The sequence below is a fragment of the Butyricimonas sp. BSD2780061689_150309_C8 genome (assembly GCF_015560935.1).
GTDB lineage: Bacteria > Bacteroidota > Bacteroidia > Bacteroidales > Marinifilaceae > Butyricimonas > Butyricimonas paravirosa.
Genome location: NZ_JADMSV010000019.1, coordinates 57,672 through 104,344, shown reverse-complemented (window position 1 = coordinate 104,344; position 46,673 = coordinate 57,672). Strand labels below are relative to the sequence as shown.

At 41.9% G+C, this 46,673-nt stretch carries 38 protein-coding genes and 2 pseudogenes (1 of these 40 only partly in view); 28 read left to right on the top strand and 12 right to left on the bottom strand.

Annotated elements, in window-relative coordinates; genetic code table 11:
- Nucleotides 1-143: 143 nt before the first annotated feature.
- Nucleotides 144-314: pseudogene (locus I2I33_RS20340) on the bottom strand (tyrosine-type recombinase/integrase); the annotation flags it as partial.
- A gap of 279 nt (nt 315-593) precedes the next feature.
- Here I2I33_RS20340 and I2I33_RS14230 point away from each other — a divergent pair.
- Together I2I33_RS14230 and I2I33_RS14225 are read left to right on the top strand one after the other, a co-directional pair.
- The gene (locus I2I33_RS14230; protein WP_195666829.1) at nt 594-1,823 is read left to right on the top strand and encodes a site-specific integrase; all 1,230 of its coding nucleotides are present in this window, start codon (nt 594-596) and stop codon (nt 1,821-1,823) included.
- An 18-nt stretch (nt 1,824-1,841) separates the two neighbouring features.
- Nucleotides 1,842-3,053 carry a site-specific integrase gene (locus I2I33_RS14225; RefSeq protein ID WP_195666828.1) on the top strand — a complete coding sequence of 404 codons (1,212 nt, stop codon included), beginning with the start codon at nt 1,842-1,844 and terminating at the stop codon, nt 3,051-3,053.
- A 132-nt stretch (nt 3,054-3,185) separates the two neighbouring features.
- Here I2I33_RS14225 and I2I33_RS14220 read toward each other — a convergent pair whose 3' ends face one another.
- From I2I33_RS14220 to I2I33_RS14210, 3 genes are all read right to left on the bottom strand, one after another.
- Nucleotides 3,186-4,754 carry a DUF3825 domain-containing protein gene (locus tag I2I33_RS14220; RefSeq protein ID WP_057088936.1) on the bottom strand — a complete coding sequence of 523 codons (1,569 nt, stop codon included), beginning with the start codon at nt 4,752-4,754 and terminating at the stop codon, nt 3,186-3,188.
- 506 nt (nt 4,755-5,260) lie between these two features.
- Nucleotides 5,261-5,569: a helix-turn-helix domain-containing protein gene (locus I2I33_RS14215; RefSeq protein WP_195666827.1), complete on the bottom strand. Its 309-nt coding sequence runs from the start codon at nt 5,567-5,569 to the stop codon at nt 5,261-5,263.
- Nucleotides 5,570-5,609: 40 nt separating this feature from the next.
- Nucleotides 5,610-5,930, bottom strand: a complete 321-nt coding sequence (locus tag I2I33_RS14210) for a helix-turn-helix domain-containing protein (RefSeq protein ID WP_081027389.1) — start codon at nt 5,928-5,930, stop codon at nt 5,610-5,612.
- Between the two features lie 453 nt (nt 5,931-6,383).
- Between I2I33_RS14210 and I2I33_RS20485 the strand changes: the two are divergent.
- From I2I33_RS20485 to I2I33_RS14135, 15 genes and pseudogenes are all read left to right on the top strand, one after another.
- Nucleotides 6,384-6,841, top strand: a pseudogene (locus tag I2I33_RS20485) (DUF3408 domain-containing protein).
- On the top strand, nt 6,826-7,035 hold the full coding sequence (locus I2I33_RS14200) for a hypothetical protein (RefSeq protein ID WP_195666833.1): 210 nt from the start codon (nt 6,826-6,828) through the stop codon (nt 7,033-7,035). Before I2I33_RS20485 ends, I2I33_RS14200 begins: the two are co-directional and overlap by 16 nt.
- A 34-nt stretch (nt 7,036-7,069) precedes the next feature.
- Entirely contained in the window at nt 7,070-7,444 is a 375-nt protein-coding gene (locus I2I33_RS14195; protein WP_195666831.1) for a plasmid mobilization protein, read from the top strand.
- On the top strand, nt 7,441-8,370 hold the full coding sequence (locus I2I33_RS14190; RefSeq protein WP_195666826.1) for a relaxase/mobilization nuclease domain-containing protein: 930 nt from the start codon (nt 7,441-7,443) through the stop codon (nt 8,368-8,370). Before I2I33_RS14195 ends, I2I33_RS14190 begins: the two co-directional genes overlap by 4 nt.
- Before the next feature lie 49 nt (nt 8,371-8,419).
- Nucleotides 8,420-9,187, top strand: coding sequence for a hypothetical protein (locus I2I33_RS14185; RefSeq protein ID WP_195666825.1), 768 nt, complete (start codon nt 8,420-8,422; stop codon nt 9,185-9,187).
- Between the two features lie 281 nt (nt 9,188-9,468).
- Nucleotides 9,469-9,693 carry a helix-turn-helix transcriptional regulator gene (locus I2I33_RS14180; RefSeq protein WP_025279474.1) on the top strand — a complete coding sequence of 75 codons (225 nt, stop codon included), beginning with the start codon at nt 9,469-9,471 and terminating at the stop codon, nt 9,691-9,693.
- A gap of 3 nt (nt 9,694-9,696) precedes the next feature.
- Nucleotides 9,697-10,536 carry a DUF4007 family protein gene (locus I2I33_RS14175; RefSeq protein WP_195666824.1) on the top strand — a complete coding sequence of 280 codons (840 nt, stop codon included), beginning with the start codon at nt 9,697-9,699 and terminating at the stop codon, nt 10,534-10,536.
- The gene (locus I2I33_RS14170; protein WP_055167420.1) at nt 10,533-13,757 is read left to right on the top strand and encodes a hypothetical protein; all 3,225 of its coding nucleotides are present in this window, start codon (nt 10,533-10,535) and stop codon (nt 13,755-13,757) included. Before I2I33_RS14175 ends, I2I33_RS14170 begins: the two co-directional genes overlap by 4 nt.
- Entirely contained in the window at nt 13,757-14,860 is a 1,104-nt protein-coding gene (locus I2I33_RS14165; protein ID WP_195666823.1) for a phosphoadenosine phosphosulfate reductase, read from the top strand. Before I2I33_RS14170 ends, I2I33_RS14165 begins: the two co-directional genes overlap by 1 nt.
- Nucleotides 14,861-14,867: 7 nt before the next feature.
- A complete protein-coding gene (locus tag I2I33_RS14160; protein WP_055167422.1) occupies nt 14,868-17,141 on the top strand; it encodes a DEAD/DEAH box helicase family protein in 2,274 nt (757 codons plus the stop codon).
- Between the two features lie 2 nt (nt 17,142-17,143).
- The gene (locus tag I2I33_RS14155; protein ID WP_038534399.1) at nt 17,144-17,377 is read left to right on the top strand and encodes a hypothetical protein; all 234 of its coding nucleotides are present in this window, start codon (nt 17,144-17,146) and stop codon (nt 17,375-17,377) included.
- Complete coding sequence (locus tag I2I33_RS14150) at nt 17,374-19,536, top strand: AAA family ATPase (RefSeq protein WP_025279480.1); 2,163 nt, start codon at nt 17,374-17,376, stop codon at nt 19,534-19,536. Before I2I33_RS14155 ends, I2I33_RS14150 begins: the two co-directional genes overlap by 4 nt.
- 3 nt (nt 19,537-19,539) lie before the next feature.
- Nucleotides 19,540-20,112: a hypothetical protein gene (locus tag I2I33_RS14145; protein ID WP_025279481.1), complete on the top strand. Its 573-nt coding sequence runs from the start codon at nt 19,540-19,542 to the stop codon at nt 20,110-20,112.
- Between the two features lie 26 nt (nt 20,113-20,138).
- Nucleotides 20,139-21,320: a YhcG family protein gene (locus I2I33_RS14140; protein WP_055167424.1), complete on the top strand. Its 1,182-nt coding sequence runs from the start codon at nt 20,139-20,141 to the stop codon at nt 21,318-21,320.
- The gene (locus tag I2I33_RS14135) at nt 21,320-22,336 is read left to right on the top strand and encodes a helix-turn-helix domain-containing protein (RefSeq protein WP_025279483.1); all 1,017 of its coding nucleotides are present in this window, start codon (nt 21,320-21,322) and stop codon (nt 22,334-22,336) included. The genes I2I33_RS14140 and I2I33_RS14135 overlap by 1 nt, the downstream gene beginning before the upstream one ends.
- 166 nt (nt 22,337-22,502) lie before the next feature.
- Here the strand turns inward: I2I33_RS14135 and I2I33_RS14130 are convergent, their stop codons facing one another.
- Both I2I33_RS14130 and mnmE read right to left on the bottom strand, forming a co-directional pair.
- The gene (locus I2I33_RS14130) at nt 22,503-23,534 is read right to left on the bottom strand and encodes a site-specific integrase (RefSeq protein ID WP_195666822.1); all 1,032 of its coding nucleotides are present in this window, start codon (nt 23,532-23,534) and stop codon (nt 22,503-22,505) included.
- Nucleotides 23,535-23,722: 188 nt separating this feature from the next.
- Nucleotides 23,723-25,117, bottom strand: a complete 1,395-nt coding sequence (gene mnmE, locus I2I33_RS14125) for a tRNA uridine-5-carboxymethylaminomethyl(34) synthesis GTPase MnmE (RefSeq protein ID WP_087420340.1) — start codon at nt 25,115-25,117, stop codon at nt 23,723-23,725.
- A 265-nt stretch (nt 25,118-25,382) separates the two neighbouring features.
- Here mnmE and I2I33_RS14120 point away from each other — a divergent pair, with 265 nt between their 5' ends.
- Both I2I33_RS14120 and I2I33_RS14115 read left to right on the top strand, forming a co-directional pair.
- A complete protein-coding gene (locus I2I33_RS14120; protein ID WP_087420339.1) occupies nt 25,383-29,582 on the top strand; it encodes an acyl-CoA dehydratase activase-related protein in 4,200 nt (1,399 codons plus the stop codon).
- A 4-nt stretch (nt 29,583-29,586) separates the two neighbouring features.
- Entirely contained in the window at nt 29,587-30,210 is a 624-nt protein-coding gene (locus I2I33_RS14115) for a TetR/AcrR family transcriptional regulator (protein ID WP_087420338.1), read from the top strand.
- A gap of 60 nt (nt 30,211-30,270) precedes the next feature.
- Here the strand turns inward: I2I33_RS14115 and I2I33_RS14110 are convergent, their stop codons facing one another.
- Both I2I33_RS14110 and I2I33_RS14105 read right to left on the bottom strand, forming a co-directional pair.
- Nucleotides 30,271-31,224, bottom strand: coding sequence for a 3-oxoacyl-ACP synthase III family protein (locus tag I2I33_RS14110; RefSeq protein ID WP_087420337.1), 954 nt, complete (start codon nt 31,222-31,224; stop codon nt 30,271-30,273).
- A gap of 18 nt (nt 31,225-31,242) precedes the next feature.
- Nucleotides 31,243-31,827 carry a TetR/AcrR family transcriptional regulator gene (locus tag I2I33_RS14105; protein ID WP_087420336.1) on the bottom strand — a complete coding sequence of 195 codons (585 nt, stop codon included), beginning with the start codon at nt 31,825-31,827 and terminating at the stop codon, nt 31,243-31,245.
- 188 nt (nt 31,828-32,015) lie between these two features.
- Between I2I33_RS14105 and I2I33_RS14100 the strand changes: the two genes are divergently transcribed.
- The 5 genes from I2I33_RS14100 (at nt 32,016) to I2I33_RS14080 (ending at nt 36,672) form a co-directional block, all read left to right on the top strand.
- On the top strand, nt 32,016-32,948 hold the full coding sequence (locus I2I33_RS14100; RefSeq protein WP_087420335.1) for a YitT family protein: 933 nt from the start codon (nt 32,016-32,018) through the stop codon (nt 32,946-32,948).
- Between the two features lie 162 nt (nt 32,949-33,110).
- Nucleotides 33,111-34,322, top strand: a complete 1,212-nt coding sequence (locus tag I2I33_RS14095) for a hypothetical protein (RefSeq protein ID WP_087420334.1) — start codon at nt 33,111-33,113, stop codon at nt 34,320-34,322.
- Nucleotides 34,315-34,800 (top strand): RNA polymerase sigma factor, encoded by a 486-nt coding sequence (locus tag I2I33_RS14090; RefSeq protein ID WP_087420333.1) that lies wholly within the window; start codon nt 34,315-34,317, stop codon nt 34,798-34,800. The genes I2I33_RS14095 and I2I33_RS14090 overlap by 8 nt, the downstream gene beginning before the upstream one ends.
- A gap of 12 nt (nt 34,801-34,812) precedes the next feature.
- On the top strand, nt 34,813-35,718 hold the full coding sequence (locus I2I33_RS14085; RefSeq protein WP_087420332.1) for an anti-sigma factor family protein: 906 nt from the start codon (nt 34,813-34,815) through the stop codon (nt 35,716-35,718).
- Nucleotides 35,719-35,763: 45 nt separating this feature from the next.
- Complete coding sequence (locus I2I33_RS14080) at nt 35,764-36,672, top strand: hypothetical protein (RefSeq protein WP_087420331.1); 909 nt, start codon at nt 35,764-35,766, stop codon at nt 36,670-36,672.
- A gap of 114 nt (nt 36,673-36,786) precedes the next feature.
- On the opposite strand, the gene hydF is transcribed toward I2I33_RS14080, so the two are convergent.
- Both hydF and I2I33_RS14070 read right to left on the bottom strand, forming a co-directional pair.
- Nucleotides 36,787-37,986, bottom strand: a complete 1,200-nt coding sequence (hydF, locus tag I2I33_RS14075; RefSeq protein WP_087420330.1) for a [FeFe] hydrogenase H-cluster maturation GTPase HydF — start codon at nt 37,984-37,986, stop codon at nt 36,787-36,789.
- A 147-nt stretch (nt 37,987-38,133) separates the two neighbouring features.
- Nucleotides 38,134-39,285, bottom strand: a complete 1,152-nt coding sequence (locus I2I33_RS14070; protein ID WP_087420329.1) for a sigma-54-dependent transcriptional regulator — start codon at nt 39,283-39,285, stop codon at nt 38,134-38,136.
- A gap of 183 nt (nt 39,286-39,468) precedes the next feature.
- Here I2I33_RS14070 and I2I33_RS14065 point away from each other — a divergent pair, with 183 nt between their 5' ends.
- From I2I33_RS14065 to I2I33_RS14050, 4 genes are all read left to right on the top strand, one after another.
- On the top strand, nt 39,469-41,658 hold the full coding sequence (locus I2I33_RS14065) for a patatin-like phospholipase family protein (RefSeq protein ID WP_087420328.1): 2,190 nt from the start codon (nt 39,469-39,471) through the stop codon (nt 41,656-41,658).
- 8 nt (nt 41,659-41,666) lie between these two features.
- The gene (locus tag I2I33_RS14060) at nt 41,667-42,656 is read left to right on the top strand and encodes an FAD:protein FMN transferase (RefSeq protein WP_229128306.1); all 990 of its coding nucleotides are present in this window, start codon (nt 41,667-41,669) and stop codon (nt 42,654-42,656) included.
- A gap of 5 nt (nt 42,657-42,661) precedes the next feature.
- Nucleotides 42,662-44,593 (top strand): hypothetical protein, encoded by a 1,932-nt coding sequence (locus I2I33_RS14055; protein ID WP_229128305.1) that lies wholly within the window; start codon nt 42,662-42,664, stop codon nt 44,591-44,593.
- Between the two features lie 102 nt (nt 44,594-44,695).
- Complete coding sequence (locus tag I2I33_RS14050) at nt 44,696-45,829, top strand: cation:proton antiporter (protein WP_087420648.1); 1,134 nt, start codon at nt 44,696-44,698, stop codon at nt 45,827-45,829.
- Between the two features lie 5 nt (nt 45,830-45,834).
- Here I2I33_RS14050 and I2I33_RS14045 read toward each other — a convergent pair whose 3' ends face one another.
- Nucleotides 45,835-46,101 (bottom strand): hypothetical protein, encoded by a 267-nt coding sequence (locus tag I2I33_RS14045; RefSeq protein ID WP_087420326.1) that lies wholly within the window; start codon nt 46,099-46,101, stop codon nt 45,835-45,837.
- A 6-nt stretch (nt 46,102-46,107) separates the two neighbouring features.
- Nucleotides 46,108-46,673, bottom strand: the end of a protein-coding gene (locus I2I33_RS14040; RefSeq protein WP_087420647.1) for a transglycosylase domain-containing protein. It continues 1,789 nt past the right edge of the window; 566 of the gene's 2,355 nt are visible here — the last part of the coding sequence; its start codon lies off the right edge, out of view; its stop codon occupies nt 46,108-46,110.

Genomic DNA, 46,673 nt, shown 5'->3' with positions numbered 1-46,673 from the left:
ATAAAATCACTATATTTGTGAATAAAATTTAATAATAATAATGGCATACCTGTAGAATTTTATGCACGTGTATAAAGGGATGATCTGGCTATTTCTGGGGAAAATTTAAAGGGGGGCAATTTAAGTTGGATTCTAGGGGTCAATTACATTGGAATTTCCACAACCGCCTCTTGCTTTTTCTTATCAAGGATTTTCGCGTAAATCTGTGTTGTTGAAAGTTCCTTGTGTCCGAGAAGTTTCTGAACCGTGTAGATGTCTGCGCCGAGGTCAAGCATGAGAACGGCAAATGTATGCCGTAAGCAGTGGAACAGAATACAGGAAGCAAGCAGATGAAGGGATGAGAAAGGAAAACGTAATTGGTTGAATATGAGCAAAACTTCTGTTTTTTGCTGAGGTAAGGTAAAGAAAAAATGAACAGGATATTGTAGGTGTTCAGTTACCAGAGTGTTAGCTGTCCAGTTACCTGAACCGAATAGGTAACGGAATGAGCAATAAAGAAACTGTCACTGAGGCTATTATTCACTATATGTCGGTATTTTGCATACCAAAGGACGCTTATGAAATAGGTAATTTTGCCATTAAATAATAAGCGTATGAAAGTAGAAAAATTCAAGGTGCTGCTCTACCTGAAAAAGAGCGGTCTAGACAAATTCGGAAGGGCTCCGATAATGGGGCGGATAACGGTAAACAACACGATGGCCCAATTCAGTTGTAAGCTGTCATGTACTCCGGAGTTATGGAATCCAAGAGAGAGCCGACTGAATGGAAAGAGTAAACAAGCTGTTGATATTAATGCAAAAATTGACCGGCTCTTGCTTTCGGTCAATTCTGCATTTAATTCACTTGTTGAACGTAAGATTGATTTTGACGCAACTGCTGTCAAAGAGCTTTTGCAGGGAAGTGTAGAAACCCAGATTACTCTGTTGAAACGGCTTGATATGCATATCGAGGATATGCGCTCTAGAATTGGTATAGATGTGGCAAAAAGCTCCATGTCAACATACATTTACACCCGTAGGTATCTTGGTGAATATATTCAAAAACGATTCAAGACAAGTGATGTCGCTTTTGGTCAGTTGAATGAACACATCCCTTGGGAGTTTCAGGATTATATTCTGAAGGACAAAGGACTTGCGGTAGATACGGCAAGACATTATCTGGCCATCCTGAAGAAAATCTGCCGGATGGCATTTAAGGAAGGATATGCGGAAAAGCGTTATTTTGTGAATTTCAAACTGCCCCAAGAGCACCGTAAACCACCACGGGCTTTGAGTCGTGAAGATTTTGAGAAGATCCGTGATGTTGTAATACCACCGGAAAGAGTCACTCATAACATAGCCAGAGATTTATTCCTTTTCGCCTGTTATACAGGAGTCCCATATGCGGATGCGGTTTCAATTACCCGAGAGAATATATACAAGGATGATAAGGGCGATTTGTGGTTAAAGTATCTGAGAAAGAAAAATGATTATCAGGCACGTGTCAAATTGCTGCCGGAGGCTATCGCTTTAATAGAAAAATATCGTTCGGATGAAAGGGATGAGCTTTTCCCGATGATACACCATCCCAATATGCGACGGCACATGAAAGGTTTGCGTGATTTGGCCGGCATAAGCTGTGACCTGGTCTATCACATGGGAAGACATACCTTCGGAAGTCTGATAACCCTTGAGGCCGGTGTTCCTATTGAAACAATCAGCAAAATGCTGGGTCATACCAATCTGACAACTACCCAGCTTTATGCGAGGGTAACTCCTAAAAAACTTTTCGAAGATATGGACAAATTCATCGAGGCAACGAGTGATATGAAACTGGTATTATAAATCAAAAATGAAAGAATCATGAGAAGTACATATAAGCAATTGTATTATATAAACCGCAGTAAAGTCAAATCAGACGGTACCACATCAATCATGTGTCGTATTACAATAGACGGAAAGGCTGTTGCATTATCGACCGGGTTATATTGCCAGCCGGAAGAGTGGAACAGCAAGAAAGGGGAAGTCAAAAACAACAGACTGAACGGAATACTTGGTGAATATAAGAAACGCGTAGATGAAACTTATGCTAAACTGTTGAAAGTAAACGGTGTTATCAGTGCGGAACTGCTAAAAACAGCCATGACTGGGGCTGTCGGTATCCCGAAGTATATATTACAGGCAGGAGAAGTGGAACGGGAAAATCTAAAAATCCGTTCCATTCAAATAGATTCAACTTCCAGTTATCGGCAATCAAAAATGTATCATTACTATCTGGGTGAATACATCCGTTCTCTGGGTAAGGAGGACATGCTTTTTACAGATATAACCGAAGAGTTTGGGATCAATTATATTTTATATCTGAAAACAAATTACCCTCATAAGCCATCATACCGGAATCATTGTCTTTGTTGGCTGAAACGTTTGGTCTATTTAGCCGTAGATAACGGAATCTTGAGGTATAATCCTTTGGATGATATAAAATATGAAAAGAAGGCACCTGCAAAGCTCATGTATATAAGCAAGAAACAACTTCAGGAGATAATGAGCAGTCCTAAACTTGATCCATTACAAGAACTGGCAAGAAGAACCTTTATATTTTCATGTTTTTGCGGTTTGGCTTATGTTGATGTACGCAATCTCTATCCTCATCATATAGGTACAACTGCGGAAGGACGGAAATATATCAGAACATTCCGCAAGAAAACAAGCGTTGAGTCATTTATACCATTGCATCCGGTCGCGGAGCAGATAATTTCCTTGTATAATACGACAGATAACAGTAAGCCCATCTTCCCGTTACCAAGACGTGATATGATCTGGTTTGAAATACATGAGATGGGATTTTCCCATCAGTTCAAACATAACCTGTCATATCATCAAAGTCGTCACACTTTTGGCACCCTAATGGTCTCTGCAGGGATTCCTATGGAAAGCATATCCAAAATGATGGGACATACAAATATCAGAACGACACAAGGATACGCAAAAGTTACAGATGACAAGATTTCAGAGGATATGGATAGATTAATGGAGAAAAGAAACTTAATAAATGAAATAAAAACGTATACTTAACTTTTATTGGTGGAGTATACGGGTAAAATAATATTCGGCTATATAAAAGATTAGAAGCTGCCTTAAAAGTATTAACGAATCGTTATGTTAATAAGACTTATTCTTTTAGGACAGCTTCTAGTACTTTCTCAATTACTTTCTTGCACACATGTCAGCCATCAACCAATCACTGTCTGGTCTAGTAATCAATCGTGCATTATTATACGCCATTTCCATTGTGAATATAGTCCTTCCTTCGTAATTGTTTACCTCTTTCTCTTTATCATATTTATGGTTACATACAAGGGCTACGTCTATTGTTCCCTTATGTTCAAGAGCTAATGGAAGTAAAAGTTGCATTTTATGATCTTTGACATAATATACTGGAATAGCTGTTTTGTAGTTCCATGCTACACGACTTAGAGCTATATCTAGAGCATTACTGAAGCGTGTTGTAAGAAATTGTTTCCAATCATCATCTTCAAAAATCGCATCAGCTAGTTTTTTATAATAGGCTTCTCGTTGGGGTTTTGGCAATGCCGCTGGATCTTCAATAAATTGGAACCCATCTGTTGCCCCTTTCTTTATAAATCCAACAGGAAGTCGTTCTATATTTTCTTTTATAAAATGATTCCAGTCCAAAGTTGGTCTTTGGGCGGTGATATCATAGAATAATTCACGGGGATCATCAAAATATTGAGCACGTTTAGGTTTATATGGGAAATCTGTTATAATTTTTTGATAGTAACTATTTGCTGTCCCAAATCCTAAGAATACCCATGGTTGGGTGACTGCAGGATTCTTACCATTATTTTTCTGAAAAAAGGCATAAATCGGGTCATAAATGTTATCTACCAATCCTGTATTCCAAACAGCATTGTTCTCATTAGTAAGAATTTTTAAAATAGGCTTTCTGGCTTCTCTTTTGGATCTTTCTATCTCTTCTTCATCTTCGTATTGAAGTCGTTCAAAAGTGTATGAAAGATAATTCTTTAGAATGGGTTTTGCCAATTTGTCTTTTTCATCATAATACCAACGTTCGTCTAATGCCAAATTGACAGCCAAGTCATTAATAGCAGCATCCCACCCTAAAATATCGGGTTTATCTTTGGGCTTTGGGAAATAGGCGAAATTGCTAATAGATTCTCCTATGTATGATCCTTGTTTTAGGCTGAGAGTCTGAGATGACACCCTTGTGGCTATCGTGGAAGTAGGTGATTTTATCCCTAATTTCTTTAAATCACGTGCTTTTACAGGAGCTTCATGTTTTGATGGGTCTCCAATACGGAATTCGATACGCTTACGAAACAAGCATTCCACGGCCTGTCGTATACCAATGAAGCCCATTTTTAGGTATTCATCTTTTGCTACTTTGGAGCCAATCGCAGCAAAAGGAATCCATCCTTCATCATCAGAAACAACACTTGCGAAAGCCTCTTCTATCTTCTCTTTCAGTGCGTTTGTAATTTTCAAATAGTTAGGAGCGATGCGAAAGGCCTTAAATACCTCACCTGTACCCTGGGGCTGATAACAAGGCTCATACTTTGCTTTTGGATAATAACTTTCCAATAATTTTTCTACATCCAGAGGAACGTTGTTGCGTTTCTCAACAAGTTTGTTAAAACAAGTTCTGAACTCATCGTACCTTAAATAATTTCCCGGTAATGTCGGGGTTAGCGCATAAGCACCCTCAAGCAGAGCTCTAATTTCTGATTCTTCCATAAAAAATTATTTTTTATTTTGTTATGGCTATCATTGGTGATAGCTTTTTTATTATGCAAAAACAAATAGCGTGCCGTTTCATTAATTTGAATATTTTATTGATAATTTTTAATACTATATTTAGGGAACTGAAATCAGTCGCCCATTTCCTCGCCACCCATAGAAGTTAGTACAGACTCTATTGAAAGCGAAAAGGTCCGGCGGCTATGCCGTTTCGGGCAGAATCTTCCTCTTTCAGAGCGTATTCAGCCCGAAAACCTTTTCCCTTTCACGTCTGTACAATGGACGCCGACGGCAGCGGAAACAAGCGACTGACGGAAAAGTCAGAAAATAAAAATTAAAACAGCATATAGATTGGTTCAAATAGGGCCTAATACTATATGTTGTTTTTTATCATTTGGGAAAGGCTGTTTTTTAGAAACACAAATTAAACGGGCAGGCGGTCAACTGCGCTCCCTCCAGAAAAATCAAAATCCCTACGTGTCCTTCGTGGAGCGTTTAGAGTGTCAGCTTCTTTTGTATCTGTACGCCTCCTTGTACCCTTTCATCAGTGTCTTTTCTATGTCGGAAGCCCGGTAGAGAATCTTGCCACCTACCTGTATATAAGGCAGAATGCCGTTGTTGCGGTAATCCTGCAAGGTTCTCCGACTCACTTTCAACAGGTATGCCACTTCCTTGTCCGTCAGCAGTTCATCGCCATAGGCAGACGGTTGCCGTTTCTCCAGTAATCTTTCGAGCAAAGCCAGCAGCCTGTCGAAATTCGAGTGGAACATCTTTACCCACTCATGGTCCTTTTCTCTGATTTCATTACTCATACGCGTTTGATATTGGTTATACATTATTCTTGAAACTCGTTCAAATGGTCTTGCCTTTCCAACGGGCTTCCTTGCGCTTGTCTTCCACGTTGCCGACTACCCGTTCCACATCGTCAGGACGGTAGTAAGTCCGGTTCCCAATTTTCGTAAAGGCAAGCGTTCCGTTATCCCTCAGGGTCTGCAAGGTTCTCGGACTGATACGCAACCTGCGGCAGACCTCATGGTTGTCCATCCATTCACCTGTTTTCTTCCCGCCGTGTTCACTGCACAGACTTTCCACCCGCTGCACGAAGTAATCCAGTTTGGCGGCAATCTCCTCGAAAGTCCTCTTTTCAAAGCTGATGATTTCCATTTTCTTCATTATTTTCAATTAAACAGATATTCAAAATTCTGGAAAAGGACAGGTCTTTTACAGCCGATATTCCATCATGTCTCATTGTTCTATTCTCGGCTGGAAATGTGACCGTTTTCTCTGTTCCCACTGCAAATAAAAGCAGTAGAAATCACACTGCAATGGATTTTCAGACCGGTGACGATGCGTTGCCCGGAATGACATCATGTTACATATCAATTGCACACAATGATCTTTCTTTATAAACAGAATCTGCTTGAACAATCCGGTATGTAGAAATCACTCCGGCAAATCACGGCAGGCAGCACCGATCGCCCAATCTATATTGTGCATAGGGTAACATAATTGCCACGGTATCTCCATTTGCTTGATTCTGTTCACTATACACACTTCCTTTGCTCACGACAACGAGTCAAGGTGCGCACCGAGACCAGTGAGTAAACCGATTAAAATCAAAAATGTATGGTAACAAAAAAGAAATTGACCCAAGAAGAATGGGAGGCCATGACAGGTACGGACATGTCATTCATACTCCCGTCAGATGGCAGCATTGAAACTGCCCTGGAATCATCCTTGAATGATATCGGGAAAGAGAAGTCAGAAGGAACGGTAGAACGGACCGACGCCACATCCGAGACCCGGCAACCGGAAAAGAGGAAGCTATTCTCTCGTCTCAGCGTCGTATAAGCAGCAGGCAAAGGAAGCTTTCTCTGGACGAATACCGGAAAGCCTTTCTTCAGGTCCCGAGAATCGAAGACCGCAAGCCCGTGTTCGTAAGCGGTGAGGTACGTGACAGGCTGGACGAGTTTGTCCGCAGGTTGGGAGGACGCAAAATGAGCGTTTCCGGACTGCTTGAGAACATCGCCCGGCAGCATCTTGAAATCTACTCGGAAGACTTCGAGCAGTGGCGAAAGCTGTGATATTTTCCGGAATGACAGACTTGCTTACTGACTACAGTCATTACAGTATTCAGACAGTCAGTAGCCGACCTGAGGGGGTAACGGACAAAACTTCAGTTTTGGGAGTTAGCGAGGTTATCTTTCGGGCATCCCGAAAACCTCGCTCCACTCCCGAAGAGTGGAGGCAATCCGCTCCCGGTGGTCGCAGATTGTGAGAAAAAGAATAATCAAAAATCAAAGGAAGAAAATATGAATGACAGAAAGAAAAACAGACCGAGGGGACGCCCCAAAGTAAGCGGAGTGTGCAAACTCAGCAAAGCCGTTACAGTAAAATTCTCCAAGATAGACTATGAACGGTTGTGCCGACGCAGCAGGCAGGCTAACCTCACGCTGGCGGAATTTCTTCGCGTATCAGCCTTTGAGACGACGATAACGGCCAGGCACTCTGCTGAGGAAACTGCCGTCATACGCAGTCTTACGGGGATGGCGAACAACCTGAACCAACTGACCCGTCTGTCCCATCAGGCCGGATTCCACCGTACCCAAAAGACGGTGACGGAACTCCTGCAGAAACTCAAGGAGATTATTGTCCGGTACAGGTACGGAGAAAGGAGGCCGTCATGATTGGCAAAATCAAGAAAGGGAAATCCTTCGGCGGCTGTATCCGCTACGTGATGGGCAAGGACAACGCGGCAATCATTGACTCAGATGGCGTATTGCTGGGAAATATCCGGGAAATAACGGACAGTTTCAACTACCAGCGTGAGCTTAATCCGAAGATAAAACAGCCTGTCGGACACATTGCATTGAGCTTCAAGCCTGAGGATAAGGCCTTACTTACGGATGAATTTATGGCTAAAATAGCCCGGGAATACATGGAACTGATGGGCATAAGGAACACCCAGTTCATCCTGGTAAGACACCATAATACGGACAACCCGCACTGTCACCTGGTCTATAACCGCATCGGGTATGACGGCAAGGTAATCTCTTCCCAGAGCGATTACAAGCGCAATGAAATTGCCACAAAACTGCTTAAGGACAAGTACGGACTGACATACGCCGAGAACAAGGGCAAGACTAACGTAGAGAAACTCCATGCCTCGGAACGTGTGAAATACGAAATCTTCAATGCCGTCAAGGCAGCTTTGAAGCGCTCCGGAACATGGAAAGAGTTCAACGATTATCTGCTTCGCCGGGGTATCAGGCTGGAATTTGTAAAGCGTACCCGGGAGATAAAAAGGCCGGAGGACATACAGGGAATCCGGTTCACTAAGGACGGGCAGACCTTCAAGGCTTCACAGATCAGCCGGGAGTTCAGCTTTGCCAGACTGAATGTCCGGCTGGGCTGGAAGACTTCGGAATCCCAACAGGAATCCGAACGTAAGGTGCAGCAAAGGATACCGGACGGAGGCCATCTTCTCGAAAGTACGGGACCGGGACTGTTCAGCCCGACAAGCGGCACCGCTCCCGAAGAGCCGTTATCTCAGGAAGAACTCTTGCGCAGACGCAGGAAGAAGAGACAAAAAAGGAAAGGTTTCGGATTGTAGTCCGTCCTTTCCCATTCAAATTATTCATGAACATTAAAATTGCAGGAATATGAAAATGGAAGAATGTATCGAGAGCATCTTCGGATGCCTGGAAAGAATCGAGAACAAAATCAACGGGTTGTCCGTCCCCTTGCCGGAAGGCAACAGCCCGACAGTTAATAACACACAGGATGAGTCCGTGCTGAATGAAGTCCGGAATGGTCATGAGATATTTCGCAAATTGTTGGCTCGCGTGTACGAAGGTCTTGCCGCCATCAAGAACGATATGGTTTCCATGGACAGGAAAAACTCGTCACAGGAAAAACTTGGACAGGTCTTGTCGGAAATGCGTAATGAACAGCGGCAGAACCAGGAGAAAATGGTAAACCTGTTTTGTGAGACCAATGACACAATCAGGAAGAATGCCGTCAAGACAAGCAACATCAACCATCATTTCAGCCTGAGTATAGAATCCCCGTACACTTTCTGGAGTTTTTTCGTGATGTTCGTGACAATCGTGATTCTGTCCGTGGCTCTCTATTTTTCGGCGAGGACAGATAACGTTCAGGCCGATAATGATTTGAAATATCGTTATGTCAAGATGAAAGGAGAGGCTACCCCTGAGCAACTCGTGGAACTTGAGAAACTCTTTGGACCGAACCGGAACAACGAACGGATCGGACAGATGCGTGAAGACGTGGAAGCCTACGAGGAAGCGGTACGGAGAAAGGCCACCCTGACCGAGCAGGCACGGCTGAAAGAACAGGCCGCGAGAGAACTGGACAGCAAGGCGAAGTCCATCAAGGACAAGTTTATTATTAACGAGGCTAAAAAATAGTGTCTCAATTAGTTGTAACAGTCAAGACTTATTTTGGTGTTCTTGTCCTTTCCCGACATGAAGCAACCAGAGTAAGTCTTGAATAACAGAAAAAGTCAGCAGATGAACAGTCAGCTTCACAACTTTTACTTTATTAAAGATTATTTTTCCGTAAGGTTCTTTGTTTATTTCTATTTTGATTGAAGAATATGCTAAAATTTATCTGTAAACGATATTTTTTATAACTAACACGACATATTCTCATCCAAAATATCTAACTTTGCACAAAAATTATAAGATAAATGGACTATCACTTGAATAAGATAAAGGTCGTTCTTGCCGAGAAGAACAAGTCGAATAAGTGGTTAAGTGACCAACTTGGAGTATCTCCGACAACGGTATCCAAGTGGGTGACAAATACTTGCCAACCACCTATAGAAACATTTATGAGAATAGCTCAATTATTGAACGTTAATTTAGACGACCTAGTTCGTTATGAAGTATTGTTCCCGCAAAAGCAAGAATAGTATATGAGATATAGTTTTTCAGGTCATGAATCCTTTCATTGCAAACCATTATGGCTTAAGAAAGGATTTGATCATCTTAACGAGGGTCACACATTTCTTGACGACAATGCTGTAGTAGAATTGGGCGTAGGGAAAAATATGGTCGCATCGATAAGGTTTTGGATGAAAGCCTTTGCTTTAACTGATAGCGACAAGCTTACTATGTTGTCCCATTTAATTTTCTCCAATAATGGATTTGATCCATTCTGCGAGGATATTGGCACATTATGGCTTTTGCATTATCAACTTGTAACAACGCATGTTGCAAGTATATATGACCTGACTTTTACAGAATTTCAGCGTGAACGTCGAGAGTTTGACAAGGAGCAGTTGTTGGGCTTTATACATCGCAAATGTAATGTACTTGAACAGAAAAATGTCTACAATGAAAATTCTGTAAAGAAGGATATCTCTGTAATGCTACAAACATACGTTCCACCAACGAACCTAAAGCAATTAGAGCATTTTGGAGCAATGTTTATCGGACTTAGCCTTATTATTCCTATTGACGATGGCAGGTATCGTTTTGCTGAAACTGATTCGACATCTCTTCCCAATGAGATAATGCTATTTGCAATTATAGATATAAAAGGCAATGACAAAACTGTGTCATTTGATAAAATACAATATCTTAGTTTACTATTCTGCATGCCTGTTGGAATTATATTAGAAAAGCTTATGGCTATTGCTGCCAAGTATCCGGACTATATAGATTATAATGACAACAGTGGTATTCGAAATCTCTTTTTTAAACATGAATTGGACAAATACGAAGTCCTTAATCAATACTATTCTAGATTATGAAATACACTCCATCTGTAAATATTGAATATGGTATAGACAAGGACTTCAAATACATTGTCACGCCTAATGCACAGCAGGTTATAGGAAATATCATTTCTTCATTTCGTGCTGGCATGCATACATTCTCTTTAATAGGGACATATGGAACTGGTAAGTCAAGTTTTTTGATGGCATTAGAACGCGACTTAAATGAAGGGACAACAGAACTTGTGTCCGATAAAAGTGTTTTTGGGAAGTTTGACGGTTTTGAATGTCTAAACATATTAGGTGATTACAATTCTTTATCAAATCTATTAGCGGATAAGTTAAACTGTGGGTATTCTCTTGATACTAAAAATATTTTTAATGCACTTTCCAACCGATACCAAAATTGCAAGAAACAAAATAAGCTATTACTGATAGTTATAGATGAATTTGGCAAAGTGCTTGAACACGCTAGCAAAAATAGTCCAGAAAAAGAATTATACTTTTTACAGCGATTGGCAGAATTTGTCAATACTTCGACAAGACAAATCATTCTACTAACAACGCTACATCAGAATTTTGGGGCGTATGCCACTGGTTTGTCAGAAACACAAAGGAATGAATGGACAAAAGTTAAAGGACGTTTTAAAGAGATTGTTTTTTCTGAGCCTGTCGAACAGTTGCTCTATCTTGCATCTGAACAATTATCAGGACGGTTTAGACTTTCTGACAACAAAAAGGCTGTTCAAAAAAGGATACTATCTGCAGCTATTGCAAGCAACTTTGTAAATAAGTCGCTAACCGAAGATGTTATTGACAAACTTTCGCCGCTAGACACGCTCTCTGCCATGTGTATTACTAAAGCTATACAGAAATATGGCCAAAATGAACGTACTCTATTCTCATTTCTAACAGCAGAAGGTAGTAACTCTATAAACGATTTTATTGAAACAGACAATTGCACATACAATCTTTCTATAGCCTATGATTATTTGATATATAATTTCTTCTCTGCTTTATCAGAAATAAATTCAGATACAGCAGCATGGACAAGTATGAGAGTGGCAATAGAACGAGTTGGAGGTGGAGAACTAAAAGATGAATATATCGAAGATGCTATAAAAATTGTAAAGGCAATAGGTATGCTCAACTTATTTGGAACAGCATCAACGAGTTTGTCTAAGTCATTACTAATGGATTATGCAAGGTTCGCTATGAATATTGAGAATCCAGAAGCAGTACTTAAACAACTTGAAATTCATAAAATAGTAAGATATGCTTCATACAAATCTTCATACATTTTATTTGATGGAACAGACATTGATCTTGAAGATGAACTATACAAGGCTGCAAGTATAGTTCCATATCCTCAAGCAACAGTTGATGATCTTGCTCCATACATACAACAGCGAGCTCTTGCCGTATCGGAAGCATACTATCAATATGGCACTCCTCGATACTTTGAATTTATTGCCAAAAATGAGCCTGAAATAATGTATCCGGCAAACGATATTGATGGTTATGTTCAAATGATATTTCCATTAGAAGATGGTTGTTTTGAACGAACACTAGCTATTTCACGAGAATGTAAAGTAGCCAATCTGTACGCTGTATTCCTTAATGTTGACGAGATAACACGTCATTTGTATGAGATACAAAAACTCACATTCATTCAAATAAATGTAATCATAGATGATAGGGTGGCACGAAGAGAAGTCCAAAATCATATTAAATACGAGCAAGGATTACTTAATGCTGCTATCAATGATATTATGACCACATCTAATGATAAAGTGGTATGGATATATAATGGTGAAGTCATAAAAGTTAAGTCATATAGAGAACTCAATAAGACTTTGACTAAAATATGCCGTGAGGTGTATTCATCTACTCCTATTATAAAGAATGAATTATTTAATAAACAGAAATTGAGTTCTTCCATTTCATTAGCACGGATAAAGTTACTTGATGCGATGATTGAAAACCACGACAAAGAAGATTTTGGTTTTCCGGAAGATTCATTTCCACCAGAAAAAACAATATATTATACCCTTTTCCGCAAAACAGGTATCCATCGTATTAATGAAGAAGGACAATATGTTCTTGATACTCCAATCGGCGAAGAACTAATAGACCTTTGGAATGAGTGTGAGTCATTTGTAGCATCTACTATTGAGAAGCCAAGGAAGATTATAGAACTTATTAAGATTCTAAAAACACAACCTTTCAAGCTAAAACAAGGCTTTTTAGAATTCTGGATTCCAGTATATTTGTTTATTCGTCAACAAAATTTTGCTATTTATAATAGCAATGGAGCTTTTGTCATGAGTATCAACAAGGAATTCTTTGAGTTGTTGCAAAAGAAACCTGGTGATTTCTCAATTAAGGCTTTTAATGTCAATGGAATAAAAACCGAATTCTTCAAGAAATACCAACAGTTTTTGAATAAGAATAGTGATACTAAATTATCGACATCATCGTTCATTGCTACATTCAAGCCGTTCCTTGTATTTTATAAGAACCTTAATGACTACGCCAAATCCACGAACAAGTTCGAACATAAGTCTACTGTTATGTTCCGTAATGTTCTTGCAACAGCAAAAGATCCTGAAAAGGCTTTTTTTGAAGATATTCCACAAGCATTTGGTTATCGAGATAGCGAACTTAATGGGAATAATGATGTACTTGATAATTATATTACACTAATAAAAGGTGCTGTTAGGGAATTAAATACTTGCTATGATATGTTGATTGATCGAATTGAGCGACATATTATTGAACAAGTATCTTTACCTGAGACTTACGAAGAATATAAGCCAGCTATAGAAGAACGCTATGCTGGGGTGAAGAAGCATTTGCTGACAACAAAATGTAGAACTTTTCTCGAACGTTTACTCGCTCCATCTACCACCAAGAGAGAGTTTATTGAAAAAATTTCAAATGTGGTTATAGATAAACGACTTGTTCAAATTAAAGATAAAGAAGAAGAATACTTATTGGACAACATTGTGTTCTTGTTTCACGAACTCGATCAGTTTGTATCTATTTCTGCTTTGGATAATGGCAAAGATGAAGTTTATAATATAGATCTGGCATCAAATCAGAATGTCGCGTCACATTTCAAAACATACATATTGCCGGACTCTAAAAAAAGTAAAGCGGATCAGATTATTGAAAAGATAACCAAAAATCTTTCGGGGGATGCCGATTTGGATATTTGTGTGTTATTAAAATTATTAAATAAGCGATTAAGTTAATGAAAGTAAGGCATATATTAGGTATATCTGGAGGAAAAGATAGTGCGGCTCTAGCTATTTATATGAAAGATAAGTATCCAGATCTGAAGATTGAGTATTATAATTCCGACACTGGTTGTGAGCTTGAAGAGACCGAAATACTAATCGATCGTCTTGAATCGTACCTTGGGGGAATTACTCGCCTTCGTGCGGCCGCTGGTAGTACAGAACCGACTCCATTTGAACATTTCTTGAAAGCATGTGGTAATTTCCTTCCTTCGCCACAAGCAAGGTGGTGTACGCAAAAGATGAAACTTCAGGAAATGGAAAAATTTGTTGGGGATGAGCCAGCCATTTCTTATGTAGGAATACGTGGAGACGAAGAACGAGATGGATACATTTCCACAAAACCAAATATTCAAGCAATATTTCCATTCAGACGTAATATCTGGAGTCTAGATGTAATTAATCTATTCTTCAACAAAGAAAATATATCCAAAGTTGTTGAGATTTATAGAAATGTCTGCCCTGATATTCACGACCTTGACGAAGCCATCAGAATTTTAGAGACACCTCTAACTAAAAAATTCTATTATAGTAAGAAACTCAATGCATTGCTTGATTTGGATGTCAAAGTATTCAATAAGGCCGTCTTTGAATTTCTTAAAACAACATCTCTACCTGTAGGGCAATTAGACAAATTTCCACTAGTAGATAACGATGATATTATAATAAAAGACGATGTTTTCTCAATCCTAGAAAACAGTGGTGTTGGCGTGCCTGGATATTATAAACCTATTGAGTTCGAGGTGGATGGACAAATTGGCACTTATAACCGTAGTCGTTCTGGTTGTTACTTTTGTTTTTTCCAGCAAAAGATAGAATGGGTATGGCTCTATGAACAGCATAGAGATTTATATATGAGAGCCATGGAATTTGAAAAAGACGGTTATACCTGGAACCAATCTGAGAGTCTAGCTGAATTATGTCGTCCAGAAAGAATACGCCAAATTAAACTGGAAGCTATAAGAAAACAGCAGGCACAAAAGAAGCAAGGAGATGGCACTCTCCTTAGTCAAATAGATGATAACGACGAAATTCTTTGTATGAATTGTTTTATATAAAAGGAATATGCTAAAAAACGATGTAAAATGGCCGAATAGTAGGCGATACAAATCGCATGGAGAGTGGGAACCTATAGGTTTCTTCTCCGATTGTTTGTGCAATGCTACAAGGTTTGACTTAAAACTCGGCTTTTTCTCATCATCTGCTATAAATATTCTATCCGACGGTTTTGCCACTTTTCTATACAATGGTGGACGAATGCGTTTAATAATTAACGATATTCTTTCTGAACAAGATAAATATGCTTTACTGCAAGCTAAAAATGAGCATTATATTATCCCGGCATTACCGTTAACAGATCTTGTATCTCTCAAAGAAATTTTATCAGAAAGAGGAAGACATTTCTTTGATTGTATTGCGTGGTTGATTAAAAATGAGCGCATACAAATAAAAATCATATCACCCAAAGGGAGCAATGGAATATCTCACACAAAATGTGGACTGTTTGCTGATGCAACAAATAAAGTTGCTTTTGATGGCAGCTGTAACTTTTCACGGACAGCGCTTATCGAGAATTGTGAAAGCATTACAGCCTTTTGTGATTGGGATTCACCTTCTGATAAATTTAAGGTAGAGGATGTCGAAGATGACTTTCTACAAACATTTCTTGAAAAGAACGATACAGTTGAGTATCTTGATGCCACAGAAATACGAACTAATATTTTATCTGCATTTCCAGATAAAGAACTCAATGACTTGCTTAAAGACGAAGCGAAACTGCTTTCTGACCAATCAATTTCAAATCTCCCCTTGTCTGTACAAAGGGCTTTACAACGTGCTAAAAACAAAGTAAATAATGTTATTAAACACATTGAAGATGAACGTATAAAGGCTTATACGGAAAAGACAGAGCCTCATTTCCCATATTCTTCAGGTCCTCGTGACTATCAAGTGCAAGCTTTCGAAAATTGGAAAAACAATAAGCAAAAAGGTCTATTTGCGATGGCTACAGGAACTGGCAAAACACTAACATCACTAAATTGCTTGTTGCAGATTTATAACAAGTCAGGGTATTATAAGGCTATAATACTTGTGCCAACTATAACACTTGTTGAACAATGGGAAGTGGAATGTCGTAAGTTCTATTTCAATAACATTGTAAAAGTATGTTCTAAATATCCATCATGGCAGTCTGAAATTGACCGCATAAAACTTAAAGAAACTATTGATCCAGATAATGCATCATATGTAATTATATCTACATATGCATCATTCGTAAGAGATAAAGTATTCAAAGAATTCGCTACATTACCTAAAAAGCGATTATTATTAATTGCTGATGAAGCACACAATATGGGATCTGGACGAATACTAGATAAACTTGATGGGATTCCTTTCCTGCGCAGAATTGGACTGTCCGCAACGCCAGAACGGCAGTTCGACGATGCGGGAACGGCACGCTTATATGAATTCTTTGGAGCGAGTGACAAATTCACATTTGAATATACAATGCAAGAGGCTATAGATAATGGGTTCTTATGCCGATACTACTATTATCCCCATATTGTCCGTTTGACTGATGCGGAAATGGCTGAATATATGAAGATTTCTTTGAAACTTGCAAAAATGTATAATAACAGCCGGAAAGACTTCAAAAAAAGTGATGATATTTTGAAGATATTATTGCTAAAACGGAAACACATAATCCATAAGGCAATAAATAAGGAAAAAGTATTTCGTTCAATTATACATGACCGTTTTGTAGAAAAAGGCGACTTGAAGTACACATTGGTTTATGTTCCCGAAGGGAATAGGCCAGACGATAATAATTCCGATATATATGATGACATAGATATAGTACAAGATGATGATTTTTCAAATCACATTATTGATAAATTTACTCGTATTGTGCAAGAAGTAAGTCCAACTACAACTGTCAAGAAGTTTACATCGGACTCGACAAACAGAGATGAAATTTTAACTGCTTTCGCGAATGGAGATTTAGAGGTTCTAACATCTATGAAGTGCTTGGATGAAGGTGTAGATATACCAAGGAGTGAACTTGCAATTTTCTGTGCAAGTACGGGAAATCCTCGTCAATTTATTCAAAGGCGTGGCAGAATACTACGTACACATAAAGATAAAAAATTTGCTTATATTCATGATTTAGTGGTTGTTCCAGAAGTCAGTTCTGCCGCCGAATCATTTAATATGGAACGCAACCTCTTAGCCGGAGAAATAAGACGAGTAAAAGACTTTGCACTCCTTAGTGAAAATGCATATAGTTCTGTACAAGAGTTGGACGATATCCTTGAATATTATAATCTTTCAATTTTTTAGATATGGCATATATTACAAATCAAGACAAGATGATGGTCGCTGTTCTTATGGATGAGCAGCTGATGAAGTATGGAGGTTATACTCTATCTGAAATCCCTGAGAACATCTATACGGCCATGGATTCAGACAACTATGTGATAAATTCTGTCGCTACCATCATTCATCATTATAAAGAGGGGGCGACAAATAAAGAAATATACAATCAAATAAATCAGTATCTTCAGACTAAGGTATGATAATCAAAGAATTAACTATAAAGAACTTCCGCAGTTATTACGGCGAAAGTATATTTGAATTTTCCGATGGTCTTACTCTGATTATCGGAGATAATGGTGATGGAAAGAGTACGTTTTTTGAAGCTATAAAATGGCTACTTGACACATCCAAAGAAAACGCTTCATTAGACAATGTTTCTGAGATGCGCAAATCTAAAATGGAGGTAGGAGACTCAGACACTCTTAGTGTATCAATGGTATTTGAGCATAATGGAGAAAAAAGCGTAGAAAAATCTTTTTTGTTCGAAAGAACTGAAAATGGTTTTCGAACTTCTAACTTCAGTTTCAGAGGATTTGAGACTAATGGAATTGAACGAGAGCAAGTAAGTGGTAAATTACTTATGGACAGATGCTTTGATGCATTCATACAAAGATTTAGTATGTTCAAAGGAGAATCCACGCTTAATGTGTTTGACAATCCTACAGCGCTAAAGGAACTTGTTGACAAATATTCAGATGTACGTAAATTTGATGAACTTGTTGACTTGTCAGAATATTTAGATGAACTATCTAGAAAACAATACGATAAAGAATCAAAGTCTGATAAGAAAATTGCAGAAGAATCAAAGAGACTTCAAGTAGAAATTAGTAGACTTGCTGGTGAAATTTCAGAAAAGAAGAGAGATATTCGAGAGAAAGAAAGTGCCATATCCATTTACTCTACAAGGCTATCAGAACTGGAAGAACATCAAGAAGCCTCTGAAAAGTACAAGACAATATCTGAACGTGAAAAAAATAAAGAAACAGAACTTAATAGGCACAGAGGTTTGCTTGCCAGCGTAAATTTGAATACAAGTCTGTTGGATAAAATGTGGATTCTATGTCTGTTCCCTAATATACTTAAGGAATTTAAAGAGAAAAGCTCTATGCTCTCCAAGGAAAAGAGAAAGCAAGAGAAAGATTTCATAGAAATACGAGCCAAAGAACTCGGGCGACTTGAAGTTCAAAAAGAAATATTGGGAACACTCACAAACGGAGCAACCGCATTACCTTGGTATCTCCCGGATCAAGAAACTATGGAGGAGATGATACATGATGAAGTATGCAAGGTTTGTGGTCGTCCAGCACATAAGGGAAGTCCCGAATATGATTTTATGGTCAACAAACTTAATGAGTTCAAACGACATCTTGAACAAAAGGCAAAAGATGAAGAGGAGAAGAAAAAGATTGAACAAAAACAATTGTTTTGCAATTCTTATATAGAAGAAATTCACAATATGAGTATATCGTTAGGAGGAACTAACGAACAAAGGATTGTAGGTATTGCCAATGAAATTAAAGAACGGCTAGAACTCAATGAAACTATTTCTGCAAAAATCAAGAAACTGGAAGAGGATGTTCAAGAGGTTAAGGACGAAAAAGCCCGTTTGCTGATACAGGCAGGAAATGTTTCAGAAGCTGTACTTGAAAAAGATTTTAAAGATATAAAGGGACTGTTTGAGCAAAAAGAACGCGCAGGTAATCGCCTTGTTCAGCTTAAACAGGAACTTGAGGGTTTGGAAAAGCAGTATGAGGAAGTCAACAATAAATATGAAGAACTTGATCCTGGGAATAGTATGGTTCGTGTATGTCGTGACGTTAATCGCACATTAAAGGCCATTGCCATAGCTTTTAGAAATGCCAAAGAACTTAACTTGAACCAATTCTTGCACGAATTGGAAGATAGAGCTAATGTCTATATGGAAAAACTTAGTGCAAAAGATTTCCATGGACTAGTTCGGCTTATAAAAATGGCCGACGGAAATACTGTCATAAAGCTATATAGTTCAAATAAGACTGAAATAAAGAATCCTTCAGGTTCACAGGAGACCATTAAATATATATCAGTTTTGTTTGCTATATCAGATTTCACACATCAAAAGCGCGATGAAGATTACCCTCTTATTTTCGATGCGGCAACTTCGTCTTTTGGGGAAGCTAAAGAACAGGACTTTTATAATGTTATTGACAATATAAAAAAACAATGTATAATAGTTACAAAGGATTTTATATCCGATGGCGAAATTCGCCAAGATGACATTAATAAGCTTTCTTGCTCTGTCTACCGTATCAAAAAAGCAGAAAATTTTAATGCAAGTGATTTGTCAACAATCAGAACAAAGGTAACAAAAATTAGATAGTTAATGGAGTCTTTATACGAATTATGGGGTAAACGTGACCCCGAATGGGAAAAGAAATACGAAGACGCAATTATCAGTGTCTTTAGTGATTATGGAAAAGGCATAACACAGTGGGGAGAGGCCAGAGGTAAAATTTTTGGTGCTGGTTATGAAGTGTTCATCATTGCTTTTTTTATCGGTTTATATTACAATCAAGAAAAACCGTTAGTAGAAGATAAAGCTAAACGCAAAAAATTTGGTTGGGCCATCTGCAACTGGGGAAATCAAGAGGCTAGGAATGGTCGAATTCCTTATCCTCGTCTGAGAGAATATATGTTTGCGGCACTCATCGCTCGTACAGACATTGATTTCATTGCCCTTGACAAAGGCGAAATGACAGCTAGAAAAGCTGTAGATCTTCTTATGGACAAAATGGAAGGATACGCAAATTGGGGATTCGATTTTATAAAAGAAAAAATGGAAGATAATCCAGACTTTTTCTTTAAAGAATCATCATTTCTCAGAGTATTCTTGGATATGATGAATACTCAAACTTCTTCAGCGTCAAATGATGATGATTTACCAGAGGAGCTTTAATAGGCAAATACTTAAATAGGCAGAGCATGATCCAAGAATATAATAATATTTCTGCTATGTATGCAGAAGCAGCGGAAACTATTAAGACTGCGATTCTCCAAGGACAATATGAAGCCTTGAAAGGAGAAAATCGCATACAATTGGCTGTTTATTTTAGTATTGGTAAATATGTTTCGCAAAACTCACGAAAAGGGAAATGGGGTACAGGAGCGCTTGATAGTATAAGTAAATATCTTAGAAAAACACTGCCAGGACTACGCGGTTTCTCAGCAGAAAGCCTTAAAAAAATGCGACAATTTTATGAGGCGTGGATTATGCTGGATAATGGTTCCTGTAACTCAGCAAATACTAATTCGGTAATTGCAATTACCGAATTAGAACATGAAGCAGATTCGGTAATTCCGATTACCGGAACAGCTGCAATTGATATATATCATGCTATGGCCATTCCGAATACAGCAGATTTTCCGGCGACAGAATTTCTTGCTGTTCCTTTTACTCATCATTCGAGAATATTAAGCAAAACAAAGGATTTACAAGAACGCTACTATTATATAAAGCGTTGTGCGCAGGAACATCTTTCTGTAGATTCACTTATGGGGTTAATGGAAAATAAGGCTTATCAAACCCAAAAATCTTTGCCAAACAACTTTACAAGAACTATTCTCAATGCAAGAGAAGCTAGAAAGGCGGTGATGATGTTCAAAGATGAATATGCGCTTGATTTTATCAATGTGGAAGAAATTGGAGAACGTGACAATGCCGATATAGATGAGCGTGTAGTAGAACAGCAGATTGTACAGAACATTAAGCGTTTTATTATGACTTTTGGCCATGATTTTGCATTTATTGGAAATCAATACCACTTAGAAGTGTATGGCATAGAGCATTTTCCAGATTTACTTTTCTTTAATAGAGAGTTGAATGCAATGGTTTGTGTGGAATTGAAGACAGGTGCTTTTAAGCCTGGATACCTAGGCCAACTGATGGCTTACCTACGTATTCTTGACGACCACATAAAAAAGCCTCATGAAAATCCTACAATCGGAATTGTACTCTGCAAGGAGGCTGATAAAGAATATGTAGAATATATCATTCAAGACTACAACAAACCTATGGGCGTAGCCACATACACTACTTCTGCAGACATGCCTGAAAAATTGCGTAAAGCTCTACCTGATATTGAAGAATTAAAAAAGATTCTATAATGATGTTGCTAGATGAAATAAAAAATCTACTTAGTTTAAGGAAAGATGGTAGTTTATATCATAGAGAAAGTCAAACTTTAGAATTTAAAGAGTCATTTAACTTTGCAGGCTTGTCTGAGTATTTTCGTGATTTCGCGGCATTTGCAAATAATAAAGGAGGATGGCTTATCTTTGGCGTAAAGGATAGACCAAAACGAGAACTTATAGGATTAAATGATAAATCAAGTGAACAATTTGACAAAATTGATCCTGAAAAAATATCAGGTTTTTTATTGGATTTATTTTCAGGGAATATCGTATGGAAACATGATGTTGTTGAAATACAAGGTATGAATTTTGGATTTTTCTTTATTGAAGAAGCCAAAATCAAGCCTATAATTTGTAAAAAAGATGAGGGAGAGATAAGAAACGGTGAAATATATTTTAGATATGGTGGACGGACTCAAAAAATTCAATATGCTGAATTAGAGGATATAATAAATCATAGAATAGAAAGACAAAATTCACAATGGATGGATTTAATTTCAAAAATAGGAAAATCGGGGCCTCAAAATGCTGCTATATTAGATTTAGACAAGGGAGCTATTTCAAAGAATAATTCTCAAATTCTTGTCGTTGATGATAAATTAATTAAAGGCATAAATTGGATAAAAGAAGGGTCATTCAATGAAAAAGAAGGAGCACCAACTTTAAAACTGGTTGGAGAAGTTCAACCGATTGATACTGTTGAGGTAATAAAGAAAGAACGAGTAAATAGATTAAAAGAATATCCACTATCTGCAAAAGAATTGGCAGATGCAATTAAAGCTAAAGCAAATATCAGTTCAAATAATGTATGGAGAATCATAAACGAAAATAATATCAAGAGTAATCCAGACTATTCTATATATAATTTTAGGAATAAGAAACAAGAAGAACAATATGGTAAGGATGGAATAGTCCCGAATGGTGTACCATCTATTTACAAAGAGTCAACGATTGATTTCATTATAAAAATTTATCAGAATGAGCATTAAAAAATTTCATGGTTAATAACCTGTTTTTTTTGTCAGGTGACAAACTGAAGTCCAAAAATAAATCTTATATTTGCAATACAAAAAGCGTTCTTATCAATAATGCAAAATGAGACAGAAAAGAGCAATACGCTCGTTTCTAAGTCGTTACCTATGAAGCCGACAATCTTTATAAGTTTCTTGTTCTCAATGAGTAAGGCGGGGCGATATGTCTTCCTGAATGGAACGTGATGTCTTTCGTTATTCCTGCCCTGTTTGCCCACATCCTCAACTCAGCTATCATATATGCGCTATATTTGAAACCGACAAAAACCCGTTCATCAGGTTCACGGCGAACTCCCATGTATTGAACCGCCTGTTTATTGATGTCAAGGTATTCCTGCCCGCCCGTCTTTTTCTGCTTGAAGATTATCCGGGTAAAATCTCCTTGCTGCTGAACTTCACGCCAACGGAGTTTCTCAATGTCTGATTTGCGAAGACCTGTCAGGCACGAGAACATGAAAGCGTTTTTCAAGGCTGGATATTTGCAATGGGCAGCAGCCATTGCCTTGACTTCCTCCAAAGTTAGATAGCTTCTTTCCGTTTCAGCTTGTTTGAACCCTTCAACGCCGCGAAGCGGGTTGTGTGGTATTATCCTGTCTTCAAACGCCTGATTAATACAGGCACGGAGTTTATTGAAATAACTGACCTTGCTGTTCTGTGAAAGTGGCTTTGTCACTTCTTCCGTTGTGATGATTTTGCGTTTGTCCCGGCAACGGGCGGTTTTGTCAAGGTATTCACGGAAGCCGATAATCCATTCGGGTGTTATATCCTTGAATGTTGTGTTAGGCTTGCAATACCGTTCAAGGTGTTTGAGGCAGCTATACCAATTTCCCCAATTCCCCCGGCTCTCAGGGTTGCCATGACGTTTCTCGCACATCGCCCGGTAATAGTCAAGAAAGTTTGTTTCAAGTTTGTAGGCTGCGTTGAAACCGTATTCCCCGTTTTGAAGTTCAACAACCCGTTTGGCTTTTATCGCCTCGGCGAGTTGAAGCGTCTGTCGGTTCTTTTCCTTGTCTTTCCTATTCGTCTCGGGGATAAGGTAAAGTTTCAAGTATTCATAAGACCTTTTCCCGTTCAGGTAGATATCGAGGTATAACGTGATATTCCCCGAAGCGGTCTTTCTCTGTCTGAGCCTTATTGGTTCTTTTGAATTTCCCATAATTTTGTTGCTTTTGTTGCTGTTTTCGATACGAGCAACAAAATAACAACAAAAAAATAATAAAACGGGTATAATCGATGAAAAAATTAAGACTGAATTTTATAACGCCTAAAGCATTGATTAGTTAGCTATTATCTATCATTAATTACACCCATTTTATATGTATTTTGTTTTAGTATTTACCTACTTTATTTTCCGATGCAAAAATTCTTAAATATATTTCCCAATACCTCATCCGTTGTGATTTGTCCCGTGATTTCACCAAGATAATGTAGGCATTCCCGAATGTCTTGTGATACAAACTCACCACTAAGATGGGAATCCAGTCCGGTGATGACTCGCTCGATAGCTAGGCGGGCATGGGAGAGAGCTTCGTAATGACGGGCGTTGCTGACGATAACATCCCCTGAATGAAGAGCATTTATGTTGATCGTGGAAACTAACTCGTCTACCAAGTGATTGATGTTATAGCCTGTCTTTGCAGCAATCGGGAGAATCTTTTCTCCGGAAGATAGAGACGTGATTTGTGACAAGATAATATCGGCAGAATCTATTTGATCCGTCTTGTTGAGTAGAATTAACAAGCGGGCATCAGGTCCGAGATGTTCTTTCACTTGGGTATAATAGGGAAGGAATTGTTCCGTGTCTTTGGTAGTATCGATTAAAAATAACACGACACGGGCTTGTTCAATTTTTGAAAAAGTACGTTCGATTCCCATATTTTCTACTCGGTCATCAGTGTGGCGGATGCCTGCCGTGTCGATAAATCGGAACGTGATTCCCTGAAGGTTAATCGTATCTTCGATCACGTCGCGGGTCGTGCCTTCTATATCAGAGACGATGGCACGATCCTCTTTTAGCAGAGCGTTGAGTAGGGTACTTTTCCCCACGTTGGTGTTACCGACGATGGCTACCGGAATTCCGTTTTTGATCACGTTGCCGAGGGAGAAGGAGGCGCATAGGCGAGAAATTAATGTATCAATGCCAACTGCAATGCCCTGTAGTTCCGATCGGTCTGCAAACTCCACGTCCTCTTCCGAAAAATCCAGTTCGAGTTCGAGTAGAGAGGTGATATGTAACAATTCCATTCGCAGTTTCATCAGTTCGTCCGAGAATCCGCCTCGCATCTGGCTTAATGCCATGCTATGGGCTGCTGCGGAGGATGAGGCGATCAGATCTGCAACGGCTTCCGCTTGGGAAAGATCCATTTTGCCGTTTAAAAAAGCTCGTTGAGTAAATTCCCCGGGAGCGGCAAGCCGTGCCCCGGAAGAGATTAATAGCTGTAATATACGTTGCTGTATGTACACGGAACCGTGACAGGAAATTTCGATCGAGTCTTCCCCGGTAAAAGAATGGGGAGCATGAAATACGGAAATCAGAACCTCGTCGATCAGCTCTTTCCCGTCGTTGAGTTTCCCGAAGTGAATCGTATTCGGACGAACGTCTGTCAATTTTTTCCCAGAAGGGGAAACAAACACCCGATCACAAATTTCAATACATCCTTTTCCTGACAGGCGAATCACGGCGATAGCACCCATCCCGGGAGCAGTGGCAATAGCACATATTACAGTCTGATCATTCATGATAATTTCTTTCGTGCAAAGGTATATCTTTTTGTTGAAATTCGATAGGGTCTTTACGTGCTAGCGATATAGAAAGAAAAGAATCGTCATGCTGTACGAGTGATTAGATAAAATAATTGCGAAGTAGATGTGGTTGTACTTATCCTGCCTTTAAAATGGTTGTTAAAATAATATAATTCTAATTTTCACGTGATTACGCTATTGAAACTTGTTTTATATTTGTGTTTGACAATAGTGTAAAACGTATATGTAAAACGTGTAGGCAATGATTAGAATGGGTATTGATATAGGTTCAACGACAGCCAAGTTAGTGGTAGTTGATGAGTATGATAAGATTTTGTTCTCAAAGTATGAGCGGCATCATGCCAAGGCAAAGGAAACAATAATTCATTTCTTGAGAGAGTTGTTCTCTTTGCTGGGTGATGCGGATATTTCCGTGAAGATTACAGGTTCAATTGGTATGGGGATTTCGGAAAAATGTTCTTTGCCTTTCGTGCAGGAAGTTGTGGCAGCAACAAAGGCCATACAACAGGGGTATCCGCACGTGGGGTCCATGATTGATATTGGTGGAGAAGATGCAAAGGTTGTTTTTTTCAAGGATGCTGAGGCGATTGATTTGCGTATGAATGGTAATTGTGCCGGGGGAACAGGAGCGTTCATTGATCAAATGGCGGTGATTCTGGGGGTGAATGTCGAGGAGTTGAATCGGCTTGCCCTAAATGCTACCCGGGTGTACCCGATTGCCTCCCGCTGCGGAGTGTTCTGTAAAACGGATATTCAGAACTTGGTGGCACGGAATGTCAGCCGGGAAGATATTGCGGCCTCGATCTTTCATGCCGTGGCAGTGCAGACGGTGATTACGCTGGCTCATGGGTATGATATAGAAACGCCCGTGTTATTCTGTGGCGGTCCGTTGACGTTTATTCCAGCTTTGCGGAAGGCTTTTATTGAATATTTGTCTCTTGACGAGAGGGACGTGATTTTACCGGATAACGGGACGTTACTCCCGGCGTTTGGTGCGGCATTATATCGAGAGGGCGATGATCACACATGTAAGTTGTCAACACTGATTTCGAGGATTGATCGAGAGTTTGATTTTTCGGGAAATGTGAGGGGAAGTCTGGAGCCGGTATTTACCAATGCGGAAGAGTACAGAATGTGGCAGGAGAGAATTTCTAGGAATCAGGTGCGGAAGTCATGCTTGACGGCGGGAGAGCATGAAGTATTCGTGGGTATAGACTCCGGTTCTACCACGACGAAGATCGTGGTGACGGATATTCATGCCAGACTACTGTATTCTTATTATAAAATAAACGGGGGAAACCCGATAAAAGCGGTGGAAGAGGGGTTGGACGGGTTGAGAAAGGAATGTGAGAAAAGGGGAGCTATTCTCCGGGTAAGGGGAAGTTGCTCCACGGGGTACGGGGAGGACTTGATTCGATCGGCATTCCAGCTCCATGCTGGGATTATCGAGACGATCGCACATTATATGGCCGCTCGTTACTTGAATAAGGATGTATCTTTTATTCTTGACATCGGGGGACAGGATATGAAGGCTATCTTCGTCAATGACGGGGTGATTGACCGGATTGAGATCAACGAGGCTTGTTCTTCCGGGTGTGGTTCGTTTATCGAGACATTTGCCCACACGTTGGGATACACGGCTCACGATTTTTCTATGGCAGCCTGTCGTGCGTCCTCACCGAGTGATCTGGGGACACGATGTACCGTTTTCATGAACTCGAAAGTCAAACAGGTACTCCGGGAAGGAGCAACGGTGGATGATATTGCTGCAGGATTGGCTTATTCCGTCGTGAAGAATTGTTTGTACAAAGTACTGAAATTAAAGAATGTGTCGGTTCTAGGTAAAAATATCGTTGTGCAGGGTGGGACCATGCGAAATGATGCGGTGGTACGTACGTTGGAATTACTCACGGGTACGGAAGTTACCCGGTGTAATATTCCGGAACTGATGGGGGCTTTCGGGTGTGCCTTGTATGCGATGCAACATCCGGGAAAACCTATCTCTCTTGACGAGATGATTACCCAAGCTCGTTACACGTCAAGCGTGTTACATTGTAAAGGATGTGACAACACTTGTTCCGTGGTGCGCTATTGCTTTGGTAATGGAAAAAACTATTATTCTGGGAACAGGTGTGAGAAGGTCTTCACGAATGGTGAGAACAATAAAGTGAAGGGAGTAAATGTTTATCTCCGGAAAAACGAGTTGCTATTCCATCGTGATGTACGGGTTGACCATCCATTACTTACGATTGGTATACCACGCTGTTTGAATATGTACGAGGAATTCCCGTTCTGGCATACGTTATTTACATCGTGCGGTATACGGGTGTGTTTATCCGATCCCTCGAATTTTCAGCAGTATGAACGTCATGCTCGCATGGTTATGTCGGATAATATTTGTTTCCCGGCGAAACTGGTACATAGCCACGTGCAGGATTTAATTGATCGAAAGGTAGACCGGGTGTTTATGCCTTTCGTGGTTTTCGAGAAACAGGAAAAAGAGCAGAATAGTTACAATTGTCCTATCGTGACGGGGTACTCGGAGGTCGTGAAGAGTGTACAGGCAGAGGGAATACCGGTTGATGCTCCGGCAATTAATTTCAAAGATAAGGAACTACTGTTTAAACAGTGTCGTGAGTATTTGGAGCAGGTAGGGGTAGACATTCATTCCGTGAAGAAGGCTTTCGCGGTAGCCTTGAAGGAGCAGGAGACTTTCATGAACGAGTTGATCGGGTATAACGAGCAAGTCTTGCGTGATGCGGGGCAGGCGGGGGCCTTAACGATATTGCTAGCTGGTCGCCCGTATCATACCGATCCGTTGATTCAGCATAAGGTTTCCGATATGCTTTCAGACATGGGTATTCACGTGATCACGGATGATATAGTCCGCGATAAGGATATTCCCATTCATGACGTGCATTTCGTGGCGCAATGGGCATATCCCGATCGTATTCTGAAAGCGGCCCGGTGGTGTGCCGGGCAGGGTAGAAATATCCAGTTCGTGGAGATGACCTCGTTCGGTTGTGGGCCTGATGCTTTTCTCGTGGACGAGGTTGGCGAGCTGTTAATGCGTCATGGTAAGTCACTCACCTTGTTGAAGCTTGATGATATTAATAACGTGGGATCGATGAAGTTGAGGGTACGTTCATTGGTTGAGAGTTTGAAACTTGCTAACGAGGACAAGAAACAAGAACAACAGATTAGGGAGTTTGCCACCGTTCCCGTTTATGACGAGACATATCGAGACCGAAAGATTTTGATTCCGTTCTTTACTCCGTTCCTGTCGCCATTGATTCCGGCGGTGATGCGTGTGGCGGGGTATGACGTGGAGAACTTGCCTCTCAGTAATACCGAGTCTTGTGAATGGGGGCTGAAATACGCCAATAACGAGGTCTGTTACCCGGCAACGTTGATCGTGGGGGATATTATCAAGGCCTTTAAGAGTGGGCAATATGATCCCTCCCGGACGGCCGTGGCGATCACCCAGACGGGAGGACAATGCCGGGCGAGCAATTATATATCTTTGATCAAAAAAGCGTTGGTTGATGCGGGTTACACGGATGTGCCTGTTATCTCGTTTTCCCTGGGTAGCTCGATCGAGAACGTGCAACCGGGATTCCGGATAAACTGGTTGAAGATGTTACCCATAGCTTTACGTGCTGTTCTTTATAGCGATTGTATCTCTAAGTTTTATCACGCATCTGTTGTGCGGGAGAAAGAGAGTGGGGAGGCAGCTCGCTTGAGAGATATGTATCTGGAAAAGGCGGAAAAGTTAATCTTGGAAAGTCGTTCAAAGGAATTGTTCCGTTGTCTTTCCATGGCCGCTGCAGACTTTGATCGAATCTGTAAGGATGAGACTCGTCCTAAGGTTGGTATTGTTGGCGAGATCTTTCTGAAGTTTAATCCTTTTTCTCACAAGAATATAACGGGGTGGTTAATAGAACGTGGGATAGAGGTAGTGCCGCCCATGATTACCGGTTTCTTCATGCAGAGTTTCGTGAACCGGAAAGTGAAGGTGGAGTCGTACATGGAAAAAAGGCAGTTACCCGAATTCGTGTATGATTTGGGTTATAAGACGGTGAAGAAACAAATAGACCGGGTAAACCGGATTGCCGGGCGTTTCCGCTATTTTATTCCTTTCGGGGATATTTTTGAAGAGGCGGAGGATGCCCGAAAGGTCGTTTCCCTGAACGCCCAGTTTGGCGAGGGGTGGCTGTTGCCTGCCGAGGTGATGTCTTATGCCCGACAGGGGGTAAAAAACGTGTTGGGACTACAACCTTTCGGTTGTATAGCCAACCATATAGTGGCTAAAGGTATTGAAAAACGTGTAAAAAGTTTCTTCCCGGATATTAATTTACTATCTTTAGATTTTGATAGTGGTGTTAGTGATGTGAATATAACTAATCGCGTTTTGTTATTTATAGATAATTTAAAGGAATAGTGTCATGACGGAATCTGTTAATAATGAGAATCTGGAAACAAAGATTATAGAGGTAGCTAAACAACAATTTATAGAAAACGGCTTTGCCGAGACCAGCATGAGTGACATTGCGGCGAAGGTGGGTATTAACCGTCCGGGGTTGCATTATTATTTTCGGACGAAGGAGCGGATGTTTCAGGCTGTTTTCGGGGAGATCGTGCTGTTTCTGCTCCCCAAAATACAGGATATTGTCTTGCAGAAGGAAAAAACTGTTACGGAGCGTGTAGGGGGTGTCATTGATGCTTATTTTGAGGTATTTAGTGAAAACCCGCGTTTGCCGTTGTTCGTGATGAGAGAATCGAACCGGGATGTTAATCATTTGATCAACACGCTTGCCGATTTACGATTGGAACGGAATTTTCTAGAGATAGCGCGAAGTTTGCAAGATGAGATGGATTCCGGGCGACTGAAGCCTGTACCTCTACGTTTTGTCTTTTTCACGTTTTATAGCTTGTTGATCATGCCTTTCGTGATGAAAGACCTTTGTGCATCTCTTTTTCTTGAAAAAGGGGAGTCTTTTGAAGAGATGTTTGCCCGTTGGAAACCTTATATCGTCATGCAGATGGATAATTTATTACGTGTGGATTGAAGATGAAGGAGTGGCAGAAATTTTTTGCCACTCCTTCATTATTTTTAATCCTGTATTTGCTTATAAAAATTGTAATAATACAGCCCCGCAAGAGTATCCACCCCCGAATACGGAGAGAGCCACGAGGTCGTCATGGTCGATCCGGTCAAGGTTTTGCGATAAGGCGATGGCGCAACTGGGACATCCCGTGTTACCTACCTCTTCAATGTTCGACAGCATATGATCTTCCGGGAAATCGATCTGGCGTGCAACGGTAGCCATGATTCGCTTGTTCGCTTGGTGTGATGCGATGAATTTCAAGTCTGTCAGTTTTATACCTTGGCTGTTGGTTACAGCATTTAAGCCTTCGATCATGTAATGGCAGGCATTGATAAACACGTCACGTCCTTCCGGCATTCCAATCCCCCCGTGATGTGGGCGTAAATATACGGCAGTGTCTGCTTTACCGATGTGGCCAAGTCCGCGGGTGAATATATTAAGTATGCGGGCGGCTTTTTCTCCTTCCGGCATAGTGGAGATGGCAATAGCCACAGACCCGTCACCCCATAGATGACCGCTTTGCGGACACGTCTCGTTGCTGTATTCCGTGTTATGCTCGGATGCCACGACGATTGCTTTCGTTGCCTTGTTCATGGCAAAATACCCTTCAACGATTTCCATGGCATTGATAAACGAGGAACAGGCTGCCGAAACGGTGAGACAGCGTGCGGCTCGTGCTTTGAAATGGCGTTGTATCATGTGTGCTGCCGTGGCTACCGTGTCGTGAGGCGAGTAAGTGGCTGCCACGATCAAGTCAACTTCCTCTATGGGGAAGGGTAGTTTTTCATTCAGGCGTTTAACGGCCTCCAGGGCCATGGTATTCGTGTTCTCGTTTTCGCCTGCCTTGCTCCGGGTGCTTATTCCGGTACGAGTACGAATCCACTCGTCGTCCAGACCGTTCACGTCCTTGAAGTAGGAGTTTGGTACTCGGTCGTCCGGGAGATAATGGGCGAAGGCGTTGATATATAATTCCATATAATAGTGTGTGTTAGTTTATTTCTTAATTATACCGTGAAATAATATGTTAATATACTCGTTAATCACTTGTGGTCGTGGTTGATGTTCGTATTGGCGTATAAAACCGAATTCCAAGCTTTTAAAGACGGATTGTAGGGAATTAGCCAAGCGCCGGGGTTGTTTGATCGAGAAGATTCCCGTATCGGCCCCATCCCGAAGAATCGAATATAGAAGTTCGATTTCCTGCCTGTCTATATTCTCCCGTAGTATTTCAATCTTACTGTTATTGTGTAAAAAAGTTTCCTTGATTGGTTGGCTGCCGCCCATAAGTTCCGCGATTAAATTGAATCGTTCCTTGATATATAACTTCAACCGTTTGTCGGCTGGCAAGGCCGTTCTGACTGCCTGTTCGAGTTTTTGTTCTATTAATTCTATTTTTTGATCCACGATGTGGTTAAAAATATCTTCCTTACTGTTAAAATGAGTATATAGTGTGCGCCGGCTGACTTTAGCGGCACGGGCAATATCCTTCATTGTAGTCCGATAAAAACTTGTTTCAATGAACAATTTTTGTGCCACGCTGATAATTTTTTCTTTTGTAATCAGTAGGGTTGTTCTCATTTTAATTTCACAATTTGGAAAAAGTGTGCAATTATAATTAATATTCTCGTGCGAACAAAATTAATGCCACGGGTAATTCTGAAATGTTAAATAACGAATTAAAACATTTTCCTCCGGAAATATGACTTTTGTCATGTTTCGTGAGATGGGGGAGGTGTATATTCGCGGCCGAATTTAAATCAGATGAGATGGTGAATATACTTTTAAAAGAGAAACCGTTTACCCGTGAGTGGTTCCGGACGTATGCGTTACTCGTCGGGGGGGCTTTTGTGCTGGCTCTGGGGTATAGTTGTTTTATGGCGCCTTACAAGATTGTCCCGGGGGGAATTTATGGTATCACGATCGTTCTTCAGCACAAGTGGGGATTCCCGATCGGTATGGCTGCCCTGTGTTTCAACCTGCCGTTGAGTTTGTTGGGCCTGCGGGTACTGGGTTCCGGTTTTGGGGTGAAAACGTTTATTTGTTTCATCCTTGTCGCTGTTTTCTCTGATAGCTTGCCCGCGATTCTGTTGACATTGATGGGTGAGCCGATTCCCACGGATCCTTTGGTGGCGCTCGATCCTTTCAAGCTGGGTGATGAGGTGTTATTGGCGTGTATTTTTGGTGGTGTTGTCATGGGTGTCGGTGTGGGGATGATCATGAAAAGTCGCGCATCAAGCGGAGGAACCGACGTGTTGTCGAATATCCTCCACAAGTGGACTCATCGCCCGTTGGGACAGTTGCAGATGATGGTCGATTCATGTATCGTGATCTTCGGTTTCCTCATGTTTCAGGACTGGAAGGTGCCGATGTATTCATGGCTTTCCATTTTCCTCATGGGTAAAACGATTGATATGATCCTGCAAGGGTTCAATGCCGAGAAGAGTTTCTTTATTATCTCCGACAAGATCGAGGAGATTCGTGCGTATATATTGAATGACTTGCATCGTGGTGGTTCCATCGTGCCGATACAGGGGATGTATAACCGTTCGGAGAAGGAGATGATCATGACTATGGTCAACCGTCGGCAAATGGCAACCTTGCAACAGGCCATTTACAAGATTGATCCGAATGCTTTCGTGACGATATTCGACGCTAACCAGATTCTAGGGAAAGGATTCAAGCGGTTGGATGCGGAATGAATCAAGAATATTATTTCGTAATATAATTATTTTAAATCCGGCTTAACATGGGGTAATCTCTTTTGTTGAGCCGGATTTTAATTTAAATTGTTTTCTATTCTTCATTCGTTTTGTAACTTTTCGCCTGATTCATTCGTCCCATTAATAAACAAAAATAGTGGTATGTTAAAAACATGGATAACTGGGTGCTTAATCTGTTGTGCCTGCGTGACTAACGGGTCTGCGCAGAATAGTCGGGCAATTCGGATTTACGGGGAAGTGACTACGGTGATGAATCGTAAAATCTGCGGGTACATCACGTGGGGGAAAAACCTTTACTGGACAGACATTTTCACCGCGGGAAAGATAGGTAACCCGTATATGCGGTATCGGGATATTATGGGCGATAACGTTCGTTTCAGTGATGGGCGGAGAGATACCCCGCCGGAGCATGAATTCTCTTGTCGTTTCGGGAATATTCGATCGATTCGGGTGATCGGTGATAGGCGGATTGAATTGGGTGTGAAAGGGGGAAATGTCACTGAACTCGAGCGGGGGCGGTCGCTTGCCATCGGTAACTGGATTGCCGTGGAACTGCGGGATGGAAAGACGGAAAGCGTGGTATGGGACCATATCAGCGAGATCGTTTTTTCTGCCGCACCTGACACGATCCCCGGGCCGAAAGATCGTCCCATTGCGGGTATCGTGGAAACACCTTACGGGATGTACAAGGGGCTTGTCCAATGGGATCTGGACGAGAATTCACAGGATGCGTTACTCGACGGGCGGACGGAATCCAGCGGAGTTTCCGTGGCATTCAAGAATATAGCGAGTATCAAGTCGCTGGGAAATTCTTCCTTGGTAACCCTTCATAGTGGCAGGGAACTTTATATGTGGGGAGAGAACGACGTGAACGCCACGAACCGGGGAATAGCCATCAACCTGCCGTCTGTCGGGCAGGTGATCGTGGGGTGGCATGACTTCAAACTGTTTCGTTCCATCCCTCTCGATCAATTGAATCTTCCTGTTTACAATGATTTTGCTGCACCCGAACGTTTGTCCGGGAGGGTGGAAACACGGGATGGACTATCGCTGGAAGGGGTGCTGGTGTATGATCTCGACGAGGCCATGGATTTCGAATTACTGGACGGGCAGAACGGGAATATATCTTACCGTGTACCTTTCAAGTACGTGCGGGAGATAGAACCTAAGAACTATAAATACACGTGGGTTAAGTTGTTGGGGGGAACCGAGCTGGTGTTGGGGACGATGTGTGATGTGACAGCGGCGAATGACGGGGTATTGGTCTTCCGGGCGGGGGGAGAAGTTGTTTACGTGCGTTGGCGTGACGTGAAACGTGTCGAGTTATGGACCAAGGTAAAACAGAATGACTAGAACCGAGTATAACCGGGCCGTGGACCATTTCTCCGATGGTGTGTATCGTTTTATCCTTAAAATGTGCAAGTCGAAGGAGATGGCGGAAGATGTCGTGCAGGATAGTTTCATGAAACTTTGGGAGGAAGTGGGGCATATCGCTTATGATAAGGCAAAGTCTTTTCTTTTCAGCACGGCGTATCGCAGGATGATTGACGTCTTACGGCGGGAAACGAAGTTTGGGGATATCGAGACCGTGGCAGACCGGGCCGGGGAGGTGCGGGAGGAATACACGGGGTTACAAGAAATATTGAATATGGCCTTAGAAAAATTGCCCCCGGTGCAGAAAACGGTGATTCTCCTACGGGACTACGAGGCGTATTCTTACGGGGAGATTGCCGGGATCACGGGGTTGAACGAATCGCAGGTGAAAGTGTACATCTTTCGGGCGAGAGCATTTATGAAAGCCTACATCCGCAGGCCGGATGTGGTTGTTTAAGCGGGAGGAGATATGATAACGAGAGAGAATTACGAGATTTATTTCATGGAGTACATGGATGGGAATTTGTCGGCGAGAGAACAGGCAGAGGTGGAGGCATTCTTGCTGGTTCACCCCGACTTGCGGGAGTTACTTGACGGGATGGACGAGGTGCGGCTGGAAGTTCCCGCGGAAGTTTTCGGTAAAAAAGAAGAGATAAAACGAACGGTATGGGAAAGGGAAATTGAATATTATGCCATTACTGTTGCCGAGGGTGTTATCACGGATGAAGAACAGGTGTGGGTGGACGAGAATGTTGATAAAGATGTGTTTGAACGGGAAGTTGAAACGTGTGCCAAGATTAAAGTAAAGCCTGACCCGACATGTCGATTCGAGGGGAAAGCAGGGGTGTATCGTAAGTCCGGGGCGGTACTTTTCGTCAAACGCTATGCGGCTATCGCTGCGGTAGTGGCCTTGGGGATCGTGGTGGCTATTTATTCCACGAAAAAAGAAGAATTTTCCATGGAGGATTTACCCGTGACCGTGGTTAAGACGGAGACAATCTTGTTACCGGGGGTACCGGAACCGGAGGCAATAATGGAACCGGAGATTGAGAGGGAGCAGTTTATGAAACGGGAGGCAGAGGCTGGAGAGACAGTCGTGGTCGTGGAACGGGTGATCCCGCCGGATGTTATCGAATTGAAAAAGCAACTGAAAGTTCCCGTGGAGATCATGGCTCCGCAACCGAACGAGATTCTGACTTCCCCGTACGAGGGACTTCAATTTCGGGCATCGGTGAAAGAACAACGAAAACCCGTGTTTCAATTGATAACCCCGTCGGGAAAGTCAGATAACATCGTGAATAATTTGATTGATGTGGGAAAGAACGTGCTGGAACGTCTCCGGGCTAAAGAGAAAAAAGATATAGAGAGCTTGTAACTAATCGGGAAACTTAAACGTCATGTAAGAAATAAAAATAAGGTTATGAGAATAATAGCAGCTTTTATCATTTTGATGGTGTGGGGACTGTCTGCCGCGGGGCAACGGGATAGCGTGATTGTCAACGACGGCTGGCGGAAGGACACCATTCGCAAGAAAGGGCAGGTCATCGACACCCTCGGCAAGGAAACAGAAATGATTATCTGGGACAACACGGTGCGGGAAAGCGAGGAAGAAAGGATAAACAACATGGTCAAACCTCCTCTAGATTCTAGGGTGTTCAATGCTCTTTCCGGTAAGGTGCCTCGTCCTAACAAGTTCCGCGGGCATTGGAACGGGTTCTATTTCGGGTTCGTGAACTTCGGGAAAACCAATTATTCCAAGTATGGCGGCGATAATTTCATGGAGTTGGATTGGGCGAGTTCGTTCACGATGCACTTCAACTTTGCCAGGTTTAGTTTCGGGTTGAGTCCCCGGCAGCGTTTCGGTATATTCACGGGATTCGGTCTTGACTACTCCCGCCTGTGTTTTGACGGTGATATAACTGTCCGCCGCAAGAAAGGCGAGATGCTTCACGCTGTGCCATTGTCTGACTTGGGAATCGAGGAGGTGAAACGGAGTACTTTCAAAGCTCTTTATTTAACGATACCTTTGATGTTGGAAAAACAAATCCCAGCTCCACATTGGAAAAGGTTTTATGTCTCCACTGGGTTCATCGGGGGAATTCGCCTGCACTCTAAGACAAAAGTCGTTTACACGAGTGAAAAGGGAAATAAACGTAAATTGAAAGAGAACGGGAGTTATGGGATGGTTCCTTTTAAAGTTGATTACACGCTCCGGGTTGGTTACCGTGGCGTGTGTATCTGGGGAAACTACTCGTTGACCAATATGTTTAACAAGAACCGGGCACCGGAGTTGCGACCTTTTGCGGTAGGGTTCGGGATAACGATTTAATAATTTAGATTTTAGATTAGGTCGCACGAGGAAACCTCTTTAACTACCTCCTTTAACTCCTCTTCACTTGTGTAAGGGGAGCCAAAGGAGGTAGCTCAATTTTAAATTTAAAATCTAAAATTTAAAATCAGTAAGTTCTTTCGTTGCCCTTTCGAATATTCCATGTAGGTAAGCAATCGTCATTCCATAATTACTAACAGGTATTCCTGCGTCGATGGCAGGTTGGAGCCTGTTTTGCAATTGTTTCCCGGTGATCATGCAACCACCGCACTGGATAACCATGGCATAGTCGGTGATGGGGCGAGTGATCGCATCTAGACCGACGATGAAATCGAACTGGAAGTTTTTCCCAGTGTGTTCCTGTAACCAACGGGGAATTTTGTGACGGCCGATGTCCTCACAGGAAACGTGATGTGAGCAGGACTCCAGCATCAATATGCGATCTCCTTCTTTCAGTTCTTCGATCCGGGGTGTCCCGGCGAGATAAGCCTTGAAGTTTCCCTTGTGGCGGGCAAGAACGATGCTAAAACTCGTGAGGGGAATCTCCGGGGAGATGATGGCAGCCACTTTTTTGAATACTTGACTATCGGCTATCGCAAGACGGGGGCGGATACCCGTTTTTTCCAGAAAGGAAGTGACTTCTTCCGGTTGCAAGACGATGGAGACGCAACGGTTGTCGAGAATATCCCGGATCATCTGTACTTGCGGCAGGATGAGTCGCCCGGCGGGGGCTTCGGAATCAATCGGGGTGATCAGCAACACGATGTCCCCGGGGGTAAGTAAATCACCGATTAAAGATTTCGGGGCATTGTCCTTTTTCCATACACTTTTCAGTGCATCTAGGATCGGAGTCGTGTTATCTTCCCGGGTGGAGAAGTCGATTACGGGACAGTTGTAGGTAGCCGTTAATTTTTCCTTTAAATTGGGAGTTAAGGCGACTTCGTCCCGTTTGTTGTGGATTACTAGAAACGGGGTTTCCAGTTTCTTTAACTGTTCGGCAAGTTGTTGTTCGTGTTCTTCAAAACGGTTATCCGTGATCACGAGTAGGGCCATATCAGCTTGAGATATAGCATTCCGGGTTTTTTCCACCCGCATTTCACCCAAAGTTCCCGTGTCGTCGATACCTGCCGTATCGATAAAGATAACGGATGCAAAGTCCGGGATTTCATAACTTCTTTTCACGAGGTCGGTAGTGGTTCCGGCCACATCCGAAACGATAGCAATATTCTGACCTGTCAGGGCATTTATCAGCGAGCTTTTCCCGCTGTTTCTCCGGCCCAATAATATAATATGTAGTTTATTATCTTTTCCCATAAAACGAGCTAATTTTAAATTTTATATTCCTGCCGGGATTCGCCTTCGGCGAGTTACAGGTTAGCAAGTTACAAGTTACAGGTTTTTCAACTTTTAGTTTTTATCTTTTTTCTTTTATCTTTCCATTTTTAGTTTTTATCTTTCCCATTATCTGTACATCCTCACGTCTTCCCGGGTAATGGTGTTGCCACAAAGAATGACTAATCGTTCCACGACGTTACGTAATTCACGGATATTACCCGTCCATTCGCACTCCTTCAGTGCGGCGATGGCATCGGGAGAAAGCGTTTTGGGGGCGATGCCCATTTCCGTGCATACTTCTGTCAAGAAGTGATTGGCCAAAGCATCAATGTCTTCCAGACGCTGGCACAAAGGAGGTACGTCAATAATAATCACGCTTAACCGGTGATAGAGGTCTTCCCGGAAATTTCCCTTCTTGATTTCTTCTTTCAAATTCTTGTTCGTGGCGGCAATGACTCGCACGTCTACATTAATATCGGCATCCCCACCGACACGAGTTATCTTTTGTTCCTGCAAAGCTCTCAGCACTTTGGCTTGGGCGTTGAGGCTCATGTCGCCGATCTCGTCGAGGAAGAGCGTTCCCCCGTTGGCGAGTTCGAATTTCCCTTTCTTTTGCTTGATGGCCGAGGTGAAAGAACCTTTCTCATGCCCGAATAACTCGCTCTCGATGAGCTCCGAGGGGATGGCGGCACAGTTTACCTCGACAAAGGCATTGTCCTTGCGGTGGCTTAGCTCGTGCAACTGGTGGGCAACGAGTTCTTTCCCGGAACCGTTAGGGCCGGTGACCAGTATCCGGGCATCGGAAACGGCCACCTTGTCGATCATGGCTCGTATATGGTTTAAGGCCTCGGAATTCCCGATCATGTCGTATTTCTTGCTGACCTTGTTTTTCAGGGTCTTTGTCTCGTGAATTAATAAATGTTTGTCCGTGGCGTTCTTTATCGTGATCAGTATACGATTCAAATCCAACGGTTTTTCGATGAAATCATAAGCCCCTTTCCGGATGGCCTCTATGGCTGTGTCTATGGTTCCGTGACCGGAAATCATAATTACCGGGGTGTCCGCGGAGAACTCTTTGATGCGTTCCAGTACTTCGATACCTTCCATTTTCGGCATCTTTATATCGCAGAATACAATGTCGGGTTTTTCAGATTTCACGGAAACGAGGCCTTCCATTCCGTTTTCAGCCAGCACGACTTCGTGTCCCTCGTATTGTAGAATATCCTTCATCGAATTACGGATACTTCTCTCATCATCAATCACTAATATTTTCGTCATACTACATTTTTTAGTCTCACCGCAAATTTAGCCAAATAATTTGGAAAAAGAAATGTCAGATGTTGTGCGAACTTGGGAAGTTGAGTTGCTAATGTTCCGAGAAATTTGTATTTTTGGGAAGTTTAGAGCGAGAAGAATGGTATCTTTTTTGATCTAACCTCTTAAATTTAAATTCTGAAATGTATGAAACGAATTTTGGTGTTTCTTCTTGTTTTATTTATTATATTAGATGTTCAAGGTCAACGGAAAAAGGTCGGGTTGGTGCTGAGTGGTGGGGGTGCGAAAGGCGTGGCACATATCGGAGTGTTGAAGGTGTTGGAGGAAGCTGGGATTCCGATTGATTATATTGCAGGGACGAGTATGGGGTCTCTCGTCGGGGCGTTGTACGCGATCGGGTACGATGCGCGCACGATGGATAGTTTGGTGAGGAAACAGAACTGGATGTTTCTGTTAAGTGATAAAGTATATCGTTATAATCTCCCTTTCTCGGAGAAGGAGGAAACGGAAAAGTATCTGGTTTCCGTGCCGATAAAGAATAATCGGGAGATCAAGATTCCATCGGGGTTTATTAGCGGGCAGAATATTTACAACCTGTTCTCGGATCTGACAATCGGTTACCATGATTCGTTGGATTTTAATAAATTGCCGATTCCTTTTGCTTGCGTGGCGAGTAATTTGGTGGATGGTAAGGAGGTTGTTCAGGACCGCGGCGTGTTACCGCTGGCCATGCGTGCGAGTATGGCGATTCCGGGTGCTTTCGCTCCCGTGCGGAAAAATGGTATGGTACTGGTGGACGGGGGTATTTCGAATAATTTCCCGGTAGATATAGCTAAAGCGATGGGAGCCGATATAATTATCGGGGTAGACGTGCAGGCGGAACTGAAAGATGCATCCGGGCTGGAATCCGTGATGGGGATTCTTGACCAGATGACCTCTTTTTTAGGTATCCAGAAGTACGAGGAAAATAAAAAGATGGTAAACATCTATATCAAGCCGGATGTTACACCTTATTCGGCCGCCAGTTTTTCGTCAAGCGCTATTGACACGCTGATCATGCGGGGTGAGGACGTGGCCCGGAGTCAATGGGATGAATTGATGCAATTGAAAAAAGAGCTGGGACTCACAGAAAGTTTTCAACCGAGAAAAGTATCTGAAGATATAATTATTGAGAATGACACGATCATGGTGGAACACGTGCATCTGTCAGGAATTGATGAACGGGATGAGAAGTGGTTACGGAAAAAGATACGGATAAAGGATTATAGCCGGATTACGTTGAGCGATCTGCACGAGGCAATTGCCGAGTTGTACGGGATTGGGGCATTTTCGAGCGTGAGTTACAAGCTTAGTGGTGGCCCGGTGTACGATTTGGAATTGATACTAAAACAAAAGCCGATGAGTTCTTTGAATCTGGGTTTCCGGTTTGATTCAGAGGAAATGGCGGCTATTTTATTGAATACCACGCTTACTCACAAGGATTTGAGAGGTTCGCGGCTTTCCCTGACCGGACGTTTAAGCATGAATCCTTACGTGAAGTTGAACTATTCGTTGGGCAATACTTTCCTGCGGCGTTTTGAATTGGAGTATATGTTCAAATACAATAACTTGGATATTTATACCAAGGGAAAGAAAACGGATAACGTGGATTACGGGGTTCATCGGGTAAACCTGGGAGGTTCTGATATTTATTTCCGTAACTTTAAATTGCAACTGGGGGTTCGTTACGAGTATTACAATTACGAGTCGTTCCTATTCTCGGACAAAGATCATAATATTTCGGTGAAACCGGAAGGGTTCTTTAGTTATTACGGGCTGGCGCACCTGGAAACCTTTGATAAACGTTATTACCCGACACGAGGAATGTCGTTGAAAGTGGATTATTCTTTGTACACGGATAATTTGATCACCTATAATGACGGGGCTCCGTTCTCTGCTATCGGGCTGGATTTCGAGTCCGTGCTGTCCATCACCCGGCGGGTGAAGTTTATCCCGTCTATTTACGGGCGAGTGCTGGTGGGGCATGATGTTCCCTATCCCTATTTGAATTGCATGGGAGGGGATGTTGCCGGGAGGTATGTCGATCAACAATTGCCTTTCTTGGGAATTCAGCATCTGGAGATATTCGATAATTCGGTTGTGGTGGCAAAAGTCAAGGTGAGGTATAATATCGGTCGTAATCATTATATTTCTCTAGCCGGGAATTACGCGAAACAGGAGGCTAATTTCTTTGATATATTCGGAGGTGATGATATTTGGGGCGGGGGTGTCGGATATTCTTACGATAGTATCGTGGGACCAATTGATTTCATGTTCAGTCTCTCGGATTGGTCAAAGAAATTGGGCTTTTATTTTAACTTGGGATATTATTTTTAGAAACGTGTATGAAAAAGTTGGGGATTATTATTTGCGGGCTGGTGTTGGTGATGGGGTGTCAGCGTAATGTGTACCGGTTCTCGGAAGGTAGCGTGTACGGTACAGTTTATCACGTGTCCTACCAAAGTGAAATAGATTACGCGGTGGAGATCCGGCAGGAGATGGAGCGTGTAAATCGGTCCTTGTCAATGTTTAACAAGAATTCGGTGATTGCCCGGTGGAACCGGGGTGAGAGTGAACAGGTAGATTCGCTTTTCGCTGTGATGTACGAGAAGGCTAGAGAGGTGAACGAGGTGACGGGTGGTGCCTTTGACGTGACAGTGGCCCCGTTGGTGAACGCTTGGGGATTCGGTTTTAAAAACGAGAAGTTGCCTTCGGACGAGAAGATCGATTCTCTGTTGCAATACGTGGGAATGGATAAGGTGCAGTTGGGAGGGGAGCGGTTGGTGAAACTGGTTGAGGGGGTACAGATGGATGCCAGTTCCATTGCCAAAGGGTTAGGAGTGGATCTCGTGGCCGAGTTTTTTGACCGGAAAGGAGTACAAAATTACATGATAGAGATTGGTGGTGAAATCCGCGTGAAAGGGGAAAGTAATAAACAGCGCCCTTGGCATATCGGTGTAGACAAGCCGATTGACGATGCGACGGCAGCAAACAGGGAGTTGCAGCTTGTGTTGGCTTTGCGGGAAGGGGCGCTGGCGACTTCCGGGAATTATCGTCGTTTTTACGTGGTGGATGGAAAAAAATATTCTCACACAATAAACCCTAGGACCGGTTATCCTGTCCAACAAGATATACTAGGTGCTTCCGTGTACGCTCCGACTTGTATGGAGGCTGATGCTTACGCGACAGCGTTTATGGTGTTAGGAACTGAAGAATCTAAAAAAATAGTGTTAGATAATCCTCATATCGAGGCTTGTTTTATTTATCAAAATAAACAGGGAGAACGTGAGGTTTGGATGTCTGATCGATTGAAAACGTTAGTGTTAGAGGAGTAATTTTATTGGAAAAGAAGCGTGTGATTATTCGTTGTATGATATGGATGCTGGCATGGGTATTACTCGTGGAAAGTCAAGCAAATGCAAGGCCTTTATCATTCGACGTGCGTGGGAATAACGAGTATGAATTTATAAAGCTACCTGATACACTGAAACAAAATGACGTGGTTTTCTTACCGGATAGTTTAATTCGGGATACACTCCAGTATGAGTTTTCCAGGATCAAGGAGGTCGCTTATCGGCGGAAATGGACGAAAGAGTTGTACAAGATGATCTTCGTGAATCCCCGAAAAATCAACATTGATATTGTTCAAACGGAAAATAGCGAGGATCGTTACAAGCCCTATCGGGGAAAGACGATCCGTGATATTCACGTGAAGGTTTTACCTCCTTTCGGAACGAGTGTTAACGACACGACGCCCTTACAGGACAGTTTACAATGGCTTTTAAGCGTGGCAAATTCCGTTCACCAGAAATCGGCCGAAAGGGTGATAAAAAAACAGTTGACCGTGAGGCCGGGGATGACAGTCGACCCTTTCGAGTTGGTACAGAATGAACAGTTACTGAAAGCAATGTCGAACGTGGACGATGCGCTGATTGGCATACAAGAGGTACAGAGTGACACGACTCAAGTTGATCTGATGATTATTTGTAAGGATGAATTTTCATGGACGGGGGAGGTGTGGAGTAACTTTTTGAATGCGGTTGACTTGGGACTGGAAACAAAAAATTTGTTTAAACTGGGGCATAGTTTACATTATCAAGCTAGTTTTCGGGGAAGTAAAGATAAAAAATGGGGAAACTTGATCGAGTATAAGGCTAGTAATCTTCTAGGGTCTCACATGGACTTCTACGGGATGTACGAGAATTCCTATAACCAGGATATTTTACGGGTGGAACTGGATAAAGAGTTCTTGACGTACAAGACGAAATGGGCCGGAGGTGCCGCATACAGTCGGGTATATTCCTCGAAAACATTGGTTGACCGGGACATCAACAAGCCCGTGGAATTGTTTAATTACCGGTTGTGGGACTTCTGGGGAGGAACTTCTTTTTATTTGCCGGAGAAGTATAGTTATAACCGAATATTTTACCTGACGGGACGTTACACGGGTACTAGTTTTGTCGATCGTCCGGAAGTGTCGAGTGATTCCAATCATTTCTATTACGACCGTGACCGGATCATGGGAGCTTTGACGTTTACCAAAATCAAGTATTTCAAGGCGAACTTGATCTATGATTTCGGGCGAACAGAGGATATTCCCTCGGGATTATCGGGGACGTTGCTTTTCGGGTATGAGAAGAGTGATTTCACGGAGTACGGGTACTTGGGAACAGAATGGCATTATTCCTGGTTTAATAAATACACGGAGAGGTACTATGCTTGGTATGCGGCTTTTGGCACTTTTCTAAATGGTTACACGGCCGAGAGTGGCGTGTTTAAGGTCGGTAGTCAGTATATCAGTCGTTTGTACGATCTGTCCCGGCACCGGTTACGTTTTTATAGTAACGTGGATTACGTGTTAGGAATCAAGAGGAATCCGGATGATAATATTTATTTCGAGGATGCTAACATCCGGGGATTTGATTCCGATACCACTCGGGGGACACAACGACTTTCCGCCTCCATGTCCGCAACGTTGTTCCTACCTTACATTAAAAGAGGATTTCGGGCATCGGTTACTGGGTTTGTGGATTGGGGAGTGTTGGCCCGGGATGAGAAGAATTTGTTGAATAGTCAATCGTACTGGGGAATCGGTTTTAGTCTGAATCTACGAAATGATAACTTGATTCTCAAGAATGTAAGTATTCGTTTTGCTTTTTATCCCAAAGGACCACCCGATATTCATAGTATAGAGGTGAACGTGTCGAGTCGTCGGAAAAGTGGATTTTATGATTACCGTGTTTATAAACCTGATGCGATTAAATACGAGTAGATCAAAGCTTTTGATATACATTTTTTAACTAGATTCGTTTTAAATAGCGATCGAAAATTGCTTGAAAATCCCTATCTTTGTGGCAAATTAATTTTGATGGGGATGAAGAAAGTTTTTTTATTTTCTATTTTCTTACTTTGTGGCTTATTTTTTTCTCAAATACTTCCTTCGGCGTTAGGAAGTGTGTATGGAACGTTGGCATCGATAAGTAAATGGCTGATGTTTATTTGTCTTGCTTTTATCATGATTAATGTAGGGAGGGAATTCGAACTGGATAAGGCAAAATGGCGTTCGTACACGACGGATTATTTTATTGCTATGGCGACGGCTGCCGTACCTTGGCTCTTGATAGCTTGTTATTATATCTTTTTTCTGGATACGGGATTGTCGTGGGAGAATAATTTGCTGATCAGCCGGTTTGCGGCTCCCACTTCAGCGGGAATTCTTTTTACGATGCTTGCTGCTGCCGGGCTGAAAAAGGAGTGGATCTACAAGAAAACGCAGGTGCTGGCTATATTTGATGACTTGGACACTATTTTATTGATGATCCCGTTGCAAATATTGATGATCGGTTTCAAGTGGCAATTGTTTGTTATTATTCTGGTGGTTTGTATCCTTTTGATTTTCGGATGGAAACGGTTGAGTTCGCTGAACCTGCCACAATCTTGGAGAGCTATTCTGCTTTATTCCGTGTGTATCGTGGCGACATTCGAGAGCGTGTACCTGATCTCGAAAGCTTTTATGGGACAGGATGGGGCAATTCATATTGAGGTACTGTTACCGGCATTTGTGCTGGGAATGGTGATGAAAACCGTGCATAATCATTCGAGAGAGGAAGAAAGAGCCTCTAGTTTTATCTCGTACCTGTTTATGTTTTTGGTTGGGTTGAGTACGCCTATCTTTATCGGTTTGGAGACCGGGGGAGACGGGATGCCCGGATGGGGGATGCTGATTTTCCATGTAATTGTGGTAACGATTCTTTCGAATCTTGGGAAGATGTTCCCGCTATTCTTCTATCGTGACCGGAAGATTCAAGAGCGTTTGGCCCTTTCGATCGGTATGTTCACGAGGGGGGAAGTAGGTGCAGGAATTATCGTGATAGCCATGGGGTACCAGTTAGGAGGTCCTGCGTTGATTATCTCCATTTTAAGTTTAGTATTTAATCTCGTTTTAACGGGTTTCTTCGTGGTCGCTGTGAAACGTATATCCCAGAGTGTGTACGGGGTGAAAGAATAAAGGGTTTATGATCTTCTGAATTTATTTACGAGTGCATAGATTCTCCACCAGAGGTAAGCGATGATTAACACGGATAGAGAATAGATAATCCAATCGTCCATTTTAAGGAATCGTTTGAACATGAGTGGAACAGCTTGGACGGTATTCCACGGGTTCAGCCCGTGCCAGGAGTAACGTATTTCAGCCGGGGCAGCAATCATTGATATAATACTGAAAGCGATAGCCAGTATGATAAGGGCAAGGAGCAGGGATGTCTTGTTTATTGTTTTCATGGTGAATTATTTTTTATCTTTCTTCTTGAATAGGTCCCCGATTTTCCGGAAGAAACCTTTTTTCTTGGGAGTATCGGTATCTTTTTCTGTATCTTGTTTCTTTACTTTTTCCAGTTTTTGGTTGGTCAATCTTTCCAACAGACTTATATTATCCTTGAACGTGGGGACTGCTAGTTCTTTTTGTGTATCCGAGGGTGGAACCGGGAAGGACAGACCGGACCAATAGGCGTAAGTGTTACTTTGCAGACATTCTTGCATGAACAACCCGAAGATTGGAAGTGCCATGTTGGCACCTTGTCCAAGTGCGGTAGAGTTGAAATGTACACGAGAATTATTGGCCCCGACTCTTACGCCCACGACGATACGAGGATTATAACCAATAAACCAGCCATCGGCTTGATTTTGGGTTGTCCCGGTTTTTCCGGCTAGGGGGATGTTCAACCCGTAGTTGTTGATCAGTCTTTTCCCTGTTCCTTCTTGAATAACGGCGGAAAGCATGGAGGACATGGTATGAGCCTGTTCTGCCGGAATCACCCGTTCTCTGCGTGGTGGTTCAGCCTCGTAAAGAATAC

Bases quoted from the DNA above. Each gene is read 5' to 3' on its own strand.
- I2I33_RS14145 (WP_025279481.1), top strand. From the start codon at position 19,540: ATGGAGTCTTTATACGAATTATGGGGTAAACGTGACCCCGAATGGGAA.
- I2I33_RS14130 (WP_195666822.1), bottom strand. From the start codon at position 23,534: ATGGGAAATTCAAAAGAACCAATAAGGCTCAGACAGAGAAAGACCGCT.
- I2I33_RS14105 (WP_087420336.1), bottom strand. From the start codon at position 31,827: ATGAGAACAACCCTACTGATTACAAAAGAAAAAATTATCAGCGTGGCA.
- I2I33_RS14225 (WP_195666828.1), top strand. From the start codon at position 1,842: ATGAGAAGTACATATAAGCAATTGTATTATATAAACCGCAGTAAAGTC.
- I2I33_RS14215 (WP_195666827.1), bottom strand. From the start codon at position 5,569: ATGAGTAATGAAATCAGAGAAAAGGACCATGAGTGGGTAAAGATGTTC.
- I2I33_RS14190 (WP_195666826.1), top strand. From the start codon at position 7,441: ATGATTGGCAAAATCAAGAAAGGGAAATCCTTCGGCGGCTGTATCCGC.
- I2I33_RS14110 (WP_087420337.1), bottom strand. From the start codon at position 31,224: ATGGAATTATATATCAACGCCTTCGCCCATTATCTCCCGGACGACCGA.
- I2I33_RS14220 (WP_057088936.1), bottom strand. From the start codon at position 4,754: ATGGAAGAATCAGAAATTAGAGCTCTGCTTGAGGGTGCTTATGCGCTA.
- I2I33_RS14140 (WP_055167424.1), top strand. From the start codon at position 20,139: ATGATCCAAGAATATAATAATATTTCTGCTATGTATGCAGAAGCAGCG.
- I2I33_RS14155 (WP_038534399.1), top strand. From the start codon at position 17,144: ATGGCATATATTACAAATCAAGACAAGATGATGGTCGCTGTTCTTATG.
- I2I33_RS14090 (WP_087420333.1), top strand. From the start codon at position 34,315: ATGACTAGAACCGAGTATAACCGGGCCGTGGACCATTTCTCCGATGGT.
- I2I33_RS14210 (WP_081027389.1), bottom strand. From the start codon at position 5,930: ATGAAGAAAATGGAAATCATCAGCTTTGAAAAGAGGACTTTCGAGGAG.
- I2I33_RS14230 (WP_195666829.1), top strand. From the start codon at position 594: ATGAAAGTAGAAAAATTCAAGGTGCTGCTCTACCTGAAAAAGAGCGGT.
- I2I33_RS14100 (WP_087420335.1), top strand. From the start codon at position 32,016: ATGGTGAATATACTTTTAAAAGAGAAACCGTTTACCCGTGAGTGGTTC.
- I2I33_RS14080 (WP_087420331.1), top strand. From the start codon at position 35,764: ATGAGAATAATAGCAGCTTTTATCATTTTGATGGTGTGGGGACTGTCT.
- I2I33_RS14195 (WP_195666831.1), top strand. From the start codon at position 7,070: ATGAATGACAGAAAGAAAAACAGACCGAGGGGACGCCCCAAAGTAAGC.
- hydF (WP_087420330.1), bottom strand. From the start codon at position 37,986: ATGGGAAAAGATAATAAACTACATATTATATTATTGGGCCGGAGAAAC.
- I2I33_RS14135 (WP_025279483.1), top strand. From the start codon at position 21,320: ATGATGTTGCTAGATGAAATAAAAAATCTACTTAGTTTAAGGAAAGAT.
- I2I33_RS14045 (WP_087420326.1), bottom strand. From the start codon at position 46,101: ATGAAAACAATAAACAAGACATCCCTGCTCCTTGCCCTTATCATACTG.
- mnmE (WP_087420340.1), bottom strand. From the start codon at position 25,117: ATGAATGATCAGACTGTAATATGTGCTATTGCCACTGCTCCCGGGATG.
- I2I33_RS14185 (WP_195666825.1), top strand. From the start codon at position 8,420: ATGAAAATGGAAGAATGTATCGAGAGCATCTTCGGATGCCTGGAAAGA.
- I2I33_RS14115 (WP_087420338.1), top strand. From the start codon at position 29,587: ATGACGGAATCTGTTAATAATGAGAATCTGGAAACAAAGATTATAGAG.
- I2I33_RS14060 (WP_229128306.1), top strand. From the start codon at position 41,667: ATGAAAAAGTTGGGGATTATTATTTGCGGGCTGGTGTTGGTGATGGGG.
- I2I33_RS14070 (WP_087420329.1), bottom strand. From the start codon at position 39,285: ATGACGAAAATATTAGTGATTGATGATGAGAGAAGTATCCGTAATTCG.
- I2I33_RS14085 (WP_087420332.1), top strand. From the start codon at position 34,813: ATGATAACGAGAGAGAATTACGAGATTTATTTCATGGAGTACATGGAT.
- I2I33_RS14170 (WP_055167420.1), top strand. From the start codon at position 10,533: ATGAAATACACTCCATCTGTAAATATTGAATATGGTATAGACAAGGAC.
- I2I33_RS14150 (WP_025279480.1), top strand. From the start codon at position 17,374: ATGATAATCAAAGAATTAACTATAAAGAACTTCCGCAGTTATTACGGC.
- I2I33_RS14175 (WP_195666824.1), top strand. From the start codon at position 9,697: ATGAGATATAGTTTTTCAGGTCATGAATCCTTTCATTGCAAACCATTA.
- I2I33_RS14160 (WP_055167422.1), top strand. From the start codon at position 14,868: ATGCTAAAAAACGATGTAAAATGGCCGAATAGTAGGCGATACAAATCG.
- I2I33_RS14095 (WP_087420334.1), top strand. From the start codon at position 33,111: ATGTTAAAAACATGGATAACTGGGTGCTTAATCTGTTGTGCCTGCGTG.
- I2I33_RS14120 (WP_087420339.1), top strand. From the start codon at position 25,383: ATGATTAGAATGGGTATTGATATAGGTTCAACGACAGCCAAGTTAGTG.
- I2I33_RS14165 (WP_195666823.1), top strand. From the start codon at position 13,757: ATGAAAGTAAGGCATATATTAGGTATATCTGGAGGAAAAGATAGTGCG.
- I2I33_RS14180 (WP_025279474.1), top strand. From the start codon at position 9,469: ATGGACTATCACTTGAATAAGATAAAGGTCGTTCTTGCCGAGAAGAAC.
- I2I33_RS14065 (WP_087420328.1), top strand. From the start codon at position 39,469: ATGAAACGAATTTTGGTGTTTCTTCTTGTTTTATTTATTATATTAGAT.
- I2I33_RS14050 (WP_087420648.1), top strand. From the start codon at position 44,696: ATGAAGAAAGTTTTTTTATTTTCTATTTTCTTACTTTGTGGCTTATTT.